The 57,671-nt window shown below is 49.6% G+C and carries 55 protein-coding genes (2 of these 55 cut by a window edge); 46 read left to right on the forward strand and 9 right to left on the reverse strand.

Going from position 1 to position 57,671, the window contains the following annotated elements; genetic code table 11:
* From AC0YN0_RS14070 to AC0YN0_RS14160, 19 genes are all read left to right on the forward strand, one after another.
* Positions 1-626, forward strand: the end of a protein-coding gene (locus AC0YN0_RS14070; protein WP_475821767.1) for a ribonuclease H-like domain-containing protein. It extends 721 nt beyond the left edge of the window; the window shows 626 of its 1,347 coding nt (coding positions 722-1,347); the start codon falls outside the window, past its left edge; the stop codon is at positions 624-626.
* 51 nt (positions 627-677) lie between these two features.
* Positions 678-1,490: a TIGR01457 family HAD-type hydrolase gene (locus AC0YN0_RS14075; RefSeq protein WP_475821768.1), complete on the forward strand. Its 813-nt coding sequence runs from the start codon at positions 678-680 to the stop codon at positions 1,488-1,490.
* A gap of 38 nt (positions 1,491-1,528) precedes the next feature.
* Entirely contained in the window at positions 1,529-2,344 is an 816-nt protein-coding gene (locus AC0YN0_RS14080) for an Fpg/Nei family DNA glycosylase (protein WP_475821769.1), read from the forward strand.
* A gap of 42 nt (positions 2,345-2,386) precedes the next feature.
* Entirely contained in the window at positions 2,387-2,719 is a 333-nt protein-coding gene (locus tag AC0YN0_RS14085) for a cyclic-phosphate processing receiver domain-containing protein (RefSeq protein ID WP_442049770.1), read from the forward strand.
* Positions 2,720-2,845: 126 nt separating this feature from the next.
* Positions 2,846-3,862: an SAM-dependent methyltransferase gene (locus tag AC0YN0_RS14090; RefSeq protein WP_475821770.1), complete on the forward strand. Its 1,017-nt coding sequence runs from the start codon at positions 2,846-2,848 to the stop codon at positions 3,860-3,862.
* Between the two features lie 79 nt (positions 3,863-3,941).
* Positions 3,942-5,708 carry a sensor histidine kinase gene (locus AC0YN0_RS14095; protein ID WP_475821771.1) on the forward strand — a complete coding sequence of 589 codons (1,767 nt, stop codon included), beginning with the start codon at positions 3,942-3,944 and terminating at the stop codon, positions 5,706-5,708.
* Complete coding sequence (locus tag AC0YN0_RS14100; RefSeq protein ID WP_475821772.1) at positions 5,701-7,257, forward strand: response regulator; 1,557 nt, start codon at positions 5,701-5,703, stop codon at positions 7,255-7,257. Before AC0YN0_RS14095 ends, AC0YN0_RS14100 begins: the two co-directional genes overlap by 8 nt.
* Positions 7,258-7,372: 115 nt before the next feature.
* Positions 7,373-8,716 (forward strand): ABC transporter substrate-binding protein, encoded by a 1,344-nt coding sequence (locus tag AC0YN0_RS14105; protein WP_475821773.1) that lies wholly within the window; start codon positions 7,373-7,375, stop codon positions 8,714-8,716.
* Between the two features lie 115 nt (positions 8,717-8,831).
* Positions 8,832-9,731 carry a carbohydrate ABC transporter permease gene (locus AC0YN0_RS14110; RefSeq protein ID WP_337101407.1) on the forward strand — a complete coding sequence of 300 codons (900 nt, stop codon included), beginning with the start codon at positions 8,832-8,834 and terminating at the stop codon, positions 9,729-9,731.
* Positions 9,732-9,733: 2 nt separating this feature from the next.
* Positions 9,734-10,570: a carbohydrate ABC transporter permease gene (locus tag AC0YN0_RS14115; RefSeq protein WP_475821774.1), complete on the forward strand. Its 837-nt coding sequence runs from the start codon at positions 9,734-9,736 to the stop codon at positions 10,568-10,570.
* Between the two features lie 159 nt (positions 10,571-10,729).
* The gene (locus AC0YN0_RS14120; protein WP_475821775.1) at positions 10,730-12,349 is read left to right on the forward strand and encodes a serine/threonine protein kinase; all 1,620 of its coding nucleotides are present in this window, start codon (positions 10,730-10,732) and stop codon (positions 12,347-12,349) included.
* An 88-nt stretch (positions 12,350-12,437) separates the two neighbouring features.
* The gene (locus AC0YN0_RS14125) at positions 12,438-13,988 is read left to right on the forward strand and encodes an ABC-F family ATP-binding cassette domain-containing protein (protein ID WP_475821776.1); all 1,551 of its coding nucleotides are present in this window, start codon (positions 12,438-12,440) and stop codon (positions 13,986-13,988) included.
* A gap of 81 nt (positions 13,989-14,069) precedes the next feature.
* Positions 14,070-14,768 (forward strand): response regulator transcription factor, encoded by a 699-nt coding sequence (locus AC0YN0_RS14130; protein ID WP_337101403.1) that lies wholly within the window; start codon positions 14,070-14,072, stop codon positions 14,766-14,768.
* Complete coding sequence (locus AC0YN0_RS14135) at positions 14,765-16,120, forward strand: sensor histidine kinase (protein ID WP_475821777.1); 1,356 nt, start codon at positions 14,765-14,767, stop codon at positions 16,118-16,120. Before AC0YN0_RS14130 ends, AC0YN0_RS14135 begins: the two co-directional genes overlap by 4 nt.
* Before the next feature lie 73 nt (positions 16,121-16,193).
* A complete protein-coding gene (locus tag AC0YN0_RS14140) occupies positions 16,194-17,054 on the forward strand; it encodes a carbon-nitrogen hydrolase family protein (RefSeq protein ID WP_475821778.1) in 861 nt (286 codons plus the stop codon).
* Positions 17,055-17,105: 51 nt separating this feature from the next.
* Positions 17,106-17,744 (forward strand): GNAT family N-acetyltransferase, encoded by a 639-nt coding sequence (locus AC0YN0_RS14145; RefSeq protein ID WP_475821913.1) that lies wholly within the window; start codon positions 17,106-17,108, stop codon positions 17,742-17,744.
* Positions 17,745-17,761: 17 nt separating this feature from the next.
* On the forward strand, positions 17,762-18,436 hold the full coding sequence (locus tag AC0YN0_RS14150) for a GNAT family N-acetyltransferase (protein WP_475821779.1): 675 nt from the start codon (positions 17,762-17,764) through the stop codon (positions 18,434-18,436).
* Complete coding sequence (locus tag AC0YN0_RS14155; protein WP_475821780.1) at positions 18,433-19,209, forward strand: MBL fold metallo-hydrolase; 777 nt, start codon at positions 18,433-18,435, stop codon at positions 19,207-19,209. The genes AC0YN0_RS14150 and AC0YN0_RS14155 overlap by 4 nt, the downstream gene beginning before the upstream one ends.
* Positions 19,210-19,638: 429 nt before the next feature.
* Positions 19,639-21,624, forward strand: a complete 1,986-nt coding sequence (locus AC0YN0_RS14160) for an endonuclease MutS2 (RefSeq protein WP_475821781.1) — start codon at positions 19,639-19,641, stop codon at positions 21,622-21,624.
* Between the two features lie 79 nt (positions 21,625-21,703).
* Here the strand turns inward: AC0YN0_RS14160 and AC0YN0_RS14165 are convergent, their stop codons facing one another.
* The 5 genes from AC0YN0_RS14165 to AC0YN0_RS14185 all read right to left on the reverse strand — a co-directional run bounded on the left by AC0YN0_RS14165 (position 21,704) and on the right by AC0YN0_RS14185 (position 26,286).
* Entirely contained in the window at positions 21,704-22,450 is a 747-nt protein-coding gene (locus tag AC0YN0_RS14165) for an anti-sigma factor (protein WP_475821782.1), read from the reverse strand.
* On the reverse strand, positions 22,440-23,018 hold the full coding sequence (locus tag AC0YN0_RS14170) for a sigma-70 family RNA polymerase sigma factor (RefSeq protein WP_475821783.1): 579 nt from the start codon (positions 23,016-23,018) through the stop codon (positions 22,440-22,442). The genes AC0YN0_RS14165 and AC0YN0_RS14170 overlap by 11 nt, the downstream gene beginning before the upstream one ends.
* 183 nt (positions 23,019-23,201) lie before the next feature.
* Positions 23,202-23,888, reverse strand: a complete 687-nt coding sequence (locus AC0YN0_RS14175; protein WP_475821784.1) for a cupredoxin domain-containing protein — start codon at positions 23,886-23,888, stop codon at positions 23,202-23,204.
* Positions 23,889-23,905: 17 nt separating this feature from the next.
* Entirely contained in the window at positions 23,906-25,489 is a 1,584-nt protein-coding gene (locus tag AC0YN0_RS14180) for a plastocyanin/azurin family copper-binding protein (RefSeq protein ID WP_475821785.1), read from the reverse strand.
* A gap of 158 nt (positions 25,490-25,647) precedes the next feature.
* The gene (locus tag AC0YN0_RS14185; RefSeq protein ID WP_475821786.1) at positions 25,648-26,286 is read right to left on the reverse strand and encodes a thiamine diphosphokinase; all 639 of its coding nucleotides are present in this window, start codon (positions 26,284-26,286) and stop codon (positions 25,648-25,650) included.
* 228 nt (positions 26,287-26,514) lie between these two features.
* Between AC0YN0_RS14185 and AC0YN0_RS14190 the strand changes: the two genes are divergently transcribed.
* Both AC0YN0_RS14190 and AC0YN0_RS14195 read left to right on the forward strand, forming a co-directional pair.
* A complete protein-coding gene (locus AC0YN0_RS14190; protein WP_337101497.1) occupies positions 26,515-27,153 on the forward strand; it encodes a trimeric intracellular cation channel family protein in 639 nt (212 codons plus the stop codon).
* A complete protein-coding gene (locus AC0YN0_RS14195; RefSeq protein ID WP_475821787.1) occupies positions 27,140-27,631 on the forward strand; it encodes a low molecular weight protein-tyrosine-phosphatase in 492 nt (163 codons plus the stop codon). Before AC0YN0_RS14190 ends, AC0YN0_RS14195 begins: the two co-directional genes overlap by 14 nt.
* A gap of 389 nt (positions 27,632-28,020) precedes the next feature.
* Here AC0YN0_RS14195 and AC0YN0_RS14200 read toward each other — a convergent pair whose 3' ends face one another.
* Entirely contained in the window at positions 28,021-28,761 is a 741-nt protein-coding gene (locus AC0YN0_RS14200; protein ID WP_475821788.1) for an alpha/beta hydrolase, read from the reverse strand.
* Between the two features lie 307 nt (positions 28,762-29,068).
* On the opposite strand from AC0YN0_RS14200, the gene pdhA reads away from it, so the two are divergent.
* The 11 genes from pdhA (at position 29,069) to AC0YN0_RS14255 (ending at position 41,953) form a co-directional block, all read left to right on the forward strand.
* Positions 29,069-30,136 carry a pyruvate dehydrogenase (acetyl-transferring) E1 component subunit alpha gene (gene pdhA / locus AC0YN0_RS14205; RefSeq protein WP_442049751.1) on the forward strand — a complete coding sequence of 356 codons (1,068 nt, stop codon included), beginning with the start codon at positions 29,069-29,071 and terminating at the stop codon, positions 30,134-30,136.
* A 20-nt stretch (positions 30,137-30,156) separates the two neighbouring features.
* A complete protein-coding gene (locus AC0YN0_RS14210) occupies positions 30,157-31,134 on the forward strand; it encodes an alpha-ketoacid dehydrogenase subunit beta (protein WP_442049750.1) in 978 nt (325 codons plus the stop codon).
* 58 nt (positions 31,135-31,192) lie between these two features.
* A complete protein-coding gene (locus AC0YN0_RS14215) occupies positions 31,193-32,509 on the forward strand; it encodes a dihydrolipoamide acetyltransferase family protein (protein WP_475821789.1) in 1,317 nt (438 codons plus the stop codon).
* A gap of 3 nt (positions 32,510-32,512) precedes the next feature.
* A complete protein-coding gene (gene lpdA / locus AC0YN0_RS14220; protein ID WP_475821790.1) occupies positions 32,513-33,928 on the forward strand; it encodes a dihydrolipoyl dehydrogenase in 1,416 nt (471 codons plus the stop codon).
* A gap of 117 nt (positions 33,929-34,045) precedes the next feature.
* Complete coding sequence (locus tag AC0YN0_RS14225; protein ID WP_475821791.1) at positions 34,046-34,531, forward strand: acyl-CoA thioesterase; 486 nt, start codon at positions 34,046-34,048, stop codon at positions 34,529-34,531.
* A gap of 53 nt (positions 34,532-34,584) precedes the next feature.
* Entirely contained in the window at positions 34,585-35,541 is a 957-nt protein-coding gene (locus AC0YN0_RS14230) for a thymidylate synthase (protein ID WP_475821792.1), read from the forward strand.
* Positions 35,542-35,592: 51 nt separating this feature from the next.
* The gene (locus AC0YN0_RS14235) at positions 35,593-36,081 is read left to right on the forward strand and encodes a dihydrofolate reductase (protein ID WP_442049745.1); all 489 of its coding nucleotides are present in this window, start codon (positions 35,593-35,595) and stop codon (positions 36,079-36,081) included.
* Between the two features lie 229 nt (positions 36,082-36,310).
* Entirely contained in the window at positions 36,311-37,798 is a 1,488-nt protein-coding gene (locus AC0YN0_RS14240; protein ID WP_475821914.1) for a glutamate synthase subunit beta, read from the forward strand.
* Between the two features lie 107 nt (positions 37,799-37,905).
* Entirely contained in the window at positions 37,906-38,226 is a 321-nt protein-coding gene (locus AC0YN0_RS14245) for a hypothetical protein (protein WP_475821793.1), read from the forward strand.
* A 50-nt stretch (positions 38,227-38,276) separates the two neighbouring features.
* Entirely contained in the window at positions 38,277-39,398 is a 1,122-nt protein-coding gene (locus AC0YN0_RS14250; RefSeq protein ID WP_475821794.1) for a hypothetical protein, read from the forward strand.
* 269 nt (positions 39,399-39,667) lie between these two features.
* Positions 39,668-41,953, forward strand: a complete 2,286-nt coding sequence (locus AC0YN0_RS14255; RefSeq protein WP_475821795.1) for a type IA DNA topoisomerase — start codon at positions 39,668-39,670, stop codon at positions 41,951-41,953.
* A 69-nt stretch (positions 41,954-42,022) separates the two neighbouring features.
* Here the strand turns inward: AC0YN0_RS14255 and AC0YN0_RS14260 are convergent, their stop codons facing one another.
* Positions 42,023-42,757, reverse strand: a complete 735-nt coding sequence (locus AC0YN0_RS14260; protein WP_475821796.1) for an HAD family hydrolase — start codon at positions 42,755-42,757, stop codon at positions 42,023-42,025.
* 155 nt (positions 42,758-42,912) lie between these two features.
* Between AC0YN0_RS14260 and AC0YN0_RS14265 the strand changes: the two genes are divergently transcribed.
* Positions 42,913-43,050 (forward strand): hypothetical protein, encoded by a 138-nt coding sequence (locus AC0YN0_RS14265; protein WP_337101378.1) that lies wholly within the window; start codon positions 42,913-42,915, stop codon positions 43,048-43,050.
* A 68-nt stretch (positions 43,051-43,118) separates the two neighbouring features.
* On the opposite strand, the gene AC0YN0_RS14270 is transcribed toward AC0YN0_RS14265, so the two are convergent.
* Entirely contained in the window at positions 43,119-43,343 is a 225-nt protein-coding gene (locus AC0YN0_RS14270; protein WP_337101377.1) for a hypothetical protein, read from the reverse strand.
* 160 nt (positions 43,344-43,503) lie between these two features.
* On the opposite strand from AC0YN0_RS14270, the gene AC0YN0_RS14275 reads away from it, so the two are divergent.
* The 10 genes from AC0YN0_RS14275 (at position 43,504) to AC0YN0_RS14320 (ending at position 53,512) form a co-directional block, all read left to right on the forward strand.
* Positions 43,504-44,229 carry a phosphonate ABC transporter ATP-binding protein gene (locus tag AC0YN0_RS14275; RefSeq protein WP_475821797.1) on the forward strand — a complete coding sequence of 242 codons (726 nt, stop codon included), beginning with the start codon at positions 43,504-43,506 and terminating at the stop codon, positions 44,227-44,229.
* On the forward strand, positions 44,226-44,738 hold the full coding sequence (locus AC0YN0_RS14280) for a GNAT family N-acetyltransferase (RefSeq protein WP_475821798.1): 513 nt from the start codon (positions 44,226-44,228) through the stop codon (positions 44,736-44,738). The genes AC0YN0_RS14275 and AC0YN0_RS14280 overlap by 4 nt, the downstream gene beginning before the upstream one ends.
* A gap of 16 nt (positions 44,739-44,754) precedes the next feature.
* Positions 44,755-45,366 carry a DUF3298 and DUF4163 domain-containing protein gene (locus tag AC0YN0_RS14285; RefSeq protein ID WP_475821799.1) on the forward strand — a complete coding sequence of 204 codons (612 nt, stop codon included), beginning with the start codon at positions 44,755-44,757 and terminating at the stop codon, positions 45,364-45,366.
* Between the two features lie 137 nt (positions 45,367-45,503).
* The gene (locus tag AC0YN0_RS14290; protein WP_475821800.1) at positions 45,504-47,120 is read left to right on the forward strand and encodes an amino acid permease; all 1,617 of its coding nucleotides are present in this window, start codon (positions 45,504-45,506) and stop codon (positions 47,118-47,120) included.
* A gap of 231 nt (positions 47,121-47,351) precedes the next feature.
* Positions 47,352-48,038, forward strand: a complete 687-nt coding sequence (locus AC0YN0_RS14295; protein ID WP_475821801.1) for an MOSC domain-containing protein — start codon at positions 47,352-47,354, stop codon at positions 48,036-48,038.
* Between the two features lie 46 nt (positions 48,039-48,084).
* Positions 48,085-49,080, forward strand: a complete 996-nt coding sequence (locus AC0YN0_RS14300) for a phosphotransferase (RefSeq protein ID WP_475821802.1) — start codon at positions 48,085-48,087, stop codon at positions 49,078-49,080.
* A 34-nt stretch (positions 49,081-49,114) separates the two neighbouring features.
* Positions 49,115-50,041 carry a polysaccharide deacetylase family protein gene (locus AC0YN0_RS14305; protein WP_475821803.1) on the forward strand — a complete coding sequence of 309 codons (927 nt, stop codon included), beginning with the start codon at positions 49,115-49,117 and terminating at the stop codon, positions 50,039-50,041.
* A 15-nt stretch (positions 50,042-50,056) separates the two neighbouring features.
* Entirely contained in the window at positions 50,057-51,016 is a 960-nt protein-coding gene (locus AC0YN0_RS14310; protein WP_475821804.1) for an AAA family ATPase, read from the forward strand.
* Positions 51,017-51,026: 10 nt separating this feature from the next.
* Positions 51,027-52,178, forward strand: a complete 1,152-nt coding sequence (locus tag AC0YN0_RS14315) for a DUF58 domain-containing protein (protein WP_475821805.1) — start codon at positions 51,027-51,029, stop codon at positions 52,176-52,178.
* Positions 52,178-53,512: a DUF4129 domain-containing protein gene (locus AC0YN0_RS14320; protein ID WP_475821806.1), complete on the forward strand. Its 1,335-nt coding sequence runs from the start codon at positions 52,178-52,180 to the stop codon at positions 53,510-53,512. The genes AC0YN0_RS14315 and AC0YN0_RS14320 overlap by 1 nt, the downstream gene beginning before the upstream one ends.
* A gap of 326 nt (positions 53,513-53,838) precedes the next feature.
* Here AC0YN0_RS14320 and AC0YN0_RS14325 read toward each other — a convergent pair whose 3' ends face one another.
* Positions 53,839-54,816 carry a YpdA family putative bacillithiol disulfide reductase gene (locus AC0YN0_RS14325; protein ID WP_475821807.1) on the reverse strand — a complete coding sequence of 326 codons (978 nt, stop codon included), beginning with the start codon at positions 54,814-54,816 and terminating at the stop codon, positions 53,839-53,841.
* A 163-nt stretch (positions 54,817-54,979) separates the two neighbouring features.
* On the opposite strand from AC0YN0_RS14325, the gene AC0YN0_RS14330 reads away from it, so the two are divergent.
* The 3 genes from AC0YN0_RS14330 to AC0YN0_RS14340 all read left to right on the forward strand — a co-directional run.
* Positions 54,980-55,513, forward strand: coding sequence for an ADP-heptose synthase (locus AC0YN0_RS14330; RefSeq protein WP_475821808.1), 534 nt, complete (start codon positions 54,980-54,982; stop codon positions 55,511-55,513).
* 377 nt (positions 55,514-55,890) lie between these two features.
* The gene (locus tag AC0YN0_RS14335; protein ID WP_475821809.1) at positions 55,891-57,639 is read left to right on the forward strand and encodes an ABC transporter ATP-binding protein; all 1,749 of its coding nucleotides are present in this window, start codon (positions 55,891-55,893) and stop codon (positions 57,637-57,639) included.
* A gap of 28 nt (positions 57,640-57,667) precedes the next feature.
* Positions 57,668-57,671: the start of an ABC transporter ATP-binding protein gene (locus AC0YN0_RS14340; RefSeq protein ID WP_475821810.1), read on the forward strand. Its footprint extends 1,802 nt past the window's final position; only the first 4 of its 1,806 coding nucleotides appear in the window; it begins with the start codon at positions 57,668-57,670; its stop codon lies off the right edge, out of view.

The raw sequence follows: 57,671 nt of genomic DNA on the forward strand, positions 1-57,671 counted from the left end.
TTACTCGTCTAGATGATGTGCCGGGTTCTCTTGCTCCGCAGCTTTATTTCGAGTTTCTTGCAACGGGAGATCCCGATACGCTGGAAGGCGTATTCCGCCATAATGAGATTGATATGCTGTCGCTTGTGAGCTTAGCGATTCGATTCGGCCATTTGCTTGACGATATGGAGGCTGCGACGTTCCTGCGTCCCGATCAGCCGGAGGAAATGGTACGCACAGGATTATGGCTCGAGAGAATGGGGAGCTATAAGCTGCCAGACATCTTGTTCGAGCAGGTTGTCCGCTCCGAAATCGCAGCGCCATCGGCGCTTCTTAAGCTAGCCGCGCGTGATAAGAAGGCTGGAAATTGGGGGCGCGCTGTGTTATTGTGGCAGAAGGTCATTATTCATTCATCGCTTGCATACGGCATTTACGCAATTGAAGCTTGCACGGAACTGGCCATGTATTATGAGCATAAGCAGAAAGACTTTCGAACAGCGTTGCAATATGCTCGGGAAGCGCTCGAACATATGGGAAGCCAGCCGCTGCAGCGACGGGATAAGAAGAAGTCTGCGGAGCTGGAAGCGCTTCGCAAACGGATATCAAGGCTGACGGGCAAGGCTGAACGCTATGGTTATCTCAAATAGCCGTTGCATAACATGCCATTTTTTTCTTAGGACTTAAGGAGGTATACCGCAATGACAACCAAACAGCGAACGATGAGCGGTCTACTAATTGATCTGGACGGTACAATCTATCACGGCTCGAAGCGGATTGAACATGCTGACAAGCTCATATCCGAATTAAGAGACAGCGGTCTTGCTTACAAGTATGTGACGAACAATTCGTCCGCGACGCCAGAGGAAGTAGCCGACAGGCTGCGATCGATGGGTATATTGGCAGAAGCGGATGATGTATGCACCTCTGCACAAGCTGCTGCATCGTATATTGCTGAGCAGTCGCCCGGCGCCTCCGTATTTGTCATTGGAGAGAAAGGGCTTCGCGAGGCGGTCAGCGAGGCTGGACTCACGATAACCGAGGACAAACCGGATTATGTGCTGCAAGGGATTGATCGGGCATTCAATTATACTCGATTGGCAATGGCTGTACGTTATATTTTGGAAGGCGCGACATCTATTATGACGAATCCCGATCTGCTGCTGCCTACTGAGAACGGGCTGCAGCCGGGAGCAGGCTCGATTGGCGCCATGCTCGCCGCCGCTGGGGGCAAGCAACCTGTCATAATAGGAAAGCCATCGCCTATCTTAATGAACTATTCATTGAACCGATTAGGGCAATCGGCAGAGGAAACATGGGTAATAGGCGATAACATCGCTACCGATATTGCAGCCGGCCATGCTTCGGACTGCGGTACGATACTTGTCCTGACAGGCTTAACCAATCGTGATAATTACGACTATTATGCAGAGAAAGCCGGCTGCAAGCCGGACGTCATTTGCGATCAATTAGATGAGCTTCGCTCGTATATTTCTACACATAGAGGGATATAAGAGATACAAACGAAGGCACAGGAAGGAAGAGAGCTTTCATGTTGGAACTGCCGGAATTAGACCATGTTCGAGGAGCGCTGACGAATCGATTCGCAGGCGCACCAATTACCGGTATCGAGGTAACTAACAGCAAAACCTTTCAAGTAAACGTTGACGAATGGCGCAAGGATATTGTTGGAGCTGTCGTTTGGTTTATTGAGCGCAGAGGAAAGCATTTGCTGTTTCACTTGGATAACGGCAAACGTTTGATTCTTCAGTTGACTCAGGCGGCGTACTTGTATATCGGATCGGCGGAGGATGCGCCGGATAAGACGGCACAGGTTCAAATCAAATTCGGCGATCGCATTGTGTACGCGGTCGGTTTGCGCTCCGAGTCCATCAAGCTGTTGTCTGTTCGGGAAGTAGAAGAGCTGTTCAGCGCGCTTGGTGCGGATCCGCTGGATAAGAAGCTGACGCTGAATCGTTTCATCGACAGATTCGCCAAGAAAAGAAGCTCGATCCGGCAGGCTTTGCTAGATACGAGCATATTGAATGCGATTGGATCCGCATATGCGGATGAAATCTTATTCCGAGCGGGTTTACTGCCCGATGCCAAAATTCCGTTACTGGAGAAGGAAACTTGGGAACGACTCTACGAAGCGATGCATAATGTGCTACAGGAAGCGATTTCATACGGAGGCGCGGGTGACTATCCGTTTGCAGCGGACGACCAGTTAACGGGCGGCTATAAAAGTAAGTTTAAAGTGTACAACCGAGAGGATGAGCCGTGTCCGACTTGCGGCGCCGCAATTCTCAAGCAGGAACAGTCAGGTCGCAAAGCCTATTATTGCGGCACCTGCCAGAAGGAGAAGTAGGAAGCAGCTTCTGAATCGAATGTTTGAATGGGGGATTCATTCATGATTCATGTCTATTTGGACGATTATCGCGGATGTCCGAAGGGGTTCGTGCTTGCCAAGGATGCCGAGGAATGCAAGCTTCTGCTTGATCAGGAACCGATCGGCATCTTGTCGCTCGATTATGACTTAGGCTGGGCGCAGCCTACGGGATATGAGGTTGTGAGACATATCGTAGCAACCGGACGTTATCCCGAGCACATTTATTTGCATACGTCGAGCGTGTCAGGTCGCTTGCAAATGTATCATGAGCTGTACCAAAACGCACCTGAAACGACTAAGCTCCATAATGGTCCCATGCCAGATTCCCTTCTACAGCAAATGGCAACGAGTTAGGCACGGCTAATGGAGATCATTTGTAGTTCGACTCACATCGAAGTCTGCGACATTAACTGGAATTCCTCCTGTTAATACGCAGACATTTGGTCGTTTATCCTAAACCTAAGAATAGAGGCACAAACATTGACTGAATGGATCGGAACGGCGAATCAGAGTTATTCGCCATACGCAATAGAGGAGCTGCGCCGCATGATTGACGGCGTAACCTTCTCACAGCTAGCGGCAGGGGAAGTCTTCCTCATGAATAGTCCGCTTGAACGGGAAGAAACGTTGCAAGCTGTCCATCAGCGCGAACCGATCTTTTTGCGACATATACAGGCTGTGGACAGAACGGTAGAAATAACAGGAGATGCCGAAGATATGGAGCAGCTCTCGGCAGTGGTGCGCAGCGCCTCGCAGCAGTTCGCTGGTAAGCGTATCGCCGTTCATATTCGGAGAGCGCACGGAACGGCTTTCATCCATTCGGCATCCGAGACAAAAGCGGTAATCGATGCAGTCTTAGCGGAAGTTGGAGCGGAGCCGGTCGTTCAGCAGCCTGATACGATCATTGCAATCTATGCGTCAGCATCGAAGCTGTATATCGGTTTCGGTTCACCGCAGGACATGCTCTCTGATTGGCCTGGCGGCGCGGTTCGATTCCAGCGCGAGGAAGGACAAGTGTCTCGCGCGAAGTTCAAGCTGCTGGAAGCAGAGCGGGCATTCGGCTTGCATTATGAGCAATTCCGAAGAGCGCTAGACGTTGGCGCAGCGCCTGGCGGTTGGACGTCGCTGCTGCTGGAGAGAGGTCTTCGCGTTACGGCTGTCGATCCGGCTGAGCTGCATCCATCGATTGTTGATCATCCGGCACTCACCTATTTGAAGCGGAACGCTTCGGAAATTAAGCTGAAGCCAGGATCATTCGATCTATTCGTATGCGATATGAGTTGGAGTCCGATGCTCATGTCTCGGCTCGTGCTTGATCTTGAAGCAGCGCTTGCGGAAGAGGCGACGGCGATCATTACGATCAAGCTTATGCATCGCAAGCCTATGCAGACAATCCGCGAAGTCATCGCTAAGCTGGAATCGGTGTTCGAGCTTAAGAAGGCGAAGCAATTGTTCCATAACCGCGAAGAGATTACGTTGTATTTGCAGAAAAAGTAGTGCAGCTATGAAGTGTGGACAAGCGTAAGGCCCTTCCAGCAAGGGCCTTATACTCGTAATGGATGGAGGCCCCAAAACGATGCCTAAATTGAAAGCGCTTTATACGGATTTGCGAATCAAGCATAAACTGTTCGTGCTTATTTCGGTCATCATGGGTGTCGTTGCTGTAATCGGAGTCGTTGTCCAGCAATATGCTTTTGAATTTTACGATGAAGAAGTTTATCAGCAGTCTTCCAAGGCGCTAAGTCTTTCTTCGTTAAGCATCGAGAACGAGCTCAAGAAGATGGAGAAGCTGAGCTTCATGATCATGACGGATCCTACGCTTCAGAATTATTTGAGATCGATCAAATCCGGCGGTTCCGATTATGATAACTACGTCGTCCGCACGAAGATCATCGAGCGGATGGTCAACATTGGCGCACTCGATAAATATGTGCTCTCATCTCAGCTATACGATGTTTTCGACAATGAATATGCCGTTGGGACAAGCTCGATCACCATGTTCAAGAATCGGCTTGACCTGATTAAAGCCGAGACCAATCCGAACCAGGGCGGCAATACATGGATCGCTCCGGATTCCGACGATCATGCTTTGGTTGCAGCCCGAGAGATACGATCCTTCGAGCAGCTTAAGCTCGATAATCTCGGCACGCTAGCCATTCGCATTGATATGAGGGCGTTGTTTAATGATTTCGCCAAAGGAATGCGGATGAACAGCTCCGATGCGCAGCTTATTATATTGCAGGACAATAATCTGATTTATCCGGATCAGGGAGCGACCGACTTACCGATTACCCGACTGCCGGGTATGGGGCAAAACAGCGGCTATGAGACGATGAAGATGAACGGTAAACAATATTTCGTCACTTATATCGCCAGTACGTACACCGATTGGACTTACTACACGCTAATACCGTTTGATGATATATTCGAGCGGATTGTGAAGGTCAAGCAGACGATTATCGTTATTTTTGCCGTTCTGTTCTTATGTATTATTTTGTTTTCGATCCGTTTTGCCAATGGGATTACGAAGCCGATTGAGCTTTTGAACGCGAAGATGAAGAAGGTGCAGCTCGGCAACTTCGAATATGCGGATGAGCCCAATGAACAAGCTCTCGCCATGGACGAAGCCGGTCAGATGCACCGCAACTTCCGAATCATGGTCGAGCGGATTAATGAGCTGATTCATGAAAACTATGTGAAGCAGTTAACGATTCGAGACACCGAATTCAAGGCGTTGCAAGCGCAAATTAATCCGCATTTTCTGTACAATACGCTGGAATCGATCAATTGGTCGGCTAAGCTGAGCAACCAGACGCATATTTCTCAGATGGTTGAAGCGCTCGGCTCGCTGCTGAGGACCTCGATCAACTTGAAGGAACCGCTTATTCCAATCAGCAAGGAACTGGAGATCGTAAGTCATTACGTTACGATACAGAAATTCCGGTTCGAGGAACGATTGGATTTTGATATCGACATACCGGAGCGATTGCTGCATTGTACCTTGCCGAAGCTCTCGCTGCAGCCGATCGTCGAGAATGCAGTCAATTACGGTTTGGAGCAGATGATTGATACCTGCAGCATCCGGATTCGTGCTTATGAAGAAGATGACAACCTATATATTTCCGTTACGGACAACGGCCCCGGCATGGAAGAGCAGTTAGTGTCCAAGCTGCTCAGCGGCGAAGTGAAAACGAAGGGATCCGGTCTTGGACTGAAAAATATCGAGGACCGCATCAAGCTCTTATACGGCGACGCTTACGGCATCCAAGTGGAGAGCAAAGTAAACGGAGGCACGACAGTTACGCTCAGGCTTCCGTATGAAATGAGGGAAACCGATGTATAAAGTACTGCTCGTCGATGACGAGCGCATTATCGTTGAAGGCATCTCCCGCACCATTGACTGGAACGCTCACCATATGGAGTTGGCAGGGACGGCGCGCAACGGTCTTGAAGCGCTTGCTTTCATTAAGGACAATCAGCCAGACATTATCATCTCGGATATTAAGATGCCCGGCATGGATGGACTCCAGCTTGTTGAGAAGGTGTATGAATTATCTCCTCATATCGCGTTTATACTGCTGTCAGGCTTCAGTGAGTTCGATTATGCGCGTACGGCTATGCAGTTCGGCGTCAAACATTATCTGCTCAAGCCTTGTAATGAAAATACGATCATTCAAGCGTTAACGGAAGTGATTGAACAGCTTAACGAACAGCATTCGCAAGCAGACTTCATGGCTAACATTCAGAAAGAGCTTAGGAAGGTGCTGCCGCATGCGAAGGAGCAATTCCTTAAAGAGCTCGTCACGAATAAGACGTACGGTCAGCGCGATTGGGACGATTACGGCGAGCTGTTCCGTATTGAGATCGAGAACGACAGCGTTCAACTGCTGCTGTTCCAGATCGAAGGCAAATTCGAGTTCGAGCACCTGTTCGCGATCAAGAACATTGCAAGCGATTACTTAAGCCAAGCAACCGTTCTGCTCAGTACAACAATCGGCAAGCATGTGCTGCTTCTAACGAAAATCACTTCCGAGAGTGAGGAGCTGTTCGATCGGCTGAAACAGATTAAACAAACGTTCGCTTCTTATTACAAGCTTGACGCTACGATTGCAGTCAGCACTCCCGGGCGTATTACGGAAGCTCGCAGCATGTATCGCGAGACGCTGGAATGCTTGAACTACCAGTTTTACTTGGGGGAAGGCAGCATCATTACGCGTAATGACATTGCTGATGCGGCAGGCAAGCCGCAGGCAACCTTCATATACGATGACGAGCATTTATGCATGCACATTAAATCCGGGGATTGGGAGATAGCTAAGCAGGAGCTTAGTCATTACTTTGCCATGCTGGCTGAGCATCGTATGGACATGCACTTAGCCAAATCGTATGTCATTCCTTTGTACGTATCGATCACGAGGCAAGGGCAGGCGGAGCAGATCAATGAATTTTTACAAAAAATCGCAAGCTTCGACAGCTTAAGCACGCTGAGAACGATTGAACAGTTCGTGACAGAGAACGCTGAACTCATTTGCATGAACAATTATAGCCTGCATACGAAGAAACATTCCTCCATTATTCATAAAATGGTACAGGTCATTGAAGAGCATATATCGAATCCGGATTTGTCTCTGAACTGGGTATCGAGCGAGATTTTATACATGAATGCGGATTATCTCGGCAAACTGTTCAAGAAGGAGACGGGGGAGAAGTTCTCCAATTACGTCGTTAGATTGCGTATGGAGCTGGCGATTAAGGAAATCGAAACGACCGGAGACGTGAAAGTGTTCGAGCTCGCGGAGAAGTTCGGCTTCGGCGATAATCCGCAATATTTCAGCCAAGTGTTTAAGAAGCATACCGGCTTTACGCCATCGGAATATAAGAGGTCGCCGTGATGGCGACCTCTGTTTTTTTAACAAAGAAAGCGGTTTTTTAAATTCCGACATTTCGACATTCGACCTATAATAACGTTGTAGACAACATTAAGAGTTTGGAAGGGGCGTATCAAAAATGAAAGCTCGCAAAAAACTGCTTCTACTGCTCATGGCCTTCGCACTTGTACTTGTAAGCGCATGCGGCGGGAACAACACGAGCAACAACAGTACGAACAAGCCTGATGCTACGAACACGGCAAATAGCGGCGAAGAGGCGAATGGATCGGATGAAGCTAAACCGGTTACGATTCGTATCGCTTGGTGGGGTGGACAGCCTCGTCACGACTACACAATGAAAGTAATTGAAATGTACAAATCGAAAAATCCTCACGTAACCATTGAAATGGAATACGCGAACTACGATGACTACTGGAAGAAGCTTGCGCCACAAGCGGCTGCGAACGAGCTACCAGACATTATCCAAATCGACACGCAAAACTATTCCCAATACGCGGGAAGAAATCAACTGGCTGATCTGACTCCATACATCGGCAACCAAATCAATGTTACCGACATCTCGCAAAACGCGATTGACGGCGGCAAGCTAGGGGACAAGCTGTACGGTATGAACCTTGGCGTTAACGCACTGGGCTTCAACTACGACCCGGCGCTGCTTAAGAAAGCGGGCATCGAATCGATACCTGAGAACTGGACTTGGGACGACTACGTAAGCATGGCTGCTAAAGCGAAGGATGCTGGATTGTTCTTCGACAACGGCATGCGTCCTGAAGTATTCTTCGGCTACTACCTCCGTACGCTAGGCAAAACGTTGTTCAACGCTGAAGGCACGGGCCTTGGCTACGAAGACGACCAACTGTTCGTTGACTTCTTCGGTATGTTGTCCAAGCTCGTAATCGACGGCGCAGTTCCTTCGCCGGACGTACTGGCACAGATCAAAGGCGCAGAAGACAGCCACCTCGTTCTGAACCAAGGAATCGGCGTATGGCAATGGTCCAACCAATATGTAGGCTTGCAGCAAGTAGCTAACCGTCCACTGGCGCTTGCGCCAATGGTAGGCCCTGATATGGCAAAAGGTTTGTTCATGAAACCGTCGATGTTCTTCTCCGTCTCGGAGAACTCGAAAGTGAAGGAAGAAGCAGCGAAGTTCATCAACTTCTTCGTTAACGACATCGAAGCGAACAAATTGATTCTTGGCGATCGCGGTGTTCCCGTATCGTCGAAAGTGAAAGAAGCGTTGAAAGAAGTATCCACGGAAGCTCAAATTCAAGTTTACGACTATGTAGCATGGGCGGAGTCGAACAGCTCCCCAATGGACCCAGCAGATCCGATCGGTTCCGCTGAAGTGTTCAAATCGCTGACTAGCCTTGCTGAGCAAATGAACTACAACAAGATCAAGCCTGAAGAAGCAGCTAAGAAATTCAGAGACGAAGCTACCTCTATTCTAAAGAAAAACAAGTAACATTGCCTGAGTAGAAGCGATGGCTGGTCGACATGATCGGCCGTCGCTTCTCTACTTCTCAGAGCAGGGTTCTACACGGTCAGGTACGTAAGTCTTCGTATAGGAGTTGGATACTATGAAATCGCTGTCACTTAAAAATAACCTTATCGGGTATACCTTTATCGGACCGTTCGTATTCGGATTTTTGATATTCACTTTAGTGCCCGCTATTGCTTCGTTATATTTCTCAGTTACGGATTACGATCTGTTATCGACACCATCCTTCATCGGTATGGAAAATTACACAGAAATGTTTACTAATGATTCGAAGTTTTTTGCATCGCTTAAAGTTACGTTTCTTTACGTATTCATCGGCGTGCCGCTTCGGCTGGCATTCGCCTTATTCATTGCAATGATACTGAACACAGCCTCGAAAGCAATCGGGTTATATCGGACGGTTTATTATTTGCCTTCCATCATCGGCGGCAGCGTAGCTGTGTCGATCATGTGGCGCAATCTTTTCGGCGACGAAGGCGTAATCAACCATTTCCTGAATTTCCTCGGTTTAGATAGCGTCAGATGGTTTGCAGAACCGGTAGCAGCACTTTGGATGCTTATTACGTTGTCGGTATGGCAATTCGGATCTTCCATGCTTATTTTCTTGGCAGGTCTGAAAAATATCCCAGGGGAGCTGTACGAAGCTTCCAATGTTGACGGTGCGGGACCTATTATTCGTTTCTTCAAAATCACGTTGCCAATGCTGAGCCCGATTATTCTGTTCAACACGATTATGCAGACGATCGGCGCGTTCATGACATTTGTGCCAGCTTACATTATTTCCAAGGGCGAAGGCGGTCCGCTTGACGGTACACTGCTTTACTCGCTGTACTTATTCCGCCAAGCATTCGTTTACTTCGATATGGGTTATGCGTCCGCAATGGCATGGATTATGCTAATCATTATCGCGATCCTAACAGGTTTACTGTTCTGGACGTCTAAGCGCTGGGTTCATTACGAGTCGAAAGGTGGCCATTAAATATGACAATCAAAAAAATGAAATGGCCGATCTATCACCTATTTGTTGCAGCGCTTGCGATTGGTATGGTGTATCCCGTTCTATGGCTGCTCATGAGCTCCTTCAAGGAAAGCAATCTGATCTTCGCAACGGCAGATTCGCTTATTCCGCAGCCATGGATATGGGATAATTACAAAATCGGTTGGGTAGGCATAGCCGGACAATCCTTCGGAACTTTTATCATGAACTCGCTCAAAATTGTTGTCATTTCCACGATTGGGGCCGTGTTATCATCGGCATTCATTGCCTTCGGCTTTGCACGGTTGAACTTTGTCGGCAAGTCGTTCTGGTTCGGCATTATGATGGTTACGCTGATGCTGCCGCATGACGTCGTGCTTGTGCCGCAATATATTTTATTCGCGAAGATCGATTGGCTTAACTCGATCAAACCGATCGTCGTTCCGCAATACTTCGGCATTCCGTTCTTTATTTTCCTGCTTATTCAGTTCATTCGGACGATCCCGACTGAACTTGACGAGGCGGCAACGATCGACGGCTGCGGCAAATTCCGTTTGTTCTTCCGCATCATTCTGCCGCTTGTCGTGCCTGCGCTTGCTACTGCAGCGATCTTCTCGTTCTACTGGCGCTGGGAGGATCTGCTCGGACCGGTTCTTTACTTGAATCGTCCAAGCTTATATCCGGTTTCCATGGGACTGAAAATGTTCCTCGACAGCGACACGGTCTCCAACTGGGGCGCGATGTTCGCCATGTCGATCGTAAGCTTGCTGCCTGTCCTTGCGATCTTCTTCGCTTTCCAAAAGTATATCGTTGAGGGAATCAGCACTAGCGGACTTAAATAACGATCAGTTGGAGAATCCTAATCGCTTGATGAACGGTAACCTTCTATGCTAGATTAAGGGTAATTACATTGAATTGAAATTGGGAAAGCATCCCGATCCTCCTGTATGTGAACAGGATTGATCGGGATGCTTTTTTTATTTATCAAAGGGGGATTATGGATGTCGGAGCTTAGGGAAGCGCAATTTCGTACGTGGCAGCGAGGTCAAGTCATCGGCGATCGTTATGAGATTGATCGGTTGATTGGGCAAGGAGGCATGGGAGTCGTCTATTCCGTGTTGGATAGGAAGCTGAACGGCGTTAGAAGGGCGCTTAAAGTGGTCAAGGGAGCTGGAAGTCGTGACGGGATGTATACAGAAGAAGCTGCAACTCTGATGAAGCTGGGTCATCAACATCTGCCTGTTATCTTCGACTGCTTCCGACTTGAGGCTGAAGGAGAAGAAGCATTCGTCATGGACTATATTGAAGGACAGACGTTATCGGAGATGCTTGACGAATCGATGTCCGTTTTCCCGTTCGAAGAAGTCATTCGAATAGGACTTCAGCTATGCTCCGCAATTGCTTACCTTCATAATCAACCGCGACCGATTATACACCGTGATCTGAAGCCATCGAATATTATGATCGATTACAGCGGTAATGCGAAGGTTATCGACTTCGGTATATCGCGTACGTTCAAAGCGGGTCAGCAGCAGGATACGATACAGCTCGGAACAATCCAATTTGCTGCGCCGGAACAGCTTGCGATGAAGCAAAGCGATGAGCGAACGGATATTTACGGACTCGGAATGCTGCTTTATTATATGGCTAGCGGCGGCCGGATATATGCGCCGCAGCATCACCTTCCAATTCGCAAGGGTCTGTCAGGCAAATGCCCTCCTCCATTTGTTCATATACTTGAGCGGATGCTGCAACGTGATCCGTCCATTCGATATTCATCGATGACCGAGGTTGAATATGAGTTGAAATCGTTAATTGTTCCTAACGGTGTGCGCTTAGCTGTTGATACTCACGCGCAGCCGCTTAGCGGAATGGAGCAGCGGATGCTTGTAAGCATTATTTCTTTGCATGCCGGCGCCGGAGCGACTTTCCTAACACCGCTGCTGGCGGAGCTGCTGCATGAGAAGCAAAGGAAGGACGTTACCGCGATCGAGTATGTTCGACTGATACCAGAGTGGCGTCAAACTCTGCATGAAGGCATTGAGTGGCGTACAGCCGAAACCTTTACCAGCCATAATCAGCAGCGATATTTGCATGGCGTGGAAGAAAGCAGCGGGATACATTGGTATGCCGTAAATCATGAGTTCGCAGATGCACAAGGACAGGCAGATCCGGGAGAGTCGTTGGAAGATGTGCTGAGGCAAAGCAACGAGTCGGTTGCTTTGATCGATTTCTCCAGCAAATGGGATCATGCGGATAGCAATTATTGGCTTGCGAAATCCCGATTTGTCATTGTAATAGCAGATCCGTTCGTTGCGAAGTGGCAAGCGGGATCCATGCGGCGACTGGAACTTCTCCACGAGGAGCTGGAGCATAAGGGGCATGAGCTCGTATGGATTGGCAATAAGGATATGAAGTTTAATGGCCGCAAAGACTGGCTTAGGCTGTTTCCTAAACGTCCACTCGCGATGATTCCTTTCATGCCCAATGAGACATTGTTGAATCTCATGTGGAGCGGCAAGCGAATGACCGCTCATTCGGCTATTGGCAAGCAGCTTAGAAAGGTCTTGAAGCCTATTGTAGAGCTGCTTGCCAATGAAAATAACGCAATATCGCGATAATTGTGGTACACTAGTACGGATTATTTGAAGCAAGGGCTTTTGCGTTTGCCGATAAGATCGAACAAGCATGAATGGAGTTAATACACAAATGAGCTTATTAACGGTAGAGCAATTATCCCATACTTTCGGCGATCGTACGTTGTTCAAGAACGTTTCGTTCAGACTGCTGGCGGGCGAGCATGTAGGACTTGTCGGCGCTAACGGAACGGGCAAGTCAACGATGATGAATATATTGACCGGCAAGCTTCTCAAGGACGAAGGCAAAGTAGAATGGACGCCTCGCGTTCGCTATGGCTACTTGGATCAGCATACGCTGCTTACCCCAGGCAAAACGATTCGTGACGTCTTGAAGGACGCCTTCCTTCCCATGCTCGTCTTGGAGCAGGAAATGAACCAAATTGCCGAGCAAATGGTGGATGCCGACGAAGACACACTTGAGCAGTTGCTTAATCGAATGGGCGAAATTCAAGAGGAGCTGGAGCTCGGCGACTTCTATCTGATCGACGTTAAAGTCGAGGAGATGGCGAACGGTCTTGGGCTTGGCGCGATCGGGCTTGATCGTGACGTCGCTGCGCTAAGCGGCGGCCAAAGGACGAAGGTGCTGCTGGCGAAGCTGCTGCTCGAGAAGCCTACGGTACTATTGCTCGACGAGCCTACGAACTATTTGGACGATGAGCATATTAGCTGGCTGACGAACTATTTGAGAAACTATCCTTACGCCTTTATTCTTATTTCTCATGAAACAAGCTTCATGAACAATGTAACCAATGTCATTTATCATTTGGAATTTGCGAAGCTGACGCGTTATACGGCCAATTATGATAAGTTTCTCGAGATGGCTGATCTGAACAAAGCCCAGCATATCGATGCATACGAGAAGCAGCAGGAATATATTAAGAAGCAAGAGGATTTCATTCAGCGCAATAAGGCAAGAGCGTCCACGTCGGGCAGGGCTAAGAGCCGCGAGAAGCAGCTTGACCGTATTGAACGAATCGATAAACCGGAGGAAGCCGGCAAACCAACCTTCAACTTCAAGGAAGCAAGAACAAGCGGCAAAGTCGTCTTCGAGGCGACAAATATGGTCATCGGCTATACGCGGCCGCTTCTGCCAAGCATGGACATGCTCATTGAACGAGGCGACAAGATTGCGATCGTCGGTTGTAACGGCGTCGGTAAGTCAACGCTTCTGAAGACGATTCTCGGCGTGATCGAGCCGCTCGAAGGCACGCTTTATCGCGGCGACTACTTGAGCCCTGCCTACTTTGAGCAGGAATCGAAGGCGCCTACGATGACGCCTCTCGATGATGTGTGGAATGAGTTTTCGTTCATGAATCAGCATGAAGTACGCGCTGCGCTTGCAAGATGCGGACTTAAGAACGAGCATATTACGCGCGCGCTGAATCAACTTAGCGGCGGCGAACAGGCGAAGGTTCGTTTATGCAAACTGTTGATGCATGAGAGCAACTGGATTTTGTTCGATGAACCGACGAACCATTTGGACATCGTAGCTAAGGCTGAACTTAAGCGTGCCCTTAAGGCTTATAAGGGAACGGTTGTACTCGTATCCCATGAACCTGAATTTTACGAGGATTGGGTAACGAAAACTTGGGATGTCGAAGCTTGGTCTATGGAGCGCTAAGGCCGCTTGCTTTTGTGAAACGGCTTCATTATGATAATTTCAAGGCTCATTAACGAACACTGGAAGCAGGTGAACTACATTATGAAAGAGCGTATTCTTGTCGTTGAAGACGAAGCGGGAATTGCCCGTATTTTGCAGCTAGAGCTGGAACATGAGGGTTATACGGTTGGAACGGCTGCCGATGGACGAACGGGCTATGAGATGGCGTCCTCGGGTGAATGGGAGCTTGTTCTGCTTGATGTCATGCTGCCCGAAATGAGCGGCATCGAAGTGCTGAGGCTCGTAAGACAAGCCGGCAATCCGGTACCTATTATATTGCTTACCGCTCGTGATACTGTGCCGGACAAAGTAAGCGGCTTCGAGCACGGTGCTAACGATTATATAACGAAACCTTTTGCAATGGAGGAGCTGCTGGCTCGCGTGCGCAATATTTTACGTATATTCCAGCAGTATCCAAAGGAAGCGGAAGGCTCCGATATGATTAAAGTCGGCGATCTTACGATTGAGCTGCGGACTCGCAAAGTGTTCCGCAAGGATATTGTGATCGAGCTTACTCCTCGCGAGTTCGAGCTGCTCGTTTATTTGGTGGAGAACAAAAACGAAGAGAAATCGCGCGAAGATATTTTATCCGAAGTATGGGGTTACGACTTTATCGGCGAAACGAATCTCGTTGACGTCTATATCCGTTACTTGCGGCAAAAGCTGGACAAGGGGTATCGTCACAAGCTGATTCATACGGTACGGGGCGTCGGTTATATGATTAAGGAGCCCGATGCATGACGCTGCGCAAACGATTTACGCTGTTTACTATTTTTTGGCTAATCTTTATTCTTATTCTGTTTAATATATTTGTCTATTTCTATGTCATTAAGATTACGACCGAGAGCGAAGAAGAAGTGATCGCCAACAAGGTCAATCTCATGCTGGAAAACCCCCGAATACAGAGCGGCAGAGGACTTAATTCGGCTGACCTGCTTAATGAGTATTATAATGTGAACGAAATGATCCGCATTATTTTGCCGAACAACCGCGTCGTTAATATTACCGGTTCCGATCAGGTGCTGCTTGAGCTTCCTGCAAGCTTCGAAATGTACACGCATACCGGCATGATCTCTAAGGGCGGCGAGCGCATCCTCTTTATGCGCGTACCGCTCTACGATGGCAATCGGGTTATTGCGATGCTTGAGGTTAATCGAATATTGGATGAATTGGACAACTATTTGCAAGTACTCGTTGCTGCGCTTAGCGTGACGAGCGGCGGCGCGATTCTGTTCGCGATCTTCGGCACGTATTGGTTCACGTCGAGATTGACGGCTCCGATTCAGCAGATGGTTAATACGATGCGGGAAATCGACCGAAGCGGTAAGCTAAGGAAGATTGAGCTGAGCAATCGCGAGGAATCAGCCGAGCTTCTGCAGCTTGTCAGAGCATTTAATCAAATGATTGAACGGCTGGATCGAACGTTTGCCAGACAGAAACAATTCGTTGCCGATGCTTCTCATGAGCTGAAGACGCCGCTTACTGTCATTAGCAGCTATGCGGGGATGCTGAAGCGCTGGGGCCGTGATGACGAGAATGTTCGCAACGAGGCGATAGAGGCGATCGATAAGGAGGCCAATCGTCTCCAAACGTTAACGAAGTCGATGCTGATGCTTGCCGAGGCTGAGCAAGAGGATTGGCTGAAGCAGGAGAATTTCGACGTCGTTCAAATGGTAGACGAACTTGCGACGATGCTGCAAACGACGTTCCAAAGGCCGATTCGCGTTAAGGCACTGTCTAAGATCGTTCGTATGGTCGGGGATAAGGATAAGATTAGACAATTGCTCGTTATTTTACTTGATAATGCGATCAAATATTCGAAGGATCCGATCGATGTATCGGTAACCCTCGTCAAGCATATCGTGAAGATCGAAGTGAAGGATAAGGGCATCGGCATTCCGGAAAATGAGATACCGCATCTGTTCGAGCGGTTCTACCGTGTAGACGGAGCGAGGAGCCGTACGACAGGCGGCGTTGGACTGGGGTTGTCCATCGCTAAGCGGATCGTCGACTTGCATGAAGGCAAGGTAGACGTATTCAGCTTGCCTGATCTCGGTACGACGATTACGATTCAATTCAAACAGCGTAGATAGTTTGCAGCAGATTTACATTAGTTAGTTTATACAAAGGGATTCGCAAGTTACTGGAGGGGGAGGCGGGAATCGCTTGAAATTTCGAACAGCAGCTGTTCAGTATCAACTTGAGGATATTAATAGCTTCGAGCAATTCTCGGAGCAAGTAACCCATTATGTGCGCAATGCATCGGAATACGGAGCGGAGTTCATCTTATTTCCCGAATTTATGACTACGCAGCTGTTATCCATTCCAGGCGCAGACGGGAAGCCGCAATCTATCGGGCAACTGCCAGCCTATACGGATATGTATGTCGAACTGTTCCGGTCACTTGCATCGGAATACGATGTCTATATCATCGGCGGAACACATGTTGTGGAAGTAGGCGGCGGCAAGCTGCGCAATGCGGCGCATCTGTTCCATCCGGACGGCAAGATCGATGTTCAGCACAAAATCCATTTAACGCCTACGGAGGTCAGTGAATGGAGTATGTCTCCGGGAGAGGGACTTGAAGTATTCGAGACAAAGTTTGGCACGATTGCGATGCTTACTTGTTATGATATCGAGTTTCCCGAAATTGTACGGATGGCTCGTGCCAAAGGCGCGGATGTTATTTTCTGCCCGTCCTGTACGGACGATCGACACGGCTTCTATCGCGTGCGCTACTGCTGCCACGCGAGAGCAGTTGAGAATCAAGTCTATATCGTAGCGGCCGGTACTGTCGGATCTCTGCGCAAAGTCGACTTTATGCGTGCCAATTATGGTCAGGCAGCGGTGATTACGCCTAACGATATCCCATTTCCGCCAGCAGGTATTCTTTCCGAAGGCGTTATCAACGCGGATATGCTCATCGTTGCCGATCTTGACCTATCGCTTCTTGAGGATGTCAGAACGGCTGGCTCTGTTACGACTTGGCGGGATCGCCGCACCGATTTGTATCCCGACTGGAACTAATCGTTATCGGCAAATGGGGGCAATACATTGAATAAGCAATTATACATTTTCATGAATGGCATTCCGAAACAAGCTACGATTCGTAATTATGAGGTTGCTGACTTCGATTCGCTAATCGATGTTCAGCGACTATGCTTCCCGCCACCCTTTCCCGAAGAGTTATTGTGGAGCCACGATCAGCTCATCGAGCATATCGCAAGGTTTCCGAACGGGGCCTTATGCGCAGAAGTTGATGGTCGAATTATTGCTTCGATGACCGGGCTGATCGTCGATATGAACAGTTATGGTGATCATCACGATTGGGCAACGATTACCGATAACGGCTACATACGCAACCATAATCCGAACGGCGATACCCTATATGTCGTTGATATAGGCGTCATCCCTGAATACCGCAAGTCGGGGATTGGCAAGTGGCTGATGCAATCGATGTACGAGACGGTTGTACAGCTTGGTCTAACGAGATTGCTTGGCGGAGGCAGGATGCCGGGTTATGCGGCCAAAGCCCATGAAGCAACCCCTGAGCATTATTTAGAACGCGTTGTTCAAGGCGATTGGAATGATCCGGTCATTTCGTTTCTGCTTCGCTGCGGAAGAACGCCTGTTGGCGTCGCACATCATTATTTGGAGGACGAACAGTCTCATAACTGCGCCGCCATTATGGAGTGGCGAAATCCATTTCACAATTAAGGAGAGTTGCTGTCGCTATGCTTATTTATCATCGAATTACTTCCATAGAGGATCCCTATTTTAAGAAGCTGCACGAGCTGCTTGAAACGATTTTTCCGCCTGAAGAGGTTTTGGAATATGAGCTTTGGCGAGAGCCGCTCGAAGATCCGTCCATTCATGTCTATGCAGCCTTGCATGGAGAGGACGTTGTAGGCTCGACCGAATATCGTTACTATCCGTTGCTTCGGGTTGCCATGACTGATTTCACAATAATCGGCCGTCCATCGATGGGTGTTGGACGTTTCTTGTATCGCAAGCGCGAAGCGGATTTGCAGCGACTCGCAGACCAATCCGGCACAACGCCGATCGGCATGTTCGCCGAGGTATATGATCCTTATCGAGCAGGCATCCATGAATTCGGAGGCGTGTCGCCAATGAATCCGATCGTTAGACGCGAGGTGCTGTCGCATATCGGATATAAGCGGATTAACTTCCCATATGTACATCCTTCTTGGGATCATGAGGGAAAAGCGGTGTCTGAGCTGGATCTATGCTTCATGCCGCAGGATGAGACATTGGAATCTCTTGATGCAGCACTAATTGCACAATTTCTTGAAGGTTACTATGTTGCTCTTCCGAATAAACCGCAGGAGTGGCTCGATATGATGGCGAAGCTGCTCGAAGCGGACAAAGTTGAGCTTCTGCCGCTATGACGAAGCTGATCTTCAGAGGCACGGGCGATGCAATGGGCGTACCGCGCGTATACTGCGGGTGTCCGGTTTGCGAAGAAGCGAGGTCGACGCAGGTGAATAAGCGATATCGCTCTTCTCTTCAAATCGTGGATGAAATTGCAGGTAATGTTTGGATCGATTGCGGACCGGACTGGGCAAGGCAGATGGAAGAGGCTGGAGCACGTCAGGTGGATGCCATCCTTATTACGCATGCGCACTTTGATCATATTGGTGGACTTGTCGAGTGGGCGGATGCCTGCCGTTGGCTTGGGAAGAGGGGAGTTGCCTATTCACCGTCGGAAGTGATATCGGAGATATTAGCTCGTTTTCCATGGTTGGCGACCCATATTGAATTTCGGCCATTCGATGAACCGATCACAATCGGCAATTGGCTTGCACGTTCCTGGCGCGTCAATCATGGGAAAAATGGCTATTCGTATGCATTTCGATTCGATCATAAGGAATCAGACGCTGCATGGGCCTATTGCTCGGATTCGATTGGCTTGTCCGAACAGGAGCAAGAGCCGTTATTGGGGCTGGATTTGCTCATCTTCGGAACGAGCTTCTACGAAGAGCCTTATGCCTACGATACGCGTTCCGTATACGACGTAACGGAAGCGCTGGAACTGATCCAGAAGTGGAAGCCGCGGACAACCTATTTCACGCATATGTCTCATGATATTGATTTGCGCCATCCGTATCCGTTGCCTCATAACGCTTCATTCGCGTATACAGGTCTTGTGGTTGAAGTGTGAGCAATCGGATTCGCTTGACAGACAAGCTAGTTTTTTTGTAAAGTAAAAGTATTATATGCCTAAAGGGGAAATTTTAATGATTACCGGTGTTCTTAACTCCTAAATTGGATAAGGTCGGATGTACGACAAGTCTTGTTTCGCATGTCAGCAGTTCTGTATGCGCAAGGCTCTATTTCGTCATTCGCCGCCATGAGTTAAGAACATGAGGATTTCCGCCTGAATGCATTCGACAGGTGCCAATCGCCGTGCTCTAGCAGCACGGCTTTTTTTATACAGATTTTTACGAATAAGCATTCGTAGCGTTGTTTGCGTTACGATGGTTAGCTGATTCGTATTCTGTATGAAGGCTATGTCGGTCAATGGAGACAGGAATGGAACGCGCCCGCGTTCTGTTCCTGTCTTTTTTTATTATAAGGAGGCTAACAAGCAATGAATGAAGCAACGTTGAAAAGATTAGAGTACGACAAGATCAAGGAATCGGTTATCGGTTATACGGTATCGGAAGCCGGCAAGGTGTTGGCAGAGCGAATGAAGCCTAGCACGGATCAGCGTCAAGTGGAGGCATGGCTGCAAGAGACAGCCGAGGCAACCGACCTTCTAGCGAGCGGCGCCAGTATTCCGTTATCGGCAATGGAAGGGATAGAGCCTTTCATGGCATTGCTGGGCAAAGGAAGAATCTACAACGAGGCGGAGCTTGATCAATTGGCCGTATGGCTCACTTCCGTTGCCCAAATGAAGAAGTATATGAACAGCAAGCGACATATCGCACCGACGATTGCTGCTTATGCCGATTCCATGTTCGATTGTCCGGAGCTTAGAGAGGAGCTCGCCCGCTGCATTCGTTATGGTCAATTGACCGATCAGGCCAGTCCTGATATCGCTTATATTCGCAGACATATTTATGCGGCGGAAGATAAGATCCAGCGCAAACTGGAGCAGACGCTGAGCAAATATAAGTCGGCGCTTCAAGAACCGATAGTGAGCAAGCGACGGGATCGTTACGTCATTCCTGTAAAGCGAGAATTAAGGAAGCAGGTACCGGGTACGGTTTGGGATGAGTCTTCGAGCGGCCAGACGTTGTTCGTTGAGCCTAACGATGTATCCGATCTGCAACAAGAGCTGGGACAATGGAAGGCTGAAGAGGATAGAGAACGGACAATCGTGTTGTCCGCGCTTTCGGAGCAAGCGGAAGCCTATGCTTATGAGCTTAGGCGCAACGTCGAAGCAATGGCTTCCTTTGACTTTATTACTGCAAGAGCGAAGCATTCCAGATCGATCGCAGGCAAGCGAATCAAGCTGGCTGATAAGCCGATTATACGACTTGTCAGCGCTCGGCACCCTTTGCTTGGGGCACATTCCGTACCGTTAACCGCTGAGCTTGGCCACAGCTGGAAGCAGCTCATCATTACAGGACCGAACACCGGAGGCAAGACCGTAACTTTGAAGACAATCGGTCTGTTCGTACTAATGGTTCAATCCGGTCTGCTCGTTCCTGCGGAGGAAGGAAGCGAGATTGGCATCTTCCGGCACGTTGTGGCCGATGTTGGAGATGGGCAGAGCCTGGAGCAGTCGCTGAGCACGTTCTCTTCTCATATTACGGTGCTTAGTGAAATGCTCAAATGTGCAGCGCCGCGGTCACTATTGCTGCTCGACGAATTGGCGGCAGGGACAGATCCGACTGAGGGCATTGCCCTGTCGATAGCCGTATTGGAGGAACTGCTTGCGAGCGGTGCGCTTGCGGCTGCGACGACGCATTTTAACGAAATCAAGACCTTTGCTTCCGTTACGCCGGGTTGCCAAAACGGGAAGATGGCGTTTGACGCCGAAACGTTGCAGCCACTGTATCGCTTGGAAATCGGGGAATCCGGGGACAGCCATGCCTTCGCCATTGCCAGACGGTTTGGATTGCCGGAGAAAGTGATGAAACGGGCCGAGGTGCTGCTTTCTTCGAAAGAGACTTCACGACAAAAGCAGGGTGATGACTTTATACCAGGCCTGAGAGAGAAGCTGCAGATGGAAGCAAGCATCAGAGCTGACGCAGCAGGGCTGAGTGCAGCTTCTAGTGCGGCGTCTAAAGAGAAAGTGAAAGAGACGAAACATGCCGATGCGTCTAGCAAACCTCCCATGCAGCCATTCCAACAAGGCGACGCGGTATGGATTTATCCCCTTAAGCGTGCTGGAGTTGTCTTTCGTCCTGCGAACGAGAAGGGAGAAGTCATCGTTCAGGTACAGGGGAAGAAACATACCTTCAATCATAAGAGACTCCGGCTTTATATCGCGAAGGAGAAGCTGTATCCAGGTGAACAATACGATATGGATATCGTGTTCGACACAAAGGAAAATCGCAAAGCGAGACATCAGATGAATCGCAAGCATGTGGAAGGACTTGAGATTATCACCCAGGCAGAGGAATAGAGCGGTCCGATTTAAAGAGAAGCAGCCCCTAAGGCCATAAACCTGAAGGGGCTGCTTTCTTCGATTAGGTGCTTATCCTTTAAATGGAGCCGAACTTTTTGTTGCCGCGGGGCTGGTCGCCTCGGTCGTCCGGTTCGAGGGTGATGCCGATCGAATCGAAGGTCAGGCTGTCTGACGCGATCGGCAGTGCCAATACGCCAATGCCCTGCTCATCAACGCGGAATGTGCCTGCGCTTCTCCTTTGACCGTCTTGTAACAGCCACACCTGATAAGCTTGCGAGCCGGCCGTAGCCTGCGCTCCGAATACATAGACGATGAACTGCTTGCTCTGACCGTTATTGACGATGCAGGCGACGCCATAAGCACGCTCCGCCTGCGAATCCTCCGGTTTCAATGAAACCAATTGCTCAATTTGCATTGCAGGAATGTCCAATGCTTGCTCCAAAGTAAACGGGGCAGCCATCCGTTCCCGGTACAAGCCGTAATTCCAGACTGAGCCTGCAATAAAGACAAGAGCGGCGAGCGAGACAAGGGCGCGGGTAATCCAACGCTTCGCAGAGGGACGACTGCTTGCCGGCTTTCGATCCCCGTCCGCGGCTAATGCTGCATCCATCACTTGTTTCTTCAAATCCTTCGGCGGTTCGATTCTTTCCATGCTATCGGGGAACGCCTCCCATACGAAACGAAGTTCATCGATTTCGGCCCGGCAGTCGGCACAGTTGGGAAGATGGCGTTCGAATGCTCGTTTATCTTCATCCGTGCACGCGCCGGATATATAATCCAGGCACATGTCGCAGATTAGTTTTTGCCTGTTGTCACGCATCATATCCTTCCCTTTCCGCAAGAAGATGCCTTCGTAATATTTTCAAAGCCTGATGCAGTCGGTTCTTGACCGTTCCGAGCGGCTGATTATAGATCTTTGCCAGTTCGCTTAAGCTGAAGCCTTGCCAATAAAAATGCTCAAGAAGCATAATTTGCTGCTTGGACAAATGCCGGTAAGCGTTGCGAATTTGCTCCTTCTGCGAGCCTCTCATGAGGTTGTCTTCCGGGGATACCGCGAACTCGTCCGGTATTTGCTCCAACTGCTCAGGCTCGAGAGGGACAAGCCCCGCATTATCTCGCCTTTCCTTCCGCTGATAGTCAATCGTCAGATTCCGGGTTATGGTGAGCAGCCAGCTGGAAAACCGCCCCTTATCGGGATTATAGTCCGATTCGGTCGTCCACAATCGTATGAACACCGATTGGACGATATCTCTAGCGGCCTGCTCATCTTTTAGCGCCTTCATGGTGAAGGAATAGATGAGTGAAGCGTATCGGTCGTATAAAATGGCGAGCGCTTTATGCTGTTTTCTCTTGATGAGCAGCATAATCTCATAATCGGATTGATTCCGCATATCAGGTGGCCTCCAGAACAGGCTTAAATAAATTTCATCTTACCAAAATAGAGGGAAACCGTTTACGGTTTCCCTCAGCTCAAATTCTAAGAATCTATAAGTCTTACCTCTATACTGCCTTAGAATTCTCCGCGAAACGATTGCTTTTGCCGCAAGAGGACGGTGTTATCCGTTTACGCTTAATTATTCGGTTTCGACGATGATCGTCCCCTTCATCGCCGGATGCGGCAGGCAATAATACGAAAACTCACCCTCTTTGGCGAAGGTAATTTCCTTGGCTTGATCCAGGTCGAGTTTTCCGGTATCGAAGGTTTTGTCATCGGCCGTAGCTGTGTGGCCGACTTCATCCTTATTGATGAACTTCACGCTGTCTCCCACTTTGACGGTTAGCTCTACGGGCGAGAAGGCGAAATTCACGATTTCTACGATATGCACCTGTCCTGCTGGCTTATCGTTTGGCGTTTCCTTCGCCGGCTGTGTCGCTGTTGGCTTTGGCTTCGGGGTTGCGGTTTGCTTGGGTGTTGTCCCGTTATTGTCCGCGTTGTCTTCCTTGCCGGACGAGTGTCCGCCTTCATGGGCATCGTCGGACGGCTTGGTTTTCGGCGAAGCCGCTATTTCCGTAGCGGGCGCGATCGTTGCTTCTTGCGTTTCTGCAGGGGCCTCGGTTTCCTTCGAGGCATCCGTATTGCCGTTCTGCTCCGGCTCAGCTTCGTCCGTCGTTTCCGGCGTCGGCTCCGTAGAAATAACAGGGGATGCGGTCGCCATATTCGCTTGCTGCTCTTCAGGCTCATTCGAACCGCAAGCAGACAAGAGAACGAGACTGAACAAGCCGAGAAGGATGAGCGCTAATACCCGGGTATGTTTTGGCATGTTGTTATTCACTCCGCTCATTTTACGATGATCTGGCCTGTCATAAAGTTCATATGCGGCTCACAAACATAATTGTACGTTCCGGCTTTATCCAGCTTAATCGTAAAGGATTCCCCTTTGGCGAGCAGCGGGGTTTTGAAGTTGCCGTCAAGCGCAACAGCGTTATGCTTCATGTCATCGAAATTTGTGAAGATGATTTGGGATCCGACTTCAACCGTCAGAGGCTCCGTTCCGAACGAAAACTCTTTAATATCGATGCGGTATGTTTTTACTTGCGGTGCCGTCGTGCCGGTAAACTTGGCAGGGTCAACGACAAACCACACTTTGTTAACATCTTGTCCCAGCATATCGCCGTGCTTGATGTCCTTGACGAAATAATACAGCGGATAGCCTTTATACGTCGTTTGCTTCGATCCGTCCGGGCGGGTAATGGAGCCGATATCGGAAGCGGACAAGGTTGATATCGTACTTGCTCCCGTTGCCTCATAGGCAGGCCAGTTCGCGAGGCAACCGCCTTCGCATGCGCTCGTTTGTTTCGTATCTTTATCAAAGTAATACAGCGTGCGTCCTTCATCGTCCGTTAAGTAATTGCCAAGCTTCGAGGAGGTGCCGAGCATGACGGCATAGTCGGATTTTGCCACGAACCATACACCGCCGACAGCTTCGCCGTTCACGTCACCTGCAGCCAAATCCTTAACAAAGTAGTAGAGAGGCCAGCCTTTATAAGTCGTTTGCTTGGCTCCATCGGAACGGGTAAGTACCGAGAAGTCATCCGGATTCAATTGACCCGGAATTTGCAGATCATCAGCGTAAAATATTGGCCAGTTCACAAGGCATTGATCCAGGCAGGAGTTCGGGTCCTCGGCATCTTTTGTAAAGAAATAAAGCGTACGCCCATTCTGGTCGGTGAAGAACGTTCCCAGCTTATCGCTGCGTTCAAGCAGAATTTGATTGTCGGGCAGCGCTGCGGTTGCCGCGATAACGCCTTTGGCCTTCAATTCTGCGAACAACGATGTTCCGCCGGTCGCAGTTACGTTAAGCGCCTCGACAAGCGCGGTTGCGATATGGGCATTCGTGAGGGAGGCCGTGCCCGCGATTTGCTGCAAGCCCTTCATTGAAGCGAATTGCTCCGTCTCTGCATAAGGGAAGTTCTTCTGGGCCTTGAAGCCCGCGATCTCGAGCAAAACTTTGTACAGCTGTTGGGAGCTGATGCCGGCGGCCGGATCGAATTTCCCGTTGCCGATGCCTGACCAACCGAGTTCCGGATGGTTCTTCAGGTATGCGAGTACAGCCTGATTTTTGTTGCTGACCTGGCTTGCGTCAGAGAAGTTGCCGATACCGGTATAGGCCATGGCCTCATCCAATAGACCTTGAAGGCGAAGAGAGATGATGGCGGCTTGCAGTCTGGTTGATTTTTTGGCTAAATACGTTTCATTCACGCCATTCCCGTCACCTAGCAGCAAACCAAGCTCAGCGGCGGTATCGGCATCGGTCTGTACGGTTCCTGCAGTTTGTTCTTCGGCTGATGCGCCCAAAGCGAGAATTGAGCTCATACATAGGATCAGAACAAATAAAGCGAGTATCATTTTTTTTGCGTTCATTAATATACCTCCTATGGTTTTTAAGTGCGCAATACTTTCGTTTCCATAGGTAATAACGAACGAGGAGACAAATCGGTTTGATCGTCAGCTCATTTAATTAATATTTTTATTGAGGAAAAGATGTAGCTGATCATGGATTGTAATTATCCCCCAGGTACTTAATCACGGCTCTGAATGATGAGCAACTTGCCCTCTCTGAACGAAAGGATGCCGGTTTCATCCAGTAGCACGTTACTAATCCCGAGCGACATGCCAATTGAAAGTGTCGCTTCCGCAAGCGGATATTGGAAACCGCGAAGCGTAATGCCGGTTACCTCCATCGACAGCGGCAACAATGACACATTGGCGAAGTTCCTTTTATGAACCGTTGTCACCGTGGACGCAAGGTAAATGATATTATGCTGATCAATAATCGAGGCATGAATGCCGAGCTCATCGGCAAGCGACAGCAAGTGTACATTCGCGAGCGAATGATCGAATCTTGTGCCGAGCGCGCCGAGCAGCATCACTTCTTGCGGCTTCAAATCAAGCGCCAGCCGAAAGGCCATTTCGGTGTCGGTGAAGTCTTTGTCGATCGGATCGCAAGCAATCGTCTTCGCGCTTTGCTCGCGAATGACTGCTAAGTCCGAATCGCTGACGGAATCGAAATCGCCAATTGCAATATCCGGTCGAAGTCCGTGTTGAACGAGAAACCTGGCTCCGCTATCTGCCCCGATCAATATATCGTCTTCTGTTATATGTTCAAGCGCCCAATCTCCCAGCAAGCCGCCCGTAAAAATGATGATTCGATGACTCATCTCGCTCTCCCTTTCCGTAAGCTAGAATACGTACATTATAAGCTCGTTTATCAGTATATCGCTATGTGCTGGGCAAAAACTACTCATAATTGCATAGGTTGTACCAAAAAGTTAGACAAAAGGCGAAATTTGTCGTTGCGTAACCGAATGGTCGGGGCTAAAATGGGGAAGGAAACTACCGAGCTGGCTCGGTGCAATGGACGGGAAGAGGGGCGTATAGCAGTGGATATGGATATTTTCGGCATATTCAGCATCATCGGCACGATTGCGTTCGCAGTCAGCGGCGCGATCGTTGCGATGGAGGAGGAATACGACATCTTAGGCGTATTCGTTCTTGGATTGGTGACCGCTTTCGGAGGGGGCGTTGTCCGCAATCTGTTGATCGGCATGCCGGTTACGGCGATATGGAATCAAGGCTCATTGCTTAAGATAGCGATCATAGCGATGACGATTGCTTTCCTATTGCCCGTTAAGTGGATTCAGCATTGGCGGAAAAGCGAAGCGTTTTTCGACGCTATTGGATTGTCGGCGTTCGCTATTCAAGGTGCGCTATATGCAACTCAAATGAAGCATCCGCTTAGCGCAGTGCTTGTCGCTGCTATGATGACAGGGATCGGCGGCGGAATCATTAGGGACGTTCTCGCAGGACGCAAGCCGCTTGTATTAAAGGATGAAATTTATGCCGTATGGGCTATGCTGGCGGGCCTTGCAATCGGTCTTGGCTGGTTCAAGTCCACGCTCGAACTGCTGATCTTATTCGTTATTATTATTGGATTCCGAATGTTATCCGTATACTTCAAGTGGAAACTGCCGCGACGTTCGCTTAAGGCAAGAATCATCGAGGAGGGGACTTATGACGAAGGTTAACGTATTGTTCGTATGCTTAGGCAATATTTGCAGGTCTCCAATGGCCGAAGCGGTTATGAGACATCAAGTAAAGGAAGCGGGACTGGACGGCGTGATTGAAGTAGACTCAGCCGGCACCGGGGATTGGCATATCGGCCATCCGCCGCATGAAGGAACGAGAAAACAGCTGGATGCCCATCGTATATCGTATGAAGGCATGAAGGCCCGACTCGTGAACGACAACGACTTCGGACAATTCGATTATATTGTCTGTATGGACAATAATAATATTCGGGATGTTAGAGCGTTGCTGGAACGTTCAGAAGCGAAGCGGGAAGACCGCAAGGAGTTATTCACATTCATGGAGCTGTTGCCGGAACGCGGCTTCGCCGATGTGCCTGATCCGTATTACAGCGGAAACTTCGATTATGTCTATGAATTAGTGGAGGCAGGCTGCCGTCAGTTGCTTACTAAGATTAAGACTGATCTTTCATTGTAAGGGATAGGCTGTCCATTCATTCGTCAACCGAATCTTACCCAATCGTACACTCTCTTAGAGATGTCCTAGCCTTATGAGTGGATTTTGTGCAGTCAAAAGGCTAGGATCGAGATAATATCAGAGTTTGATTGGATTTTGTACAGTCAAATGGACGGAGTTAGGCTGCCGAGGGCTAAAATGCAGGATTTGACTGTATGTTTTCCAATCAAAAGTCACTTAACAGGCGAATGGGAACAATTTGACGGTATGAAATACAGGCAAAATGTTATTTCAATAGGAGAGTCCGGGTGCGTAGGGTTTGGAACTGGAGCGATGAATCGACTGTCTCACAGATACAGAAAATGCTCGTTGTCGTAACTGACAGCGAGCATTTTTCATGTAACAATCCTCTATTCCACTTCGATAAAATAACTAAGCGCCTGACCGACTTCCTTTTGCCAGAATCCCCATTGATGCTTGCCGTCCTTCTCTTCATAGGAGATAGATGCCTGCTTGGATTCCAATATTGCCTTTGCATTACGGTTCAGCGCAACGAAATCAAAAACGCCGCGATCCGTCGTTTCATAAGCGGTTTCCTGCAGGCCGACAATCATGTATATGGATAATCCGCGAAGATCGGTCTCGTTCGCAATTAGGCTTTGGGAATAGGGATAGTAGGCGCCGGACAAAGAAATGACTTTATTGAACAGATGTGGATAGTTTAGCGCCAAGTGGAGAGACACGGTACCTCCAAGCGAATCGCCTGCTAGAATTCGGGCGTCTCGATCTCTTCTCGCTGCGAACCGCTCTTCGATGAAAGGGACAAGCTCCTCTGCGAAAAATGTCGTGTACGCGGCGAACCGTTCGCCATCCGGTGAATATTCCTCCGTGCGCTGTTTCTTATCTACATCAACACCTACAATAATGAACGGTTCAAGGCCTTCATCGAGAATGAGCTGCGTCGAAGTTGTCGCAATGCGTCCGAAATTAAAGAAATCTTCGCCGTCCTGGCAATAGACGACGGGATAGCTGAGCAGCTCGTTATAGCCTGGCGGGAGAAAAACGCGCAAATTGCGCGCTTGCTCGGGCAAGTAGCGGCTTGCCACCGTTTCTTTCACAATCGTTCTCTTCAAATAACGTTCATCAGTCATCGTAATAAATTCCTCCTTATTTAATCGCCTGGCAGTTTCACCGTTTGAATGGAATGCAGCTGATGTGGGTAAACAATAGTAAGGTAAACATAGGTGAATCGTCTATTCCCGTTCTGTTGTATTATTCTGTTACAGTCCAAATATTTATCTGTAGCATATACAATTTCTTAACAGAATGATGATAATTAGCGAAAAAACAACGGTTTTTTTGTTTTTTGCTTTGACCATTTTCGTTAAACAGGTTTATAATAATTCTATAACAGAGGTAAACGATTTTCAAATATTTCAATTGAGGTGAGCGTTCAAAATGAGCAAATTGCCATACGAAGTTCAAACGGAACCGGTAACGCCGCTATCCGTGCTGTCACTCGAAGGAGAAGTTATTGACGAAAGCTTGCTTCCTGACCTGACGGATGAGCAGCTTAAAGAAATTATGTACCGCATGGTATTTACCCGTACTTGGGATGAGCGCGCCGTCAACCTAGGCCGTCAAGGCAGACTTGGCTTCTACGCTCCGGTATCCGGACAAGAAGCTTCGATGATCGGCAGTGAGTATGCACTTAATAAAGACGATTTCATTTGCCCAGGCTACCGCGATATGCCGCAATTGGTATGGCATGGCTTGCCATTGTACCAAGCTTTCTTATATTCCCGCGGACATCAGCACGGCGGACAAATTCCGCAAGACGTGCATGTTCTTATGCCGCAAATCATTATCGGCGCACAAATTTTGCACGCGACTGGCGTTGCAATGGCGTTTAAGAAAAAGAACGAGAAACGCGTAGCGATTACGTATACAGGCGACGGCGGTTCGTCGGAAGGCGACTTCTACGAAGGTCTTAACTTTGCCGGTATTTACAAGCTTCCTGCGATCTATGTCGTTCAAAACAACGGTTACGCGATTACGACACCTTTCGCTAAGCAGACGGCAGCATTGTCGGTTGCGCACAAAGCGGTTGCAGCCGGTATCAAAGGCGTGCAAGTAGACGGCATGGACGTTCTTGCCGTAATCAAAGCGGTTAGAGAAGCTGCTGAACGCGGACGCAACGGCGAAGGCGCTACTTTGATCGAAATGTTGACGTACCGTTTCCGTCCGCACTCCTTGGCGGATGACGCGACGAAGTACCGTACGAAGGACGAGGAAGCTGAGTGGGCACTGAAAGATCCGCTTGTGCGCTTCGGTAAATATTTGGAGAAAAAAGGCCTTTGGACGGAAGAAGATACAACTCGCGTAAAAGAAGAAGCGAAAGCAACGGTTAACGAGCATATCAAGAAAGCGGAAGCAGTCGAAAAAATGACCGTTCCAGGCCTCATCGATTCGATGTTCGAAACGACGCCGCAGCATCTTGAAGAGCAAAAAGCCGATTTTCAATAGAAGAGGAGGATCAGACGACCATGGCTCAAATGAATATGTTGGAAGCGATTCGCGACGCGATGCGCACAGAATTAAAACGTGATTCGAACGTTCTCATCTTTGGCGAGGACGCTGGTAAGGTCGGCGGTGTATTCCGCGTAACGGAAGGATTGCAGGAAGAATTCGGAGAAGATCGCGTATTCGATACGCCGCTCGCGGAATCCGCAATTGCAGGTATGGCAGTCGGCATGGGTATCCAAGGATTCCGTCCAATCGCCGAAATTCAATTCGTAGGCTTCATCTATGAAGCGCTCGATCAAATGTTCATTCAAGCGGCGCGCATGCGTTACCGTTCGGGCGGGCGTTACAACTCGCCAATCGTATTCCGTACGCCTTTCGGCGGCGGCGTTAAAGCGGCTGAGCTGCATACCGACTCCCTTGAAGGACTTGCGATTCAAACGCCGGGCATCAAAGTTGTTATCCCTTCGAACCCTTATGATGCGAAGGGCCTTATGATCGCGGCTATTCGCGACAATGATCCGGTATTTTTCATGGAGCATCTTAATTTGTACCGTGCGTTCAAAGCGGAAGTTCCAGAGGGCGAATACACGGTCGAGATCGGCAAAGCGAACGTTGTGCGCGAAGGCAGCGACGTTACGATCATTTCTTACGGCATGATGGTTCATACGGCAGTGAAAGCGGCCGAAGAGCTTGAGAAAACGGGCGTTAAGGCAGAGGTTATCGACCTTCGTACGCTGCTTCCGCTTGATATCGATACAATAGTAGCATCGATTCAGAAGACAAACCGTGCGATCGTTGTACAAGAAGCACAGAAAACTTCTGGCGCTGCTGCTGAGATTATTGCGCAAATCAATGAAAAAGCGATTTTGCACCTGGAAGCGCCAGTGCTTCGCGTTGCAGGACCGGATACCGTTTATCCGTTCGCGCAAATCGAGGACACTTGGCTTCCAACGACGGGACGCATCGTAGCGGCCGTTCAGAAAGTGCTGAACTTTTAGAACTTGTAAAATATAGCTTGCTTGCATAGTGAGTTTGACATTGAGGAGGATGCGATCGGTGGCTAAATTTGAATATCGTTTCCCAGAGCTCGGCGAAGGATTGCACGAGGGCGAAATCGTTAAAGTGCATATCAAGGTCGGAGACACGGTAACTGACGATGATATTATTATGGAAGTTCAAAACGACAAGGCGATCGTAGAAGTGCCTTGCCCGGTTAACGGCAAAGTAGTGGAAGTTCGTATGAAGGACGGCCAAGTATGCCATGTAGGCGAGGTTGTTGCGATTATTGACGCGGAAGGCGACTTGCCTGAGCAAGCAGCTCCTGCAGCGGAAGCGCCTAAGGCAGAAGCGGCACCAGCGGCGGCTCCTGCACCAGCGCCAGCGGTACAAGCGGCTTCTGTTGCTGCTCCATCCGCTGAAGCGCCTAAAGCGACTGGCGGACTTGTACTTGCAACGCCTAGCGTTCGCAAGTTCGCTCGCGAGCAAGGCGTTGACTTGACGCAAGTAAACGGCTCTGGCAAAAACGGACGTATTACGCGTGATGACGTTACTGGATTCGGCGGCGCAGCGGCAGCTCCTGCAACAGTAACAGCTGATGCAGCGGCACCTGCTGAACAAGCAGCACCTAAGAGCGAAGCGAAAGCAGCTCCAGTTGCTTCCGGTACAGCTTACCGTCCAGAAGAGCGCGTACCGTTCAAAGGCATTCGCAAAGCGATTGCGAACGCGATGGTTAAATCGGTTTACACAGCGCCACACGTTACAATCATGGATGAAGTAGACGTAACTGAGCTTGTTGCGCTTCGTGCAAAATACAAGCCTTATGCAGAGAAAAAAGGTTCGAAGCTTACGTACTTGCCGTTCATCGTGAAGGCGCTCGTGGCAGCATGCCGCCAGTTCCCGATTATGAACGCTACGCTTGACGAAGCTAATCAAGAAATCGTTCTGCGCAAGTACTACAACATCGGTATCGCAACAGATACGGACAACGGCTTGATCGTTCCTGTTATCGAAGACGCGGACCGCAAAAATATTTTCATGGTAGCTGACGCTATTCGTGACCTGGCTGTTCGCGGCCGTGACGGCAAGCTTAGCGCGAACGAGCTTAGAGGCAGCACCATCTCGATTTCGAACATCGGTTCGGCTGGCGGCATGTTCTTCACGCCGGTAATCAACTTCCCTGAAGTTGCGATTCTTGGCACGGGCCGTATCTCCGAGAAACCGGTAGTACGTAACGGCGAGATCGTAGCGGCTCCGGTTATGGCATTGTCGCTTAGCTTCGACCACCGTCTCATCGACGGCGCAACCGCACAAAACTTTATGAACTACATCAAACAGCTTCTGGGCCAACCTGAACTGTTCATTATGGAGGTATAAGACATGGTAGTTGGAGATGCTTCCCTAGATATTGACACTCTAGTCATCGGCGCAGGTCCTGGCGGTTATGTAGCGGCAATTCGTGCCGCTCAGCTAGGCCAAAACGTCTTAATCGTGGATAAAGAATATGTAGGCGGCGTATGCTTGAATGTAGGCTGTATTCCGTCGAAGGCGCTCATTTCCGCGTCGCATCAATACGAGTCGATCAGCCACGCTTCCGCTTTCGGTATCGTAGTAGGCGAGGCGAAGGTTGACTTCACTAAAGTGCAAGAATTCAAAAACGGCATCGTCAAAAAATTGACGGGCGGCGTTGCATCGCTTCTTAAAGCGAACAAAGTTCAATATTTCCAAGGCGAAGTGATGTTCATTAACGAAAACGAAGCTCGCGTCTTCAACGATCAAGAAGCGCCGCGCTACCGTTTCAAGAACTGCATCATCGCTACTGGTTCGCGTCCGATCGAGCTGAAAGCATTCCCGTTCAGCGGCCGTATCGTATCGTCGACAGGCGCATTGTCCTTGCCAGAAATTCCGAAGAGCCTTGTCGTTATCGGCGGCGGCTACATCGGTATCGAGCTTGGCCAAATGTACTCCAAGTTCGGCACGAAAGTCACGGTTATCGAAGGTTCTGACGCTATCCTTCCTGGCTTCGACAAGGATATGTCCTCGATCGTTGCGAAGAAGCTGAAGAGCACGAATGTCGATATCGTTACCGGCGCGCAAGCGAAGAGCGCAGAACAAACAGACAAAGACGTTACAGTCACTTACACGGTAGGCGACAAAGAAGAGAAAGTAACAGCTGATTACTTGCTCGTAACCGTTGGTCGTCGTCCAAACACGGATGGCGAACTTGGTCTTGATCTGATCAACATGAAGATGTCCGATCGCGGTCTTGTCGAGGTTGATGCACAATGCCGTACGAGCATTCCGCACATCTACGCAATCGGCGATATTATCGCTGGACCTGCACTTGCTCACAAAGCGATGTACGAAGGCCGCGTCGCAGCAGAAGCGATTTCGGGTCTGCCTAGCGTCATCGATTACAAATGCGTACCTGCTGTTTGCTTCTCCGATCCAGAATGCGCAAGCGTTGGACTTAGCGAGAAAGAAGCGAAGGACAAAGGCCATAACGTTAAAGTGGGCAAATTCCCGTTCGCTATCAACGGCCGCGCTATGTCGCTTAACGCTAACGAAGGTTTCGTGAAGCTTGTATCCGATGCGGATTCCGGCCTTGTTCTTGGCGCACAAATTATCGGTATTGAAGCTTCCAACATGATCGCAGAGCTTGCTCTGGGCATCGAGATGGGTGCTACGCTTGAAGATATCGCGCTTACGATTCACGCGCATCCAACGCTTGGCGAGATCGTCCTTGACGCTGCTGAAGTGGCGCTTGGTCATCCGATCCATACGTTCATTAAGTAATAAGCTATATAATCGTTGCTTATTTGCAATAATAGAGGTCACGCGGCAGCTTCTGCCGTCGGGGCCTCTTTGTGCTTTACAAGGCTAATACGAGTGCCAGAAGGGATGGAATCGTCTATGGAACCGGCTACTAGGAAGGCAAGTGAATCGCGAACCATCATGACACAGCTCATATTCCCGCTTGATACGAACCATCATGAGACGATGTTTGGCGGTAAGCTGATGGAATATATGGATAGGGTTGCAGCGATATCCGCCATGCGCCATGCGCGAAAGCAGGTAGTAACTGCTTCGACGGACAGTCTCGATTTTTTGGCGCCGATTCGGGTTGGAGAGGTCATAGAGGTTGAAGCGTTCGTAACATGGACGCATCGCAGCTCGATGGAAATATACGTTACTGTGGAGTCGGAAAATTTGTATACGGGTGATCGCAGGAAAACGGTAACCGCATTTTTCAACTTTGTTGCGCTTGGGCCAGATGGCAAACCATCGCCCGTTCCAGCTGTCATTCCGGAGTCTGAGGAGGAGCTTAGCCTTCATGCTTCTGCGCCAGAACGTCATCAGTTGCGGCGTAAACGAAAGCAGGACAGAGATCGCATTTAATGATATAATATATGATATTTTGCAGTTGGGTTGAGAAGAGGGGGCGAATCGAAATGAGCAACAACGAGCAAGCCTATCTGACGCTGCTAAGGGATGTGCTTTCCAGCGGCACGAAGAAGGAAGACCGCACGGGAACGGGCACGATTTCCACTTTCGGTTATCAGATGCGCTTCGACTTGCGTGAAGGCTTTCCGCTAATAACGACAAAACGAGTTCCGTTCCGCTTAATCGCGAGCGAGCTTTTATGGTTTATAAAGGGAGATACGAACATCCGTTATTTGCTTCAGAACAACAACAATATTTGGAACGAATGGGCGTTCAAGAGATGGATAGAAAGCAGCGCTTATAATGGACCTGATATGACGAACTTCGGCTTGCGCTCGCAGACGGACGAAGCGTTTCATTTGTTGTATACGGAGCAGATGGATATCTTTATGCGCAATGTGCTTGAAGACGAAACATTCGCTGCTGAATTCGGCGAACTCGGTGATGTATACGGCAAGCAATGGCGGCAATGGAAGACAACACAGGGCGAGACGATTGATCAGTTGAAGGATGTCATCGATACGATCAAACGCAATCCCGATTCCAGAAGGCTGATCGTATCGGCTTGGAATCCGGAGGATATTCCGACAATGGCTTTGCCGCCATGCCATACGATGTTCCAGTTCTATGTAGCTGAAGGCAAGCTGTCTTGCCAACTGTACCAACGAAGCGCGGATATTTTTCTTGGCATTCCGTTCAATATCGCCAGCTACGCGCTGCTGACGCATATGATTGCGCATGAATGCGGCCTTGAGGTCGGAGATTTCATTCATACGCTGGGCGATGCTCATATTTACAGCAATCATATCGAGCAGATCGAGCTGCAGCTAAGCCGCGAGCCACGAGAGCTTCCGAAACTTATTCTGAATACGGACAAAAAATCGATATTTGATTTCGAAGTCTCCGACTTAAAGGTAGAAGGGTACAATCCGCACACGACGATTAAGGCTCCAGTAGCCGTCTAGTGCTTTAATAAGGAAGACGATCGCGTATTTCATTAGAGAGGGGCAGCTTCGATGTCTATAACTTTAATTGCTGCCATGGACCGCAATCGTGCGATCGGTATTGAAAACCGCATGCCGTGGCGCTTGAAGGCAGAGATGGCTTATTTTACAGCCAACACAACGGGCAAGACCGTACTTATGGGCAGAAAAACGTTTGATTCGATTGGCAAACCGCTTAAGAATCGCAAAAACGTTATTTTGACTAGGCAAGCCGATTATATGCAGGAAGGCTGCGAGATTGTTCATTCCGTCGAGGAAGCGCTTGAGAAATATCGTGGCGATGAGTTGATGGTTATGGGCGGTGCCGATATTTATGAGCAGTTCCTTCCATTTGCGGACAAGCTGCTACTAACGGACGTCGAAGCTGACATTGAAGGAGCCGATGCTTACTTCCCGTCGTTCGATGAAACAGAGTGGCAAATGACCAAAGGCGAACATAAACAGAAGGATGAGCACAATACGTATAACTTCACATTTTGTACTTATTTACGTAAGCAGTAGCAATTTTTAGCGGGATCACGTATACTTTTTACGAACGTTATGTAAGATAGTGCAAATGATTGTGCGTATAATCCATTAACGTCCTTGTGACAGAAATGCTAGGATGTTTTACAATAGTATATAAGCACACTGAAAAAGTTTGTAGTTGAATATTTGATTATTTCCCGATATAGTTTTAAAGAGAATTGTTAAGATGGTAAACGGAAATTTGGATGGAGGAAATGCGATCATGTCTACACCTACTGGTTTTATGGAATATCAACGCGAATTGCCGGCCGATCGCGACCCGCTGGAGCGCATTAAAGATTGGCAGGAATTTCATAAGCATTTCTCGGATGAGCAGTTGAAGACGCAAGGCTCGCGCTGCATGGATTGCGGCACGCCTTATTGCCATACGGGAATGGAACTGGCGGGCTCTGTATCGGGCTGTCCGGTTAACAATCTCATTCCAGAATGGAATAACCTCATTTATCGTGGACTATGGCGTGAAGCGCTTGACCGCCTGCATAAAACGAACAATTTCCCTGAGTTCACGGGCCGTGTATGTCCAGCGCCTTGTGAAGGTTCCTGTACAGTCGGCCTTATTGGCGACGCTGTAACGATTAAGACGATCGAACAAGCTATCATTGACCGCGGCTTCGAAGAAGGCTGGGTCGTACCGCAGCCTCCGAAGATGCGTACGGGCAAGCGCGTTGCTGTCGTTGGTTCCGGCCCTGCCGGTATGGCGACTGCAGCACAATTGAACAAAGCGGGTCACACCGTAACGGTATACGAGCGCGCAGACCGCATCGGCGGATTGCTCACTTACGGTATTCCTACCATGAAGCTTGAGAAACATGTCGTTCAACGCCGCGTTGATTTGATGGAAGCGGAAGGCGTTGAATTCGTTACGAACACGGAGATCGGCAAAGACATTACCGCTAACGAGCTTGTTGAAAACTTTGATGCTGTCGTATTGTGCGGCGGATCGACTCGCGCTCGCGACGTCGAGATCGAAGGCCGCGACTTGAACGGCGTTCATATGGCAATGGACTACTTGAACGGCACGATCAAGAGCTACTTGGACTCGAACCTGGAAGATGGCAACTACATTTCGGCCAAAGACAAGGACGTTATCGTCATTGGCGGCGGCGACACAGGTTCAGACTGCGTAGCAACAGCTCTTCGCCACGGCTGCAAGTCGGTAACGCAATTCGGCACGCATGCGAAAGCTCCGCTTGAGCGTGATCAGATCAATAACCCTTGGCCGCAATTCCCGAACGTTTATACGCTTGATTACGCGCATGAGGAAGCGAAAGCGTTGTTCGGCGAAGATCCGCGCGCATTCTCCGTCTTGACGAAAAAATTCGTTGGCGACGAGAATGGCCAATTGAAAGAGCTCCACACGGTTCAAATCGAGCGTACGGTTGATGAGACTGGCCGCAAAATATATAGCGAAATACCGGGCACCGAGAAAGTATGGCCTGCCGACCTCGTATTCATCGCAGTCGGCTTCGAAGGTCCAGAGAAGCCGGTAATCGAGCAGCTCGGCCTTGAGCAAGACCGTCGCACGAATGTGAAAGCAGCCTACGGCAAATACAAAACCAGTGTGGACAAAGTGTTCGCAGCTGGCGATATGCGCCGCGGCCAAAGCTTGGTCGTATGGGCAATCAACGAGGGGCGCGAAGCGGCTCGCGAGGTTGACAAATATTTGATGGGATCGTCGATGCTTCCTTAATAAGAGGCTGGTGATAACATGTATTTAGATAAGCGCCTTCGGGCGCTTTTTCTCTTGCAGGGCAACAGCTGGACATGCCATTTAAGTTAGATTGTGGGGTAATTAATGTGATTAAGTATGGGTTGGATCGAGTGACGGAGCTGCGCTTTCATACGATTAAGCCGATGATTGAACGCCGGGATGATCAGTGGATCGACATTTCACTGCGCTTTGAGCTTGAACTCGCTACACCTATTCCTGATGATTTGATCGACTTCACAGGGCTGGTCATCTGCACGCATAGCGGTGCTATTGCGCAGATCGTGCCGCAGGACGAAGGCTGCGACTGTGAATATCAATTCACGGTAGGGGAGAAGGAGCAAATAACGAATTTTGTAAACCGCACCGATATTCAAGAGCTCATTCAGAAACTAAGCTCCCCATCGTAAGGAAAGTTGTGGTAAAATCGGTATGAGTTGATGCGAAGGAGCGATTAACGATGCCGGCCGAGGAAGCTTTGGTTGTTTCTCCGACTGATGTTAGAAACATTCGCAGCTATGTTCAACATAAGTATTCTTCAATGCCGCAGGAGCAACGGGCGGAGATCGTTGCTGATGCCGTTACTCGTATCATACATAAGCAGTTGCCTGCATTCGAAGAGTCGGTCAAACGATTGATTACTTCTGATTTGATTCGAAGCGCCGTTATGGAACAGGGACGACCGGTTAAGGCCGATGATATTTTCGACGCTTGCTTGGCATTGGATCGCAACGTTACTGCCATAGCGGTCCCATTCCACGAGTGGATAGAGCATCAATTGAACGTTCAATGCGATTCGGAAGTAACGGGGCGTGTGTTGGACAAGCTTGCTAATCCAAGCATGGAAAGCGATACGCACGCAGACAGCTTATGGACTCAGTTAAGAGCCGAACTTACCACGCATTCGGTGAGGCTGCATCAAGGTGCGGAGACTATTGAAACGGCTGAGGTAATCTCGCTTCCGAGTTCAGCGTCCGAGCTGATCAAGAAAAGGATTGAACGACGCAATCTGATGTATTTGTCGCTTTGCATCATTTTAGCTGTAACGTCCGTATTGTACGCCTGGTCATTGTCAAGGCCGTCAGCCGGTCAGATGCTGCCGCCTGTTGCGACGAATCCCGTACAGAAAGTCGAGATGGCCGCAGGCGGGCTGCCGATGGAGCTTCGTTATGCGCCGATTAATGAGGAAATGCTTATTCGCTACTTAGAGACGAAATCGTCCGTACTTGCGGAGCAGCCTTACTTCGATGCCATTATGGATGCCGCTCATGCATTCGATATTCATCCGATCCTGCTGTTCGCCATAACAGGGCAGGAGCAGGGCTTCGTTCCTAAGACGAATAAGCTAGCTGACGAGATAGCGAACAATCCTTTCAATGTGTTCCATAGCTGGAAGGAGTATAATACGACAATCCATGATTCAGCAGAAATTGCGGCTAGAACGATCTTTAACTTAAGCAAGGATAGACCGGCGGATGCCGATGCATTCACTTGGATTAACCGCAAATATGCCGAGGATCCGCGTTGGTCGGATGGCGTTCGATCGATTTTCGGCACGATTACAGCTTATGTCGAAGACTAAAAAATACAAGCTATTATAGGATTTTATAGCCTATTATTCAGGAATGAACCTGATTCGGATGAAGATCCGATCAGGTTTTTTTCTAGATATAGGAAAATTTCAATTCGCCATGCTTTCTCTATATTTCTCCGGAATGAAACGCGCAGCGCCTCCAAAGGACGGCGATAGCCGTTTCACCTTGTGAGAATAGGTCGCAAAGTAATGGCGAGAGCCAACGTTTATCTGTAAAATAGGTAATAGAATGATCGTAATGAAGGAGCGATTCTGTATTGAAGACGTTAATTATTGCGGAAAAACCCGATATGGGAAGAAATATAGCGGCCGCAATAGATCCGAAGGCGAAAAATCACCGTTCCTACATAGAAGGAGAGCATTATATTATTACGTGGGCGATCGGCCATCTCATCGGGCTTGCCGAGCCTGACGCCTATGACGATCGGTATAAAAAATGGAATATTAATGATCTGCCTATAATACCGGACAAGTTCAAGCTCATACCGAACCGGAAAACGATGGACCAGCTCAAGGTGATCGCCGATCTGGCGAAGCGCAGTGATAGACTTGTTAACTCATGCGATGCAGGGCGGGAAGGTCAATACATCTTCTCGCTCATTCAGCGGCATCTGAAGCTCTCGCAGCCGGTAAAACGGCTTTGGATATCGGACTTGACGCCTGAGACAATCAGGAAGGGGTTCGAGGAGCTGCGCGAGGGCTCAGAATACGAAAACCTGACGAAGGCGGCTACGGCTCGCAGTGAAGCGGACTGGCTGATAGGCATGAACGGCTCAAGGGCTTTCACGACAAAACATAATGTGTTGCTGTCCGTCGGACGCGTACAGACTCCGGTGCTTGCTCTGATCTATGATCGGCAGAAGCTGATTGAGGCGTTCTCATCGCTGAAGTTTTTCGAATTAGAGGGGCACTTCGCCCAAGGCGAAATGACGTATCGCGGCATGTGGCAGGGCGAGCGAATGACCGATAAGGAGAAGGCTGATGCTTTAGCTGCCAAGGTGAAAGGTAAGCCTGGGCGGATTGCTTCCTATGAGGTAAAGGATACGAAGGAATACCCGAACAAGCTGTACGACTTGACGCTGCTTCAGCGTGAAGCCAATGGCAAATACGGATTCTCGGCCAAGAAGACGCTCGACGTCGCTCAGGCTCTGTACGAGAAACATAAAGTGATCTCCTACCCGAGGACGAACTCCAACTATGTAACCGAGCAGAACATTCCGGAGATGCATAAAACGTTGAACGCGCTGCAAGGGACGGCTTACGATGAATTCGTGAAAGGCGCAAATCGCGGCCTCGTCCATAAAGGGAATAAATTCATCTGCAATCCGAGCAAAGTGGAAGATCATCACGCTATATTGCCGACTTATCGCAAGGCGAACGGTTTAAATCCGGATGAGCAAAAGCTGTATGATTTGATCGTGCGCCGGTTTCTGTCGCAATTCTATCCTGCAGCTGAATATAAGGTGCATACGGTAATTACAGAAGTTGAAGGCGAGAACTTCAAGACGACGGTGAAGGAGTTGCTCAGTTTAGGATGGAAAGTGATCTACGCCGATCAGAAGAAGGACAAGCCTAAGACGACAAAGGGTAAAGACAAGGAAGAGGCCGAGGACGAAGAAATCGAGGTCAGCGAGCCGTTCTCGATATCGGCCAACGAAGGTGTCACTTGCGCCGACGCCATTGTGAAGGAAAAGGATACGCAGCCTCCTAAGCATTATACGGAGGGAACGCTGCTGAAAGCGATGGAGAGCGCCGGCAAGCAGATCGAGGACGATGATGTGCGAGATGCGATGAAGGACTCGGGTCTAGGCACGCCGGCTACACGTGCGGCTACAATCGAGCGACTCAAAAATGTCGGTTATGTCGAAATGCAGGGCAAAAAGATCCTTATAACGCAAAAGGGCCGTACGGCCATTGAATTAATACGCGGTGCCGGTATCGAACTGCTAACTTCACCGGAAATGACCGGGATGTGGGAGCGTCGTCTGAATGAGATCGCGAGAGGCTCCGCTTCGGATCAGCAGTTTATGGACAATGTTAAGAAGTTCGCTACGATGATTGTCGATAAAGTGCGCGTACAGTCGCGCGCGAACAAAAACTCGTTCGAAAGCGAGGCGCCTGCTCAAAGCAAGACAACAAGAAGCAAAGGCAAGTCCGGAGGGGAACAGTCTGCATCCGCTTCAGGCGGTTCACGCGCTCGTTCAGCAAGTGCGAAGTCCTCAACCGGATCAAAGGGCGGCGTTGCCGTTCAATCCCCATCTGCGGCTTCTGAGCCGTCTGTAATCGGTGTATGTCCAAGTGCCGGATGCGGCGGGTCGATCTTCATGGGACGGAAGGGTTACGGCTGCTCGCATTATAAGGAAGGCTGCAAGTTCGTTATTTGGAAGGAAAGCTACGGTCGAAGCTTAACCGACGGTCAAGTGAAGTCATTGATTGAGAAGGGCAAGACGACGAAGCTAAAGGTGACCCTTGCGGATGGAACCCAGACGGAGGGCCGAATCGTATTAAGAAATGAATCGACCGGAGAATTAGCAATCGAATAAAACAATAGAGGCCGTATGGTTAGGAGGAAAACACATTTCCTAACCATACGGCCTCTTCGCATCTACAGTCTAGCGTCCAATGTAACGATGAATCGTATCCGGCACGTCCTTAAGCTGGTCGAGCGTGAAGAAAGCGCCTTTCGGTTCGACGTCTATATTGATGACGTTATATTGCCATTCCGACTTGGCTTTCATATGGATCGCATGGATTCCAGCAGTCAGGGCAGGCACAACGTCCGTGCGAATCGAATTGCCGACCATCCATGTTCGGTTGCGGTCGAAGGGACCTTCAGACAATATGGTCTCCAACGCTTCACTATTCTTCAATCGACGAATATAAATGCGCGAATCGAAGTAGCGCTCCAACTGCAGCTTCTCGATCTTGCGCCGCTGGATTAGCATCTCGCCGCCAGTATATAAGTGAAGCTCATGGCCGGTATTAGCCAGCTCATACAGCGTCTGCTCCATGTTCGGATAAGGCTCATTGTCATGCTCATACACACTTAATCCGAGCTTCCATAGCAAGTCCTCTTCAGACTTGGAACGTCTGCGTCCGCTCAAATTACAGAAATGAACATAGGTGTCAACGAACGACTGCGGAAAATGCTCGCTCTTGAAGCCGAACACCGCAACGCCGGCAATATCAATCTCGGTCTGCTTGTCTCGAATGGCATCGGCTGTAATGTCAGGGAAGCCCTGGAACCACGTAGTCATCGCATCGACGAATTGATCGATAACGAGATAAAAATATTTGTTGCAGTGAATAAGCGTATCGTCCAGGTCGAACATAATTTGCTGCTTCATAGGGAGCGTCTCCTTTGTAGGGCGATTGGCTGCTGTATGAACAATCTACCGCAATGAAGACGCAGAGTCAATGTAACGATGTTTATTTATGGGAGGGTTATGATTTCACATAAATATCCAGCTACATTCGCATAATGATACTGGAGGTGATAAGCATGCCATTCAACAAAAGCAGCAAAACGAAGAATCAGCAAAATCATTCCAGCTTCCGCGAGCAATCGATAACGCTGAAATCGGAGAAGTTCGCAAAGAGGCCGCCGAGCTTGAACGGGATTAATAAACAGTTGCCTTAACGGGGATTGAAGGTTTCGCGAAAAGGAGAGGTTAAGCACCTCTCCATCCGCGTTCTATAGATTAGAAATTAAGCGTATTTGAGCTGCGAGGCAGCAAGCTGATTCTTAATGAAATCGATTCTTCGACGTACATAAAAGTCCAGGCTGTCACCCTTCAAGTCTCTCGGAGCGATCACCTCCTCTGCATTATTGTCGATAATGACAAGCCGCCCGTCCGGGTAGAACTTAAAGGTTAGGTCGCGATAAGGGCGTCCTTTCTCTACATAACGGTAATTTTCGCAAAGTTTTTTCATGATGATCGATCCTCCTTAAATGATTTGTAATTTATACGCAATTCAGAACATTTGTTCTTGTTTTCATTATACCAAACATTTGTTCGTATGGAAACTATTTTTTGTTTCCCGTAAACTAGATTTATAGATACGACTGTCGCAAGCAGAAGGAGCGCGAGCAATGATAAGAATTCAGCGTTTGACGAAACAAATTCCTGGTGGACCGAAGGTGCTTGATCAAGTGAGCTTCGAGGCGCAGCCAGGTGAATTTATAGCGATCAAAGGAAGCAGCGGCAGCGGCAAGTCCATGCTGCTTAAGTGCTTGTCGCTACAAGAGAATTGGACGGAAGGCTCGTATTATTTCGACGGGGCCGACGTGTTCAAGCAAGGGATCATGGCGAAGAGCAACGTACGGCAGCAGGTTGCCTACCTCGAAGAGAAGCCGTTCTTGTTCCCTTCGAAGACAGGGCTTAAGAACGTTATTATCGGATCGGTCTCTCAGACGCCTGCTTGGCGCCGTTGGACGGGAATGGTCCGCAATGACGACTATATGGGCGCGATGGATATGATCGAGAAGCGCGGCCTCATTGATAAGGCGCATCAGAAGGCGAGTACGTTAAGCGGCGGCGAGCGCCAGCGTATGGCCGTTGCAAGAGCGCTTGTCCATGGCGCGAAGGTAATCGCGGCGGACGAGCCTGTATCCGGACTAGACCCGCATACGGCCGATCAAGTTCTTTCCGACTTGAAAGCGCTTTGTCGCGATCAAGGCGTCATCGTTATTGCAGTTCTTCATCAGGGAGATTGGGCAGAGCGGTTCGCGGACCGGATAATCGGCTTGAATGCCGGCAAGATCGTGCTTGATGTGAAGGGCCGCAGGCTCACGGAAAGAGAGAAGCAGTTGCTGTGACGGAGATTCAACTGCGCGTCATAGCCGAAGAGGAACTGGCTGCAGCGATTACGCTGGAGCGGAGCTGCTATACGCCTGAGGCTGCAGCAACATTCGAAGGATTTCAGCATCGGAATCGCGTATATCCTGCTTATTTCTGGTCAGCTTGGGCGGACGGAAAGCTCGTAGGCATCGCGAACGGAGTTCGAACTTCACAAGAGGAGTGCGGCGATGAGATGAAAGGTGCGCATGGCGATGATCCGGCAGGTCATAGCTTCTGCGTACTCACCGTAGCAGTCGATACGAATTATCGCAGGCAAGGTATAGGAGGCATGCTGCTTCGGAAGCTTTTTGGCCAGTGCCGCAGCGATGAGCTGCGTTCCATCGTCCTCATGTGCGAAGAGCACTTGATCGGCTTCTACGAACAGGAAGGCTTCGCTCTTCACGGACGATCGGCTTCCAATCATGGAGGCATCGTATGGTATGAGATGAGCCTAGACCTGCATACAATGGAGCATCTTACCGAATAGGAAGGTGTTCTTAAGGATGGCATTCCAATCACCCGTCGTGGTGCAGACCGCCAAGGCTCATTTTCACAAAGCGGACCTTGCGGTGCCGCATATATCCGGAGGCGTCAGCTCGGCGGCTGACAAACGAATCAATGACGCAATTAAGAAAAGCGCTCAGAAGCTAGTCGACAGCCAAGGTTCGCTTCAAGACCCGAACGCCGAAATGATCGGTTACTTTGAACAGAAGACGAACGAGAAAGACGTGCTGAGCTTGTCGCTATATAACTACGCTTATACAGGCGGAGCACACGGTCTGACGTTGCAGGATTCGCTAACGTTCAAGCAATCGACTGGCGAAACGTATACGCTTGCTCAACTGTTCAAGCCTGGAAGCGACTATGTGTCACGATTGAACGAGATTATCGCGGCGCAAATCAAGGAGAGGGACATCGCTCCGATTGAACCGTTCAAGTCGATTCGTCCTGATCAAGATTTCTATATCGCCGATCGTTCGCTCGTCATCTACTTCCAAATCTATGAATTAACGCCATATGTGTTCGGCTTTCCTTATTTTCCGATATCGGTATACGATATCGAGGACATTATCAATGAAGATGGTCCGCTTGGACAAATGGTTCCGAATGATTAAATGATTACGAGATCATACCGCAGCCGCATCCCTACAGATGCGGCTCTTTCCTATTCTGCGGTGGCTATTCAATTGGTGGTCCAATAGAGCATGTCCGAGGATTGCCGCTCATATATTAAGGTATGGAGGTGTTCGATTTGGTAGTTGCACTAATTGGGTTGCTGTTAGCAGCGGCGGTATTCGCCGCGATTCTAGCAGGTGCGCTCAAAGCGCAAACAAGCGTGAAAAATTCCGGTTATCAGAGCATGATCAGCTACGGGGCTTCGACCCAATTGCTGCAGGATAAGCATGAATTGCATCGTTTCGGCATCGCTCAGCAGCTTCGCAGGCATCTGGGCGGGATGTCCATCTTCGGCCTGTCCTTCAACGTGATGGCATTGGTCGGAGGGGCGGCATTCCTGTATGGACCGGCATTAAAAGAAGGCGGACCATCGGTTATCGGTTTCGGCTTTCCGATCTTGGCTTTATTGGCGCTTTTGGTCAGCGCCTCGCTAGCGGAGCTGGCATCAGCGGTGCCAACAGCCGGCGGGGTCTATCATTGGGCTACGGCCATGGGCGGCCGCAAGTGGGGCTGGCGGACAGGCGCCTTTCATGCCGCAGGACAGCTTGCAACTTTAACGCTGCTTAATGCGGCTTGTGCCGGATTGCTCGATGCCTTCCTATCGGCCAGACTTCATTATGATCCATCGCTCCTCACATTTTGGACAATGGTGGTGACACTTACGATTGCGCAAGCGGCCGCCAACCACTGGGGAACGCGCGGGCTTAAATACATATTGGCAGGCGGTGTGTGGCTTCAAATGATTGCCGCCGCGCTAATCGTTGGCGGACTCGTTTGGCTATTCTGGCCTGGCAGCTATTCGCCGATCGTATTGTTCCAATTCCATAATGCGCAGCTGAGCGGAACGGTGAACGCCAGCGCGTTCATCGGCGGTACCTTGCTGCTGCAGAAGCTGTTCATCGGAATGGATGCGGCGAGCCAAGGAGCGGAGGAGACGATTGAGCCTCGCGTGAAGGTGCCTTGGGCTATTTATTTGTCCACTGCTTACACCTATATCGTCGGGTTCGCGATGCTGGCCTTTATGACATTGACTTTGACCTATACGGCTGAAGGCAATGCGGGAGCAGGTTTGTTCATCAATAGCGCCCTTGTCGGTTGGGGAGGCGCATGGATCATTGGTGCGATAGTTCTGCTGTCGTTGTGGGTGAGCGGTCTGCAGACTTTGACGGTTTGCTCGAGAGCGCTGCTTAGCTTGGCGCGGGACGAAGCGCTCCCCCTAAGCAAATGGTGGACGAAAGTGTCCGAGCGTCATCAAACACCCGCTAGCACGGTCTGGTTGAGCGCTAGTATGGCGGTTGTCATTCTCGCTGCCGCACAATTAATTACGGCAACTGGATATATTATGCTGCTAGTTTCCTTCAGCGTCATTTGCATACATACTTCCTACGCCATTCCAATCGCGATGAAGCTGCAGCAGAATAATCAGCTGCAGGCGGAGCAACGCGCGCCATGGCATCTCGGACGATGGAGCCGGGCAGTTAGTTGGATCGCGGTTATATGGCTTGTCGTCTCCGCGGCGCTTGCAGCAGGTTATCTCCATCGCTGGGGAGCAATCGGGGCAGCGCTCGTTCTGCTGGCGGCAACGACAATGGATTTCAGATATGAGAAGCGCCGCCTCGTCAGTATGCAAAGCCGCGCCAAGCGAAGCCGCAAAGAGCTGTTACGGATGGAGAAAAAGTTTCCACTGCAATAACGGGGAAATAATGATTGTTGAAGATAAAAATTTCCCGGGGAAGCGCATGAAGCTACACGATAATAATGAATTCGACATCAAGTTCCGATCGTTTTTCCGCCTATATTCGACAGTAGAGATAACATTAATTATTAACATCATAAATTAATTGAAGGATGTTATCTTTGCCATCTTCTCCCTTCCACGATTATAATAGGACTATAGCAATCAACTTGTGGGAGGAAGCAGATCATGTCGGTGGAACCGGTCGTATCGTTGCCGTTGCCGAAAGTCGTATCGCTTAATGTCGGCATGCCGGTTGCGATGGCTCATGGCACGAAAGAAGTTGTATCAGGAATTGTGAAGCAAGCATCGGAAAAAACGCATGCTTTGTCGTATACCGGTTTGGAGGGGGACGGTCAGGGAGATACCGTTCATCACGGCGGGCGCGACAAAGCTATTTGCGTTTATTTCGAGAGGCATTTGCCGCATTGGTCGGATAAATACAATCGATTTTTCGAAGCCGGTGCGTTCGGGGAGAACTTAACGGTATCAGAGTGGACGGAGCATGACTTATGCATAGGTGATATTGTGCAGATTGGCGATGTTATCGTACAAGTCAGCCAGCCTAGGCAGCCATGCTATAAGCTTGGATTGCGCCATGAACTTCAGGAGCTTCCGCAGGACGTTCAGCTCAGCGGTTACACCGGGTTTTATTTTCGCGTGATTAAGGAAGGTATGCTGAAGACAGGCTTGGAGCTTAATCGCATTGGGCGCCATCCGACAGCCAAATCGATTGCCGAAGCGAACCGGCTCATGTATATCGACAAGGAGGATGCGGCTGGTTTGCGCGAGCTGTTATCGGTGGAAGAGCTCTCGATTAGCTGGCAAGAGCAGCTTGGCAAGCGACTGCGGAGGCTTGAACAGCAGAAAGCTTAAACGCATCACATGAATCGGTGCTTAGCTTTAAGGAGGACAACCGGCAGTGAAGGACAACATAGATTTTGCGCTATTTTTGGATCCATATTCGTTCAAAGACGATTGGCGCATCGAGCATAAGGAAAGCGGCATGAATAATACAACCCGGATGGTAACGGCGGGCACCGAACGATTCGTTCTGCGGATTTATAATAATCATAAGGACAGCGACATTGTTGCCCTCGAGCATGAGCTGCTGGCGTGGCTTAATACGAAAGCGCTGCCTTTTCAAGTGCCGCTGCCCATTCGCAATAAGCTTGGTTCGACCGTAACAAAGGCTGGGGACGGAACTATCGCTTCGTTATTCCGTTTCATCGAAGGAGATCGAACGGATGCTGAGGAGAACCATCATGTGTACTTGCTTGGCCGAGCGGCTGGTGAATTGACCGCAGCGTTAAAGGATGCAAATCCTTCGAAACCGCCCATCTACAGCCCTTATTATTTGCTCGAAGAAACATATGCGGCAATGGACGAGGAGTGCTTTATTGCGTTAAATGAACGGTCTGACGAGCTGAATGCAAGGCGTAATAGGATGATCGCTCTCATGTCAGAACGGCAAAAACTGAAGCCGTTAAGCGATAGCATCGCGGAGCTGCCAAAGCAGTGGATTCATGGCGATCTCGTTTTCAACAATACTGTAGTCCGAAATGAGAGGATATCAGGCGTGCTGGACTTCGAGTTCTGCACCGTAGATGTACGGGCGATGGAGCTGGCGGTAACCGCTGTCGATATGATCAGACCGGGGCGGGAGGATGTGCTCGAGCGGATTAATCTTCTATTTGCGGGCTATTCCGAGATCATAAAGCTGTCGGCTCGAGAGCTGGAGCTGCTGCCGGCGATTATGAAGCTTAGGCTTCTCGACGTTGCTTTGCATTTCGCAATAAGGTTCAAGGATGGGCTGGATACGGACGATGTGCTGTGCGGCATTATCGATCAATCTGCTTATGGCTGCGAGTGGGTAGAACGTAATTGTAATGAGCTGCTTCATCAGCTTCAGTCATAAAGATTCATTACTTTCAGAGAGGATGGGATGCAACATGAACTTGGCGCAAGCACTCGGATATAAGGAAGAGGATCGGCTTCTTATCGTGAATGGGGATGACTTCGGTTCTTGTCATTCCGTTAATGTCGGCATCCAGCAATTGCTGGAGGAAGGCGCCATCAGCTCGGCAACGTTAATGCTTCCTTGCGCTTGGGCTCGCGAAGCGGCTTTATGGAGCGCTTCTCATCCGGAGCTCAATGTAGGTATTCACTTTACGTTCACAAGCGAGTGGGATGCTTATCGTTGGGGTCCTGTGAATCGCAAGGGCGACAGCTCCTCGCTCGTTACGAATGAAGGCTACTTTCCGCCGGACTGCAAGACATTCGAGCAACAAGCCGATGAGGAGCAAGTAAGAGCGGAACTGATCGCACAAGTGGAGATGGCTCTGCAGCTCGGCGTTAAGCCGACGCATGCCGACAATCATATGGGCAGCCTCTATGGACTGACAACCGGACGCAACTTCTTGCCGATCGTATTCGATGTATGCGCTGCATATGGTTTGCCTTTCCGGTTGCCACGTTATCTGCTGCAGGAAGATGGTCAGGTGGCGCCTCCCGAGATGGCGGAGCAAGCGAAGCAGCTTGCCGATTATGCAGCATCGAAGGGCGTAGTCGTGCTTGATTATTTGCTTGGGCTGCCATTCCAATTGCAAGAGGGCGAGACGTATGAAAGCTTCAAAGCGAATATGGTCGGCTTGCTGCGAGGGCTGCGTCCTGGCGTAAGCGAGGTCATTATACATCCATCCGTCGTGTCTGATGAGCTGCGGGCCTATCACTATCAAGCTGAGAAACGCGGGATGGAGCTGGAATTATTCCGCGATCCAGATATATTGCGTACGTTAGAAACCGAAGGAATTAAAATGATCCGCTGGAGCCAACTGCAAGAGCTGCAACAGAAGCTAGCCGATCAGGCAAGCCAATAAGAAGGAGCTGCGTACATGTCATTCGAATCTGTCAAACAATTAGCTGAAACCGTTAGAAGCAACATCGGCCGCGTCATTATCGGAAAAGAAGAAGTAATCGATCTGCTGCTGATCGGACTAATCACATCAGGACATGTGCTGCTTGAGGATGTGCCGGGAACAGGCAAAACGCTTCTGGCCAAGTCGCTAGCGAAGTCATTGTCTTTGCAATTCAAGCGGATTCAGTTCACGCCGGACTTATTGCCGTCGGATCTAAGCGGCATTCATTTCTATAATCAGAAGCAAAGCGAATTCGAGTTCCGTTCCGGACCATTGTTCACAAATCTGCTGTTGGCGGATGAGATTAACCGCGCGACTCCGCGCACACAATCAAGTCTTCTCGAATGTATGGAGGAGCGGCAGATTAGCATAGACGGAGAAACAAAATGGCTCGAGCGGCCGTTCATGGTCATTGCGACGCAAAATCCGGTCGAGCACCATGGTACGTTCCCGCTGCCGGAAGCGCAGCTTGACCGTTTCTTGTTCAAAATAAAGATGGGCTATCCGACAACTGAAGAGGGAATACGTCTGTTAAAAAGGTTCAAAGATAATGATCCGTTGCAGTCGCTCGAGCCTGTTGCGGAGCAAGCCGCCATTGTGCAGGCTCAGCAGTCTTATACGGCTGTAACGATCTCGGATGACGTGCTTGGTTATTTGCTTCGACTTGTCGAGCAGACAAGATCGAGAGAAGAGGTCGCGATCGGCGTCAGCCCTCGCGGCAGCCAAGCGCTCTTGCGCGCCGCTCAGGTTCATGCCATTCTTCGCGGCCGCGATTTCGTAACGCCTGACGATATTAAGGCGATGGCTAGGCCAGTTCTTGCGCATCGTCTCGCATTGCGCGGATTGCAGCGCAGCCATAACCATGCGGAGGCGATTATTGATGATATTATTCGCCAGACGCACGTGCCAGCGGAAGCCGGCTTAGCCGTGAAGTAGGCGGCAGGCGATGCTATTATTTTGGTTCATTGTCGCCACTGTTATCATTTTATTCATACAGAGCCGTGTATTTCGCCGATATGCGCTTAAGCATATTAGCTATGAAAGACATTTTCAGCAAAAGACAAGCTATCGCGGTGAGCAGGTTGAACTGGTCGAGCAGATTTCCAACAGCAAGTGGCTGCCCGTTCCTTGGCTGCGCGTAGAATCGCAATTGTCCGCTTTCCTGCGATTCCAGCACGATGACAACTTTGCCGTCAGCAGCGGTCAGCTCTCCCAGAATCATAAGAGCTTCTTCACCTTCCGGCCGTATACGAAGGTGACCCGCAAACACCGCTTCACTTGTGCGAGAAGAGGCTGGTATCGTCTTCAGACCGTGACGCTGACGGGCGGCGATTTGCTTGGGCTTACGAGCGCATCGCGTCAGATTCCGCTCTCGAGCGAGCTGATCGTTTATCCGAAGCCGGCACAAGTGCCTGTACAAGAGCTGCCCTATCATAGCTGGCAGGGCGAGCAAACGGTCAAGCGCTGGATCGTCAGCGATCCGTTCGTTATAGCGGGAGTTAGAGAATATCAGCCTGGCGATAACTTCAAGCAGGTCAATTGGAAAGCGACGGCGAGGACGGGGAAGCTGCAGGTGCATCAGCATGACTTTACCGCCGACCGCCGGCTGATGATTTATTTGAACGTGGACGATGCGGAGGGCATGTGGCGTTCGGTATCAAATGATGCGCTCATTGAACAAGGCATCGAATGGGCGGCCGGCGCTGCTGAAGCCGTTATCGCAGAGGGAAGCGAAGTGGGTTTCGCGACGAATATGCCGTTATTCGGGGAGCGAGACAGCGTTCGCATCGAGCCAAGAGGCGGGCACGAGCAGCTTATGACTATATTTGAGAACATGGCCAAGCTGGAGATCGAGCGAACGGAGCTGTTCGATCGTTTGTTGGAAATGGAGGCAGCCCGCGGACTGCACGATATGGATATTCTGGTCATCTCCGCGTATTGGAATGAGTCGCTGGAGCAGGCGGCGGAGCATTTGCGGTACAACGGAAATGCCGTTGCTGTGTGGCACTTAACCGACCCGTCCGATAAGCGCAGCTCAGAACAGTCGAATCCAGCTGGTCAAGCTGCAAGCGGGCAAGCGGAAGAGGTGATCGCTTAATGAAGTCAATGATGCGTTCAGGCTCGATGGCATCCCTCGTCCAAGGTTACGTGGAGCTTCTATTTTTCTTGCCTTTCGTCTTAACCGCAGCCGTATACACACTTGGCGATAGCGCCGTCTGGCCTTGGAGCGTTTCGTTAGGTATCGGCTATTGGGCGGGCTCCTCCATAATAGGGGCAAAGCCGATCAAGCGAAGAATATATCGGTTGCTGCTAGCAGCAGGCTTAGGTTTATTTTTAACGGTGTTAACTTTCTTGCTTGTTGAACAACAATTAAGTCCAATACCTGTCGTGATCTGCAGCTTTATTGGTGCTGTTTTCGGTTATCGAGGAATGGCATCGAAGATACGTGGATGGTTCAATTCTTTTCCAAACTCGCAGCTGTTAACAGCCGTATGCGCATATATAGCTGTTCAGCCGCTCAAGCTTTTTTTGTTAAAAGAGCTATCCTCCTATAATGTCGTGCTCATTTGCTGCGGAATTGCGGCCGTTATTTTGTTTTTCTTTATTGCGAATGAGAGACATATTGGCGCGGAGACAGCCGACACGGGCAAGTCGAAGACAACGCTTGATTTCAAGCGTCAAAATCGGCTTTGGATCGGTTTGCTGCTCGCGGTCATAGCCATAATAACGATGTTCAGGCAAATTCAACATGCTGTCGAACGTTTCGTTAAGCAAATCATCGATTCGATTATGGAATGGATGAATCGACCTCGGGAGAACGAGGTGCAGAGCGAGCCGCCTAGTGAAGCGCCGCCGCCGGCATTGCCTCAGACCGAGACCAAGCCTCCTGCTGATTGGGTCGTTCTATTGGAGCAAATATTGAAGATCGCGGCAACGATACTCGTCATTGTAGTCGTCTGTTTCCTGCTCTATTACTTAGGTAAAAAGCTGTATCGGCTCGTTCAGTCCTTCATCTCGAAAATATGGGAGCGAAGCGCAGATCGGCAGGGTGACGACGCGAACTATTCGGATGAAGTCGAAAGCTTAATGTCGTATACGAAGCTGAAGGATCAATTAAACGGCTCGCTGCGGAGATTGAGTCTTCGAGGGAAGGACAAGGAGCCTGGTTGGCAGGATCTGAAGTCGAACGCCGAACGGATTCGTTATTTGTACAAGAGACTGCTGAGTGGCGGAATGAAGACAGGCTATACAGTCATTCCTAGCTTGACGCCACGTGAGACGGCTGCCGATATGGAGAAGAAGAAACAAACCGTTATTGCATCTGAACATGTAACGCCGCTTATCGATGTCTACGAAGGTGTTCGTTACGGTGACAAGTCACCAAGCGACGAGACGGTAGCCGAACTAAAGCGGAAGCTTGATATACAGTAACAGGTAACGTTCGAGTATTTGTCCATGTATAGAGTGGAAATCATCCAGCCAAACAGGCAGTTGAACGTTGGTCAATCGCTTTTGAGTGGAAAATATACAGCCTAATTCACTCTTGCAGCTCAATTCCACCAAACTGACCGCATTAGCCTGTAGGAACTCCAATCAAACTGCTGATTTGATGTTATTTAGCCCATTTGACTGGATGAAATCCACTCAGCAGGGGAATCTGGCGTTACTTGATACGAGAAGGCAATAGACTAGGAGTAAGCAATGGCGATGCCGGGATAATTACCCGACACCGCCATTTTTGTATTATGCGAGCTGGGTTAGTCCCGTTTGCTCATGATATGGTCTGCTATTTTGTTGCCGTGATAACGGCCGGATTCGATAAAGATTTCATTCGCTTCGTGCCTGGAAGCTACGACGCCGGCGAGGTAAATGCCAGGAATATTCGTCTCCATCGTCGCTTCATTAAAGGTCGGATAACCTTCCGCTTCCATCGTTACGCCCGTTTGTGTTAAGAAGTTGCGGTCGGGGTGGAAGCCGGTAAGCGCAAGGACAAAATCGTTCGGAATCATTTCGGCGCCTTCCGGTCCTCGTATCGTAATGTCATTGTTGCCGATGGCTGTAACCGTGGAGCTGAATCGCATTTGTATGAGTCCTTGAGCCACTTTCTTCTCGAAGCCCGGTCTTACCCAAGGCTTGATGCTGGAGGAGTACGTTTCACCGCGATAAATAACCGTTACTTTAGCACCAACACGCTCCAGCTCCAGTGCAGCATCGATGGCCGAGTTGCTGCCGCCGATAATGGCGACCTGCATGCCGACATAGGGATGGGATTCGCGGAAGAAGTGGCTCACTTTATCAAGCTCTTCGCCGGGTATTCCGAGAACGTTCGGATTATCGAAGTAGCCGGTAGCGATAATGACGTACCGGGCAAAGTAGGCTCGCGGTTCACCGAACCGATTTTCACCTTTGACCACGAAGCCATCGCCTTCGCGTTCAATGCTTTTGATCGTTTCATAAGCTTGCACACGTATTTGATGGCGCTGAGCAGCTACACGATAATAATGAAGCGCTTCAAGACGTGATGGCTTTTCACTAGCCGTCGTAAAAGGGATGTCCCCGATCTCCAGCCGATCCGGGGTGCTGAAAAATTGCATATAAGTCGGGTACTGCGAAATAGAATAAACGATATTTCGCTTCTCAATGGTGAGCGGATTCAAGCCGATTCTCTGCAGCTCTATTGCTGCAGCTAAACCGCAAGGTCCTGCTCCGATAATGATAGCTTCTTCCTTCTGCATCGTATGATGTTCCCTCCTGAAACCAGTCGTCATCTTTATTTATCTATCGATCATTTTACTTGGGTCAACCGTGTTTATGCAAATTTGGCGTTTGACTCTCTTGTACAGGCAATGGAATATTGTATAATAATGTGTAACCGTTCTTACGTGAGGAGGAGCCAGCATGCAGCGGCGTTTTGTGATAGAAGCAGTATTAGTAGCAACGTATGGGCATCTGCTCGTACCGAGTCGGCCCATAGATTATGTCGTTCCTTATTCTTCGATTGCCGAATTATATGAGATGCGGGACGGAGCCGATCCGGTCATGGACGATCCGGATGATGACGGTCACGTGAAAGCGAAGATTAACGATCTCATCGCTTTCTTCGAGGATCCGCTCAACCGCAAGAAGATAGAGAAGGCGATGCAAGTGCCATGGCGCGAGAGCTCGCCGTTGCTCTTGAATGAGATGATCCAGTTTACGGTTGTGCATGGGGTAGATAATGCGCATTATGGAGAGACGTTCGACCCGATCGAAACCGAGCTATTGCTCACAGGCATGAAGCTCAATATTCCGCTCTTATCCGATCAATTCGAATTTCAAGACCGACTCATCGAAGCAGGCGTTCCGGTGCAGGTCTATGATATAGAGGATTTCGAGTTTGCGGTAGAAGAAGGCATATCGACTGAAGATTTGGAAATGTCTAACGAGCCATAAAAGAAGAAGCGCTGGAGGCCGCTTGCCAATGAAGGATGGGCGGCTGTCAAGGCGTATTTTTTTTGTTTAGCCTCTTGCGCATCTATTTGCCAAGGTGTTAAGATTTGGTTGGGTTAGAAAACAATACTACCGAAATTAAAGAAGAAGGGGGTCATCGTATGTTTAATTGGACTGTTGGTGAGCAAGGCCGTAACATCGCGTTGTCGAATCAGTTCCAGCCCATTGTTCAAACATGCCGACCGGCCTGCCTTCGCAAAGCGGTGACCATATAGCGAGATAGCTATGCTGTCAGCCGTTAATACGAAGACCGCGAGCCTATCTAAGGCTTGCGGTCTTTTTGATTTCTTAAGCAGTAGAAAGGGGTTGGCAAAATCGAAATGAAAACGCTCATGAGAATTATGGTCTACGTAAGGCCAAGCGCCAAATGGGTCGTAACCGCAATAACCATTATGGTGGTAGCAACACTGATCGATCTAGTAGCGCCATGGATCCTCAGGGAGATATTCGATAAGGGTATCGACAAAAAAGATATGTCTGTCGTTTTCTGGTTGACGCTCTCGCTTATCGGCGTACAGGCGATTAAGAGCGGAGCGATGTTCGTACAAGGCTATTCGCAGGAGCTTGTCGGGCAAAATGTCGTGTTCCAGTTACGCAAGGAATTATATGCGCATTTGCAACGGCTATCTTTCTCCTATTACGATCGTGCTCAGACGGGGCAATTAATGTCCCGAATGACCGGGGATATCGACTCGGTCAAAAACTTCGTCGGCTTCGGGGCGATGAATCTCATTACGGGAATGCTTACTTTTTTGGGAACGGTCATCTTTATGATGTCGATGCAATGGAAGGTTACGTTGATAAGTCTTGTGACGATCCCGCTGATCTTATTCGTACTGTGGAGATTCAATCATAAAGTCGGTCCGGCTTGGAGTAATATTCGGGAGCAGATGGGACGGTTAACGACGACGCTTCAGGAAAATATTTCGGGCATACGAGTTGTAAAGTCGTTCGCTACAGAGAAGGTTGAAGAGCGGAAGTTCGCCGAGCGCAACGAACAGAACTTCGAGACGAACATGGAGCGCGCCAAGCTGGAGGCACGCGCCTTCCCGCAGATGGGCTTTTACGGCGGACTTACCTTCGTGCTCATGATATGGATCGGCGCTATCTTCGTCGTGAAAGGTGAGATGACGCTCGGAACGTTCATGGCGTTCCAATGGTACACATGGGGAATTATTTGGCCGCTCAACATGCTTGGCTGGCAGATCAACATTATGCAACAGGCGATGAAGGCAGCTCCCCGCGTGTTCGAGGTGTTGGATACGAAGGTCGATATCGCGTCGCCAGCAAACGGTGCTTCAACTGACGGCATGAGCGGCAATGTTGTGTTTAACAACGTTTCTTTTTATTTCGACGACCAAGATCAAGAGAAGGACAGCCCGATTTTGGACCGCATATCGTTCAAGGTTGATCGAGGCGAGGTTATCGGCGTATTAGGTTCGACCGGTTCCGGCAAAAGCAGCTTGATCGGCTTGTTGTCCAGATTTTATGACGCTGCAAGCGGACGGGTGCTCATAGACGGCATTGATGTCAGAGACTACGACCTCGACGGCTTGCGCAAGAGCATCGGCATTGTGCCGCAGGAAACATTCTTATTCTCTGCTTCAATTCGTGATAATATCGCATACGGCTGCCCGGATGCAACGCAGGAGCAGATCGAGAACGCAGCCAAAAAGTCGCAAATACATGACTTTATCGTCGGCTTGCCGGACGGTTACAATACGCGCATCGGTGAACGAGGCGTTGGTCTCTCCGGCGGTCAGCGTCAGCGTGTAGCGCTGTCGCGCGCGATCCTCATGGATCCGCCGATCCTAGTACTGGACGAGGCGACGGCAAGCGTTGACACCGCAACCGAGTCGGCGATTCACGAAGCGTTGCTGGAGGTTATGGAAGGGCGGACGACATTCATTATTGCTCAGCGCTTGTCCTCCATTCAACATGCGAACCGAATTATCGTACTTGAGAACGGACGCATAACCGAAGAAGGCACGCATAAGGAACTGAATGAGCGAGGCGGCTTCTTCAGCCAGTTATTCAACCGTCAGAAGCAGATTGCGCTGCATAAATAACCATTTTACTTAAGAAACGAGGTGCTGCATGA

Source organism: Paenibacillus sp. J22P218, from assembly GCF_056269195.1.

Bases quoted from the DNA above. Each gene is read 5' to 3' on its own strand.
- AC0YN0_RS14075 (WP_475821768.1), top strand. From the start codon at position 678: ATGACAACCAAACAGCGAACGATGAGCGGTCTACTAATTGATCTGGAC.
- AC0YN0_RS14080 (WP_475821769.1), top strand. From the start codon at position 1,529: ATGTTGGAACTGCCGGAATTAGACCATGTTCGAGGAGCGCTGACGAAT.
- AC0YN0_RS14085 (WP_442049770.1), top strand. From the start codon at position 2,387: ATGATTCATGTCTATTTGGACGATTATCGCGGATGTCCGAAGGGGTTC.
- AC0YN0_RS14095 (WP_475821771.1), top strand. From the start codon at position 3,942: ATGCCTAAATTGAAAGCGCTTTATACGGATTTGCGAATCAAGCATAAA.
- AC0YN0_RS14100 (WP_475821772.1), top strand. From the start codon at position 5,701: ATGTATAAAGTACTGCTCGTCGATGACGAGCGCATTATCGTTGAAGGC.
- AC0YN0_RS14105 (WP_475821773.1), top strand. From the start codon at position 7,373: ATGAAAGCTCGCAAAAAACTGCTTCTACTGCTCATGGCCTTCGCACTT.
- AC0YN0_RS14110 (WP_337101407.1), top strand. From the start codon at position 8,832: ATGAAATCGCTGTCACTTAAAAATAACCTTATCGGGTATACCTTTATC.
- AC0YN0_RS14115 (WP_475821774.1), top strand. From the start codon at position 9,734: ATGACAATCAAAAAAATGAAATGGCCGATCTATCACCTATTTGTTGCA.
- AC0YN0_RS14120 (WP_475821775.1), top strand. From the start codon at position 10,730: ATGTCGGAGCTTAGGGAAGCGCAATTTCGTACGTGGCAGCGAGGTCAA.
- AC0YN0_RS14125 (WP_475821776.1), top strand. From the start codon at position 12,438: ATGAGCTTATTAACGGTAGAGCAATTATCCCATACTTTCGGCGATCGT.
- AC0YN0_RS14130 (WP_337101403.1), top strand. From the start codon at position 14,070: ATGAAAGAGCGTATTCTTGTCGTTGAAGACGAAGCGGGAATTGCCCGT.
- AC0YN0_RS14135 (WP_475821777.1), top strand. From the start codon at position 14,765: ATGACGCTGCGCAAACGATTTACGCTGTTTACTATTTTTTGGCTAATC.
- AC0YN0_RS14145 (WP_475821913.1), top strand. From the start codon at position 17,106: ATGAATGGCATTCCGAAACAAGCTACGATTCGTAATTATGAGGTTGCT.
- AC0YN0_RS14150 (WP_475821779.1), top strand. From the start codon at position 17,762: ATGCTTATTTATCATCGAATTACTTCCATAGAGGATCCCTATTTTAAG.
- AC0YN0_RS14155 (WP_475821780.1), top strand. From the start codon at position 18,433: ATGACGAAGCTGATCTTCAGAGGCACGGGCGATGCAATGGGCGTACCG.
- AC0YN0_RS14160 (WP_475821781.1), top strand. From the start codon at position 19,639: ATGAATGAAGCAACGTTGAAAAGATTAGAGTACGACAAGATCAAGGAA.
- AC0YN0_RS14165 (WP_475821782.1), bottom strand. From the start codon at position 22,450: ATGATGCGTGACAACAGGCAAAAACTAATCTGCGACATGTGCCTGGAT.
- AC0YN0_RS14170 (WP_475821783.1), bottom strand. From the start codon at position 23,018: ATGCGGAATCAATCCGATTATGAGATTATGCTGCTCATCAAGAGAAAA.
- AC0YN0_RS14175 (WP_475821784.1), bottom strand. From the start codon at position 23,888: ATGCCAAAACATACCCGGGTATTAGCGCTCATCCTTCTCGGCTTGTTC.
- AC0YN0_RS14180 (WP_475821785.1), bottom strand. From the start codon at position 25,489: ATGAACGCAAAAAAAATGATACTCGCTTTATTTGTTCTGATCCTATGT.
- AC0YN0_RS14185 (WP_475821786.1), bottom strand. From the start codon at position 26,286: ATGAGTCATCGAATCATCATTTTTACGGGCGGCTTGCTGGGAGATTGG.
- AC0YN0_RS14190 (WP_337101497.1), top strand. From the start codon at position 26,515: ATGGATATTTTCGGCATATTCAGCATCATCGGCACGATTGCGTTCGCA.
- AC0YN0_RS14195 (WP_475821787.1), top strand. From the start codon at position 27,140: ATGACGAAGGTTAACGTATTGTTCGTATGCTTAGGCAATATTTGCAGG.
- AC0YN0_RS14200 (WP_475821788.1), bottom strand. From the start codon at position 28,761: ATGACTGATGAACGTTATTTGAAGAGAACGATTGTGAAAGAAACGGTG.
- pdhA (WP_442049751.1), top strand. From the start codon at position 29,069: ATGAGCAAATTGCCATACGAAGTTCAAACGGAACCGGTAACGCCGCTA.
- AC0YN0_RS14210 (WP_442049750.1), top strand. From the start codon at position 30,157: ATGGCTCAAATGAATATGTTGGAAGCGATTCGCGACGCGATGCGCACA.
- lpdA (WP_475821790.1), top strand. From the start codon at position 32,513: ATGGTAGTTGGAGATGCTTCCCTAGATATTGACACTCTAGTCATCGGC.
- AC0YN0_RS14225 (WP_475821791.1), top strand. From the start codon at position 34,046: ATGGAACCGGCTACTAGGAAGGCAAGTGAATCGCGAACCATCATGACA.
- AC0YN0_RS14230 (WP_475821792.1), top strand. From the start codon at position 34,585: ATGAGCAACAACGAGCAAGCCTATCTGACGCTGCTAAGGGATGTGCTT.
- AC0YN0_RS14235 (WP_442049745.1), top strand. From the start codon at position 35,593: ATGTCTATAACTTTAATTGCTGCCATGGACCGCAATCGTGCGATCGGT.
- AC0YN0_RS14240 (WP_475821914.1), top strand. From the start codon at position 36,311: ATGTCTACACCTACTGGTTTTATGGAATATCAACGCGAATTGCCGGCC.
- AC0YN0_RS14250 (WP_475821794.1), top strand. From the start codon at position 38,277: ATGCCGGCCGAGGAAGCTTTGGTTGTTTCTCCGACTGATGTTAGAAAC.
- AC0YN0_RS14260 (WP_475821796.1), bottom strand. From the start codon at position 42,757: ATGAAGCAGCAAATTATGTTCGACCTGGACGATACGCTTATTCACTGC.
- AC0YN0_RS14265 (WP_337101378.1), top strand. From the start codon at position 42,913: ATGCCATTCAACAAAAGCAGCAAAACGAAGAATCAGCAAAATCATTCC.
- AC0YN0_RS14270 (WP_337101377.1), bottom strand. From the start codon at position 43,343: ATGAAAAAACTTTGCGAAAATTACCGTTATGTAGAGAAAGGACGCCCT.
- AC0YN0_RS14275 (WP_475821797.1), top strand. From the start codon at position 43,504: ATGATAAGAATTCAGCGTTTGACGAAACAAATTCCTGGTGGACCGAAG.
- AC0YN0_RS14285 (WP_475821799.1), top strand. From the start codon at position 44,755: ATGGCATTCCAATCACCCGTCGTGGTGCAGACCGCCAAGGCTCATTTT.
- AC0YN0_RS14295 (WP_475821801.1), top strand. From the start codon at position 47,352: ATGTCGGTGGAACCGGTCGTATCGTTGCCGTTGCCGAAAGTCGTATCG.
- AC0YN0_RS14305 (WP_475821803.1), top strand. From the start codon at position 49,115: ATGAACTTGGCGCAAGCACTCGGATATAAGGAAGAGGATCGGCTTCTT.
- AC0YN0_RS14310 (WP_475821804.1), top strand. From the start codon at position 50,057: ATGTCATTCGAATCTGTCAAACAATTAGCTGAAACCGTTAGAAGCAAC.
- AC0YN0_RS14315 (WP_475821805.1), top strand. From the start codon at position 51,027: ATGCTATTATTTTGGTTCATTGTCGCCACTGTTATCATTTTATTCATA.
- AC0YN0_RS14320 (WP_475821806.1), top strand. From the start codon at position 52,178: ATGAAGTCAATGATGCGTTCAGGCTCGATGGCATCCCTCGTCCAAGGT.
- AC0YN0_RS14325 (WP_475821807.1), bottom strand. From the start codon at position 54,816: ATGCAGAAGGAAGAAGCTATCATTATCGGAGCAGGACCTTGCGGTTTA.
- AC0YN0_RS14330 (WP_475821808.1), top strand. From the start codon at position 54,980: ATGCAGCGGCGTTTTGTGATAGAAGCAGTATTAGTAGCAACGTATGGG.
- AC0YN0_RS14335 (WP_475821809.1), top strand. From the start codon at position 55,891: ATGAAAACGCTCATGAGAATTATGGTCTACGTAAGGCCAAGCGCCAAA.